At 66.5% G+C, this 56,266-nt stretch carries 54 protein-coding genes (2 of these 54 running past the window's edge); 16 read left to right on the top strand and 38 right to left on the bottom strand.

Annotated elements, in window-relative coordinates:
- Both ASE13_RS13755 and ASE13_RS13750 read right to left on the bottom strand, forming a co-directional pair.
- A protein-coding gene (locus ASE13_RS13755; protein WP_056616825.1) for a threonine synthase crosses the window boundary here: on the bottom strand, positions 1-318 show its 5' end (the start). 909 nt of this gene lie to the left of the window's left edge; only the first 318 of its 1,227 coding nucleotides appear in the window; the start codon lies at positions 316-318; its stop codon lies beyond the left edge, outside the window.
- A gap of 3 nt (positions 319-321) precedes the next feature.
- The gene (locus ASE13_RS13750) at positions 322-1,161 is read right to left on the bottom strand and encodes an endonuclease/exonuclease/phosphatase family protein (RefSeq protein WP_056616822.1); all 840 of its coding nucleotides are present in this window, start codon (positions 1,159-1,161) and stop codon (positions 322-324) included.
- Between the two features lie 98 nt (positions 1,162-1,259).
- Here ASE13_RS13750 and hslV point away from each other — a divergent pair, with 98 nt between their 5' ends.
- The 3 genes from hslV (at position 1,260) to ASE13_RS13735 (ending at position 3,964) form a co-directional block, all read left to right on the top strand.
- Positions 1,260-1,814, top strand: a complete 555-nt coding sequence (gene hslV / locus ASE13_RS13745; protein ID WP_056616819.1) for an ATP-dependent protease subunit HslV — start codon at positions 1,260-1,262, stop codon at positions 1,812-1,814.
- 94 nt (positions 1,815-1,908) lie between these two features.
- Positions 1,909-3,201 carry an ATP-dependent protease ATPase subunit HslU gene (gene hslU / locus ASE13_RS13740; RefSeq protein WP_056616815.1) on the top strand — a complete coding sequence of 431 codons (1,293 nt, stop codon included), beginning with the start codon at positions 1,909-1,911 and terminating at the stop codon, positions 3,199-3,201.
- A 139-nt stretch (positions 3,202-3,340) separates the two neighbouring features.
- A complete protein-coding gene (locus ASE13_RS13735) occupies positions 3,341-3,964 on the top strand; it encodes an outer membrane protein (protein ID WP_056616813.1) in 624 nt (207 codons plus the stop codon).
- A gap of 153 nt (positions 3,965-4,117) precedes the next feature.
- On the opposite strand, the gene ASE13_RS13730 is transcribed toward ASE13_RS13735, so the two are convergent.
- The 8 genes from ASE13_RS13730 to ASE13_RS13695 all read right to left on the bottom strand — a co-directional run bounded on the left by ASE13_RS13730 (position 4,118) and on the right by ASE13_RS13695 (position 9,984).
- Positions 4,118-4,516 (bottom strand): DUF6491 family protein, encoded by a 399-nt coding sequence (locus ASE13_RS13730; RefSeq protein WP_235536981.1) that lies wholly within the window; start codon positions 4,514-4,516, stop codon positions 4,118-4,120.
- Positions 4,517-4,530: 14 nt separating this feature from the next.
- Positions 4,531-4,920, bottom strand: coding sequence for a hypothetical protein (locus tag ASE13_RS13725; RefSeq protein WP_082596791.1), 390 nt, complete (start codon positions 4,918-4,920; stop codon positions 4,531-4,533).
- 36 nt (positions 4,921-4,956) lie between these two features.
- On the bottom strand, positions 4,957-5,685 hold the full coding sequence (gene gloB, locus ASE13_RS13720; protein ID WP_056616811.1) for a hydroxyacylglutathione hydrolase: 729 nt from the start codon (positions 5,683-5,685) through the stop codon (positions 4,957-4,959).
- A gap of 230 nt (positions 5,686-5,915) precedes the next feature.
- Positions 5,916-6,962, bottom strand: a complete 1,047-nt coding sequence (locus ASE13_RS13715) for an NAD(P)H-dependent flavin oxidoreductase (RefSeq protein ID WP_235536980.1) — start codon at positions 6,960-6,962, stop codon at positions 5,916-5,918.
- On the bottom strand, positions 6,959-7,414 hold the full coding sequence (locus ASE13_RS13710; protein ID WP_056616808.1) for a VOC family protein: 456 nt from the start codon (positions 7,412-7,414) through the stop codon (positions 6,959-6,961). Before ASE13_RS13710 ends, ASE13_RS13715 begins: the two co-directional genes overlap by 4 nt.
- A gap of 176 nt (positions 7,415-7,590) precedes the next feature.
- The gene (locus ASE13_RS13705) at positions 7,591-8,340 is read right to left on the bottom strand and encodes a tetratricopeptide repeat protein (protein WP_056616806.1); all 750 of its coding nucleotides are present in this window, start codon (positions 8,338-8,340) and stop codon (positions 7,591-7,593) included.
- Positions 8,322-9,068, bottom strand: a complete 747-nt coding sequence (locus ASE13_RS13700) for an alpha/beta hydrolase (protein WP_056616804.1) — start codon at positions 9,066-9,068, stop codon at positions 8,322-8,324. Before ASE13_RS13700 ends, ASE13_RS13705 begins: the two co-directional genes overlap by 19 nt.
- A 31-nt stretch (positions 9,069-9,099) precedes the next feature.
- On the bottom strand, positions 9,100-9,984 hold the full coding sequence (locus ASE13_RS13695; RefSeq protein WP_056616798.1) for a neutral zinc metallopeptidase: 885 nt from the start codon (positions 9,982-9,984) through the stop codon (positions 9,100-9,102).
- Between the two features lie 129 nt (positions 9,985-10,113).
- On the opposite strand from ASE13_RS13695, the gene ASE13_RS13690 reads away from it, so the two are divergent.
- From ASE13_RS13690 to ASE13_RS13670, 5 genes are all read left to right on the top strand, one after another.
- Entirely contained in the window at positions 10,114-11,253 is a 1,140-nt protein-coding gene (locus ASE13_RS13690) for a patatin-like phospholipase family protein (protein WP_056616796.1), read from the top strand.
- Between the two features lie 153 nt (positions 11,254-11,406).
- Positions 11,407-12,192: a 3-hydroxybutyrate dehydrogenase gene (locus ASE13_RS13685; RefSeq protein ID WP_056616793.1), complete on the top strand. Its 786-nt coding sequence runs from the start codon at positions 11,407-11,409 to the stop codon at positions 12,190-12,192.
- Between the two features lie 30 nt (positions 12,193-12,222).
- Complete coding sequence (locus ASE13_RS13680; RefSeq protein ID WP_082596789.1) at positions 12,223-12,849, top strand: DUF4893 domain-containing protein; 627 nt, start codon at positions 12,223-12,225, stop codon at positions 12,847-12,849.
- A 47-nt stretch (positions 12,850-12,896) separates the two neighbouring features.
- The gene (locus ASE13_RS13675; RefSeq protein WP_056616790.1) at positions 12,897-14,207 is read left to right on the top strand and encodes an amidohydrolase; all 1,311 of its coding nucleotides are present in this window, start codon (positions 12,897-12,899) and stop codon (positions 14,205-14,207) included.
- Positions 14,208-14,248: 41 nt separating this feature from the next.
- A complete protein-coding gene (locus ASE13_RS13670; protein WP_056616788.1) occupies positions 14,249-14,488 on the top strand; it encodes a hypothetical protein in 240 nt (79 codons plus the stop codon).
- Positions 14,489-14,492: 4 nt separating this feature from the next.
- On the opposite strand, the gene ASE13_RS13665 is transcribed toward ASE13_RS13670, so the two are convergent.
- The 3 genes from ASE13_RS13665 to ASE13_RS13655 all read right to left on the bottom strand — a co-directional run bounded on the left by ASE13_RS13665 (position 14,493) and on the right by ASE13_RS13655 (position 16,879).
- Complete coding sequence (locus ASE13_RS13665; protein ID WP_056616785.1) at positions 14,493-15,443, bottom strand: cation diffusion facilitator family transporter; 951 nt, start codon at positions 15,441-15,443, stop codon at positions 14,493-14,495.
- Positions 15,444-15,647: 204 nt separating this feature from the next.
- Complete coding sequence (locus ASE13_RS13660) at positions 15,648-16,001, bottom strand: hypothetical protein (protein WP_056616781.1); 354 nt, start codon at positions 15,999-16,001, stop codon at positions 15,648-15,650.
- A gap of 137 nt (positions 16,002-16,138) precedes the next feature.
- Positions 16,139-16,879, bottom strand: coding sequence for a Bax inhibitor-1 family protein (locus ASE13_RS13655; RefSeq protein ID WP_056616777.1), 741 nt, complete (start codon positions 16,877-16,879; stop codon positions 16,139-16,141).
- Positions 16,880-16,992: 113 nt separating this feature from the next.
- On the opposite strand from ASE13_RS13655, the gene thpR reads away from it, so the two are divergent.
- A complete protein-coding gene (gene thpR / locus ASE13_RS13650; RefSeq protein WP_056616774.1) occupies positions 16,993-17,529 on the top strand; it encodes an RNA 2',3'-cyclic phosphodiesterase in 537 nt (178 codons plus the stop codon).
- A 3-nt stretch (positions 17,530-17,532) separates the two neighbouring features.
- Here the strand turns inward: thpR and ASE13_RS13645 are convergent, their stop codons facing one another.
- The 4 genes from ASE13_RS13645 to ASE13_RS13630 form a co-directional block, all read right to left on the bottom strand.
- Positions 17,533-18,567, bottom strand: a complete 1,035-nt coding sequence (locus ASE13_RS13645; protein WP_056616770.1) for a DUF2332 domain-containing protein — start codon at positions 18,565-18,567, stop codon at positions 17,533-17,535.
- Between the two features lie 101 nt (positions 18,568-18,668).
- A complete protein-coding gene (locus ASE13_RS13640; RefSeq protein WP_056616767.1) occupies positions 18,669-20,513 on the bottom strand; it encodes a methyl-accepting chemotaxis protein in 1,845 nt (614 codons plus the stop codon).
- Between the two features lie 84 nt (positions 20,514-20,597).
- On the bottom strand, positions 20,598-23,072 hold the full coding sequence (locus tag ASE13_RS13635) for a TonB-dependent receptor domain-containing protein (RefSeq protein WP_056617863.1): 2,475 nt from the start codon (positions 23,070-23,072) through the stop codon (positions 20,598-20,600).
- A 118-nt stretch (positions 23,073-23,190) separates the two neighbouring features.
- Positions 23,191-25,725, bottom strand: coding sequence for a TonB-dependent receptor domain-containing protein (locus ASE13_RS13630; protein ID WP_056616764.1), 2,535 nt, complete (start codon positions 25,723-25,725; stop codon positions 23,191-23,193).
- Between the two features lie 468 nt (positions 25,726-26,193).
- On the opposite strand from ASE13_RS13630, the gene ASE13_RS13625 reads away from it, so the two are divergent.
- Positions 26,194-27,759 carry a spinster family MFS transporter gene (locus ASE13_RS13625; protein ID WP_056616760.1) on the top strand — a complete coding sequence of 522 codons (1,566 nt, stop codon included), beginning with the start codon at positions 26,194-26,196 and terminating at the stop codon, positions 27,757-27,759.
- Here the strand turns inward: ASE13_RS13625 and ASE13_RS19900 are convergent.
- Together ASE13_RS19900 and ASE13_RS13620 are read right to left on the bottom strand one after the other, a co-directional pair.
- A complete protein-coding gene (locus ASE13_RS19900; protein ID WP_156404885.1) occupies positions 27,756-27,914 on the bottom strand; it encodes a hypothetical protein in 159 nt (52 codons plus the stop codon). The two genes, ASE13_RS13625 and ASE13_RS19900, sit on opposite strands and share 4 nt — an antisense overlap.
- 99 nt (positions 27,915-28,013) lie before the next feature.
- On the bottom strand, positions 28,014-30,053 hold the full coding sequence (locus tag ASE13_RS13620) for a glycoside hydrolase 43 family protein (protein ID WP_056617860.1): 2,040 nt from the start codon (positions 30,051-30,053) through the stop codon (positions 28,014-28,016).
- A 94-nt stretch (positions 30,054-30,147) separates the two neighbouring features.
- On the opposite strand from ASE13_RS13620, the gene ASE13_RS13615 reads away from it, so the two are divergent.
- Positions 30,148-31,695 carry an N-acyl-D-amino-acid deacylase family protein gene (locus tag ASE13_RS13615; RefSeq protein ID WP_056616757.1) on the top strand — a complete coding sequence of 516 codons (1,548 nt, stop codon included), beginning with the start codon at positions 30,148-30,150 and terminating at the stop codon, positions 31,693-31,695.
- A gap of 186 nt (positions 31,696-31,881) precedes the next feature.
- On the opposite strand, the gene ASE13_RS13610 is transcribed toward ASE13_RS13615, so the two are convergent.
- Positions 31,882-32,649, bottom strand: a complete 768-nt coding sequence (locus tag ASE13_RS13610; RefSeq protein WP_056616754.1) for an SDR family oxidoreductase — start codon at positions 32,647-32,649, stop codon at positions 31,882-31,884.
- A gap of 98 nt (positions 32,650-32,747) precedes the next feature.
- On the opposite strand from ASE13_RS13610, the gene ASE13_RS13605 reads away from it, so the two are divergent.
- Positions 32,748-33,332 (top strand): TetR/AcrR family transcriptional regulator, encoded by a 585-nt coding sequence (locus ASE13_RS13605; RefSeq protein ID WP_056616751.1) that lies wholly within the window; start codon positions 32,748-32,750, stop codon positions 33,330-33,332.
- A gap of 182 nt (positions 33,333-33,514) precedes the next feature.
- Here the strand turns inward: ASE13_RS13605 and ASE13_RS13600 are convergent, their stop codons facing one another.
- The 5 genes from ASE13_RS13600 to ASE13_RS13580 all read right to left on the bottom strand — a co-directional run bounded on the left by ASE13_RS13600 (position 33,515) and on the right by ASE13_RS13580 (position 38,697).
- Positions 33,515-34,708 (bottom strand): serine hydrolase domain-containing protein, encoded by a 1,194-nt coding sequence (locus tag ASE13_RS13600; RefSeq protein WP_056616748.1) that lies wholly within the window; start codon positions 34,706-34,708, stop codon positions 33,515-33,517.
- Between the two features lie 95 nt (positions 34,709-34,803).
- Complete coding sequence (locus ASE13_RS13595) at positions 34,804-35,340, bottom strand: superoxide dismutase family protein (RefSeq protein WP_082596786.1); 537 nt, start codon at positions 35,338-35,340, stop codon at positions 34,804-34,806.
- A gap of 63 nt (positions 35,341-35,403) precedes the next feature.
- Positions 35,404-36,408: a hypothetical protein gene (locus tag ASE13_RS13590; protein WP_156404884.1), complete on the bottom strand. Its 1,005-nt coding sequence runs from the start codon at positions 36,406-36,408 to the stop codon at positions 35,404-35,406.
- Between the two features lie 215 nt (positions 36,409-36,623).
- Entirely contained in the window at positions 36,624-37,469 is an 846-nt protein-coding gene (locus ASE13_RS13585) for a hypothetical protein (protein WP_056616742.1), read from the bottom strand.
- A gap of 82 nt (positions 37,470-37,551) precedes the next feature.
- Positions 37,552-38,697, bottom strand: a complete 1,146-nt coding sequence (locus ASE13_RS13580; RefSeq protein ID WP_156404883.1) for a lipase family protein — start codon at positions 38,695-38,697, stop codon at positions 37,552-37,554.
- A 266-nt stretch (positions 38,698-38,963) separates the two neighbouring features.
- Here ASE13_RS13580 and ASE13_RS13575 point away from each other — a divergent pair, with 266 nt between their 5' ends.
- Positions 38,964-39,800: a hypothetical protein gene (locus tag ASE13_RS13575; protein WP_056616736.1), complete on the top strand. Its 837-nt coding sequence runs from the start codon at positions 38,964-38,966 to the stop codon at positions 39,798-39,800.
- Positions 39,801-40,065: 265 nt separating this feature from the next.
- Here the strand turns inward: ASE13_RS13575 and ASE13_RS20360 are convergent, their stop codons facing one another.
- Positions 40,066-40,197, bottom strand: a complete 132-nt coding sequence (locus ASE13_RS20360; protein WP_268801300.1) for a hypothetical protein — start codon at positions 40,195-40,197, stop codon at positions 40,066-40,068.
- A gap of 159 nt (positions 40,198-40,356) precedes the next feature.
- Between ASE13_RS20360 and ASE13_RS13570 the strand changes: the two genes are divergently transcribed.
- Complete coding sequence (locus tag ASE13_RS13570; RefSeq protein WP_056616733.1) at positions 40,357-41,112, top strand: DUF5131 family protein; 756 nt, start codon at positions 40,357-40,359, stop codon at positions 41,110-41,112.
- Here the strand turns inward: ASE13_RS13570 and tcmP are convergent.
- A complete protein-coding gene (gene tcmP, locus ASE13_RS19525; RefSeq protein WP_162254695.1) occupies positions 41,066-41,992 on the bottom strand; it encodes a three-Cys-motif partner protein TcmP in 927 nt (308 codons plus the stop codon). The genes ASE13_RS13570 and tcmP overlap by 47 nt on opposite strands.
- Before the next feature lie 367 nt (positions 41,993-42,359).
- Between tcmP and acnA the strand changes: the two genes are divergently transcribed.
- The gene (acnA, locus tag ASE13_RS13560) at positions 42,360-45,029 is read left to right on the top strand and encodes an aconitate hydratase AcnA (RefSeq protein ID WP_056616727.1); all 2,670 of its coding nucleotides are present in this window, start codon (positions 42,360-42,362) and stop codon (positions 45,027-45,029) included.
- A 405-nt stretch (positions 45,030-45,434) separates the two neighbouring features.
- Here acnA and ASE13_RS13555 read toward each other — a convergent pair whose 3' ends face one another.
- From ASE13_RS13555 to ASE13_RS13540, 4 genes are all read right to left on the bottom strand, one after another.
- Positions 45,435-45,926 carry an FKBP-type peptidyl-prolyl cis-trans isomerase gene (locus ASE13_RS13555; RefSeq protein WP_321164350.1) on the bottom strand — a complete coding sequence of 164 codons (492 nt, stop codon included), beginning with the start codon at positions 45,924-45,926 and terminating at the stop codon, positions 45,435-45,437.
- A 56-nt stretch (positions 45,927-45,982) separates the two neighbouring features.
- On the bottom strand, positions 45,983-46,360 hold the full coding sequence (locus tag ASE13_RS13550; RefSeq protein ID WP_162254694.1) for a DUF6916 family protein: 378 nt from the start codon (positions 46,358-46,360) through the stop codon (positions 45,983-45,985).
- A 160-nt stretch (positions 46,361-46,520) separates the two neighbouring features.
- Positions 46,521-47,387 (bottom strand): S-methyl-5'-thioadenosine phosphorylase, encoded by an 867-nt coding sequence (gene mtnP, locus ASE13_RS13545; protein WP_056616718.1) that lies wholly within the window; start codon positions 47,385-47,387, stop codon positions 46,521-46,523.
- Complete coding sequence (locus tag ASE13_RS13540; protein WP_056616715.1) at positions 47,384-48,826, bottom strand: amino acid permease; 1,443 nt, start codon at positions 48,824-48,826, stop codon at positions 47,384-47,386. The genes mtnP and ASE13_RS13540 overlap by 4 nt, the downstream gene beginning before the upstream one ends.
- A 29-nt stretch (positions 48,827-48,855) precedes the next feature.
- Here ASE13_RS13540 and ASE13_RS13535 point away from each other — a divergent pair, with 29 nt between their 5' ends.
- Complete coding sequence (locus ASE13_RS13535) at positions 48,856-49,455, top strand: rhodanese-like domain-containing protein (protein WP_056616712.1); 600 nt, start codon at positions 48,856-48,858, stop codon at positions 49,453-49,455.
- 30 nt (positions 49,456-49,485) lie between these two features.
- Here the strand turns inward: ASE13_RS13535 and ASE13_RS13530 are convergent, their stop codons facing one another.
- The 7 genes from ASE13_RS13530 to ASE13_RS13500 all read right to left on the bottom strand — a co-directional run.
- Complete coding sequence (locus ASE13_RS13530) at positions 49,486-50,601, bottom strand: sensor histidine kinase (protein WP_200955712.1); 1,116 nt, start codon at positions 50,599-50,601, stop codon at positions 49,486-49,488.
- A 153-nt stretch (positions 50,602-50,754) separates the two neighbouring features.
- Positions 50,755-51,375: a hypothetical protein gene (locus ASE13_RS13525; protein WP_056616709.1), complete on the bottom strand. Its 621-nt coding sequence runs from the start codon at positions 51,373-51,375 to the stop codon at positions 50,755-50,757.
- Positions 51,372-53,513 (bottom strand): xanthine dehydrogenase family protein molybdopterin-binding subunit, encoded by a 2,142-nt coding sequence (locus ASE13_RS13520; protein ID WP_082596782.1) that lies wholly within the window; start codon positions 53,511-53,513, stop codon positions 51,372-51,374. The genes ASE13_RS13525 and ASE13_RS13520 overlap by 4 nt, the downstream gene beginning before the upstream one ends.
- 3 nt (positions 53,514-53,516) lie before the next feature.
- Positions 53,517-53,978, bottom strand: a complete 462-nt coding sequence (locus ASE13_RS13515; protein WP_056617848.1) for a (2Fe-2S)-binding protein — start codon at positions 53,976-53,978, stop codon at positions 53,517-53,519.
- 126 nt (positions 53,979-54,104) lie between these two features.
- On the bottom strand, positions 54,105-55,406 hold the full coding sequence (locus ASE13_RS13510) for an OmpP1/FadL family transporter (RefSeq protein ID WP_056617844.1): 1,302 nt from the start codon (positions 55,404-55,406) through the stop codon (positions 54,105-54,107).
- A 46-nt stretch (positions 55,407-55,452) separates the two neighbouring features.
- Complete coding sequence (locus ASE13_RS13505; RefSeq protein WP_056616705.1) at positions 55,453-55,866, bottom strand: DUF2147 domain-containing protein; 414 nt, start codon at positions 55,864-55,866, stop codon at positions 55,453-55,455.
- A gap of 164 nt (positions 55,867-56,030) precedes the next feature.
- Positions 56,031-56,266, bottom strand: the end of a protein-coding gene (locus ASE13_RS13500; protein ID WP_056616702.1) for a helix-turn-helix domain-containing protein. Its footprint extends 1,141 nt past the window's final position; the window shows 236 of its 1,377 coding nt (coding positions 1,142-1,377); its start codon lies beyond the right edge, outside the window; its stop codon occupies positions 56,031-56,033.

Below are 56,266 nucleotides of genomic sequence, written 5' to 3'. Positions count from 1 at the left end.
GTCCTTGACCCAGACATTGCCCGGCTCGCTGAGGAGCGGCACGATCGGCGTCGCGGTCTCGCCCAAGCTGACGATGTTCGCCGTGTGCCGCACCGGGAGCAGCTCGCGATATTTCCACAGGTCCGCCGGCCGGCCCGCCAGGATCTCCGGGGTCAGCGCATTCTTCACGCCGTCCAGATCGTAGCGCACCAGCAACGGCCGTCCGACCCGCGAAAGCCCGTGCAGCTGGTCCGCCGCGTAACGCTCGCCGGTCATCGAACATTCGAGATGGCTGACGAAGGTCGGCCGGTCGGCGGTGAGATTGTCATCGTGGCGCATGGCCTATCGCTTAGGCCACCCAAGCTCGGCGAGCACGGGGAAATGATCCGAGGTCTGCACCTCCCCCTGATGATCGGTGATCGTCGTCACACGCTTCGCCGTGAAGCCCCGCGTGAAGATCCAGTCGATCCTCTTGTCGGCCTTTCCGGTGAAATTGTGGAAGGTCATCTCCGGCCCCAGCTTCTGCGGCGCGCTGTCGCGGGCGTCGGTCAGCCGCGTGGCGAGCAGCTTGTGCGCTTCGCTCCCCGGCGTGGTGTTGAAGTCGCCGGTCAGCACCACCGGCAGATCGCCGGCCATCGCCTCGATCCGCTCGAGGATCAGCGCCGCCCCCTTGGTGCGCGCATCCTCGTCCTCGTCGCGATAGGGGAGATGCGTGTTGAACGCATAGAAGCGCCGCCCGCCCTTCACTGTCTCGAACAGCCCCCAGGTCACCATCCGCGGCAACGGATGCCCCCAGGTGATGCTGCCCACCACTTCCGGCGTGTCCGAGAGCCAGAACTGGCCCGATTCGATCAGCTTTAGCCGGTCGGTCCGGTAGAAGACGCCCATATGCTCGTCGGCATGCCCGCCGCGGCGATCCACCCCGAACCATGCATATCCCTTGAGCCGCGCGGCGAGGAAATCGCCCTGCACCTTGAGCAGCTCCTGCGTCCCGAACAGATCGGGCGCGGCCTTTTCCAGCATCGCCGCAGTCACTTCGCGGCGCTTGCTCCACGCATTGGCACCATCATTCTCGTTGGCGTAGCGGACGTTGAAGCTCATCACCTTGAGCGGCGCCTGCGCCATCGCCGGTCCGCCCGCGACCAGCAGCACCGCCAGCATCACTCTCCACAAAATCCGCATACCGAACTCCCATTTCACTGGGTCCGCATAGGCCACAGCTTTGTTTCGGGAGCGTTGCCCCATTGCGACGGCACGCGACCTCCCCATATCCGCCGACTATGAGCGAAAACAGCAATGCGTGGCACGGCACGACGATCCTCTCCGTGCGCAAATCGGGCAAGGTGGTCATCGCGGGCGACGGGCAGGTCTCGGCGGGCAACACCGTGATGAAGCCCAATGCCAAGAAGGTCCGGCCTTTGGGCGACGGCAAGGTGATCGCGGGCTTTGCCGGCGCTACTGCCGACGCCTTCACTCTGTTCGAGCGGCTGGAAAGCAAGCTCGAGCGCCATCAGGGCCAGCTGCTGCGCGCCGCGGTCGAGCTCGCCAAGGACTGGCGGACGGACAAATATCTCCGCAACCTCGAAGCGATGCTGATCGTCGCCGACAAGGACGTCACCTTGGTGGTCACCGGCAACGGCGACGTGCTCGAGCCCGAGGGCGGCGTCGCCGCGATCGGATCGGGCGGCAATTTCGCCCTCGCCGCGGCGCGCGCTTTGGTCGATTACGAGACCGACCCCGAAAAGATCGCAAGGGCTGCGATGAAGATCGCCGGCGAACTCTGCGTCTTCACCAACGACCGGCTGACCGTGGAGACACTCGACAGCGCCAATTAACCGTCATCCCGGCGGAAGCCGGGATCTCCCCGTTACGAAGCGTGCGCTCGCCGCATGCGATCCCGGCTTCCGCCGGGATGACGAGAATGGATCAATGAACGAGAAACTCACCCCCAAAGCCATCGTCGCCGCCCTCGACGCACACATCATCGGCCAGCACGACGCCAAGAAGGCCGTCGCCGTCGCGCTCCGCAACCGCTGGCGCCGCCAGCAGCTCTCGGCCGACCTCCGCGACGAGGTCACGCCCAAGAACATCCTGATGATCGGACCCACCGGCTGCGGCAAGACCGAGATCAGCCGCCGCCTCGCCAAGCTGGCCGACGCGCCCTTCGTCAAGGTCGAGGCGACCAAGTTCACCGAAGTCGGCTATGTCGGCCGCGACGTCGAGCAGATCGCCCGCGATCTCGTCGAGGAAGCGATCCGGCTCGAGAAGGAGCGCCGCCGCGCCGCGGTGAAGGACAAGGCCGAGGAAGCCGCGATGGGCCGCCTGCTCGACGCGCTCACCGGCAAGGATTCGTCGACCGCCACCCGCGAGGCGTTCAAGCAGCGCTTCCACGACGGCATTCTCGACCAGACCGAGATCGAGATCGAAGTCGAGCAGGCCCCCCAGATGCCGTTCGATATTCCGGGCGGCGGCGCCCAGATGATCAATCTCGGCGAGATGATGAAGGGCCTTGCCGGCACGCCGCTCAAGCGGCGGAAACTCAACGTCCGCGCGGCATGGGACAAGCTCGTCGAGGAAGAGGCCGACAAGCGCCTCGACCAGGACGAAGTCAGCCGCCAGGCGCTCGCCGACGCGGAGGCCAACGGCATCGTCTTCCTCGACGAGATCGACAAGATCGCGGTCTCGGACGTGCGCGGCGGATCGGTCAGCCGCGAAGGCGTCCAGCGCGACCTGCTGCCGCTGATCGAAGGCACCACGGTGGCGACCAAATACGGGCCGATGAAGACCGATCACATCCTCTTCATCGCCAGCGGCGCCTTCCACGTCGCCAAGCCCAGCGACCTGCTTCCCGAACTCCAGGGCCGCCTGCCGATCCGCGTCGAGCTGAAGGCGCTGACCGAGGAGGATTTCGTCGCGATCCTGTCGGACACCAAGGCGAGCCTCGTCCAGCAATATGCGGCGCTGCTCGGCACCGAGGGCGTGACGATCGATTTCACCGAGGACGGTATTCGCGCGGTCGCGAAAATCGCCGCAGAGGTTAACAGCGAACTCGAGAATATCGGCGCGCGGCGCCTTCAGACCGTGATGGAGAAACTGCTCGAGGAAGTCAGCTTCGACGCCGAGGACCGCGCCGGCACCACCCTTGCGATCGATGCGGCCTATGTCGACAAGCAGCTCGCGGCAGTGGCGCGCAACACGGACCTGAGCAGGTACGTGCTGTGATTATTGCGCAAATTTGAATTTGTTGCGATTTCGCAACGGTAGTCGACAAACTGATCAAAGTCGGCCGGAATCGCGTAAAAACGCTCGCGGCGCCGGCCGACCATAATTATGCGGCCGCTCGTTAACACGGGGGGACCAAATGAATAAGATGATCGTGGCGTCGCTTGCGGCGCTTTGCTTTGCCGTGCCTGCTTTCGCGCAGGAAGCAGCACCGGCGCCGGAAAAGGGCTATTTCGACGGCGTGTCGATCGCGGGCATCGTCGGCCTGGACGTGCTGACGATCCAGGAGAATGACGAAGCCGATGCCGCGCGCGACGTCGTCTTCGGCGGGTCGATCGGCTATGACAAGCAGGTCGGCAAGGTCGTGATCGGCATTCAGGGCGAAATCACTACCTCCAAGGCCGCATACAAGATCGAGGATCTGCTCGTGAACGGGGATCGTTTCGAATCCCGCGCCGGGCGTGACCTCTATGCCGGCGTCCGCGTAGGCCTGCCCACCGGCCGCACGCTGATCTATGTCGGTGGCGGTTATGTGAATTCGCAGCTGCGCTCGATCTACGAGGACGCCAGCGGCACGATCGACCAGACCGAGGAGAAGGGCGGATTCCGCGTCAGCTTGGGCGCCGAACTCCAGCGCAAGAACCTCTTCGGGCGTCTCGAGATGCGGTATCAGGATCTCGGCGACTACACGATCTTCGCCCTGCCGACGGGCTATGCCCGCACGCACACGCAGATCGTCGCGGGCGTCGGCGCGCGTTTCTGATCGCGTGAAAATCCTCCCTCGCGCAGCGGGGGAGGTGGCATGCGAAGCATGACGGAGGGGGCGTAGCCGCGAGCACATCGCCTGCGGCCAGGCCCCCTCCACCAGCTTGCAGCTGGTCCCCCTCCCCCGCTAAAGCGAGGGAGGAATTTCAAGTCACTCCTTCACATAGGGCGTGAACTGGCCGAAGCGGCAATAGGCGCCCGGGATCCGGCTACCGCGATCCACCGGCCGGAACATGTCGTTCCTGCAGATCTGCGAGCCGTGCAGCTCGACCACCAGGATCGAATCCGGGTCGAGCGAGGGGCAGTCCCCCGCCAGGTCGTTGCGCCAAACGCGGCTGCCGCTGCGATACAGGACCGTGTGCGAATCAATGATCTGCGGTCCATTGGTCTGCTGCGGCGAGGAGATGCAGTCCTGCGGCTTGCCCGCCACGCGCCCCTTCAGCGCGTCGGCCAAGTCGCGTTGCGCCTCCGCCTGGCGCGACGCCTGCATCTCGGCATTGGCGGTGCATCCCGCCAGCGCCAGCGCTCCCAGCATGATTGCCAACCGCATCTCTTCTCTCCCGTCTAGCGCGTATAGGGCGTGAACTTGCCCAGCGAACAGCTCCCCGACATGAACCCGCCGGTCGGCGCGCGCGTCTGGATGATGTCGCGATCGCAGGCCTGGCTGCCGAAGCTCCGCGAAACGACAATGTCGCCGCGGCGCAGCCCCGGGCAGCTGCCGACCACGTCGTTGCGCCACAGACGCTTGCGCCCGGCGACATAGAGGATCGTGCCGTCGAAGGTGCGGATTTCGTTATACTGGTCGCGGCGCAGGCATCGCACCGGCTCGCCCGGAGTCAGCCCCGCCAGCGCCTTGTCCAGCCGCGCCCGATCGCGCGCGTCCGATTGTTCGGCCCCTGCGGTGGCGGTGCAGCCGGCGAGAAGCAGGAGAACGGGGACGGCGACGCGGATCATCGAACACTCCTCAATGCCCCGCCATCCTATACCATCTCAGCCGCGGAAAATATCCTTGGCCGCGCGGCGCTCCGCCAGAATTTCAATGCTTTGCGCACGCAGGAACGGATTGGTCGCCTGTTCGAGCGCAATCGTCGTCGGCACCGTCGCCTCCCCCGCCGCCCGCGCGCGATCGACTGCGTCCATCCGGTCGCGGATCGCCGCATTGTCCGGCTCGGCGACGAGCGCATATCGCCCGTTCGACTGGGTATATTCGTGCGCGCAATAGACCCGGGTCTCGTCCGGCAAGGCGCCCAGCCGCTGCATGTTGGCGAACATCTGCGCCGCCGTCCCCTCGAACAGCCGCCCGCACCCCATCGCGAACAAGGTGTCGCCGACGAACACCAGTTCATCCCCGGCGAAGTGATAGGCGATGTGCCCCGCAGTATGGGCCGGCACTTCCATCACCCGCGCGACATGATTGCCCAGCCGCACTTCGTCGCCCTCGCCGACCAGCCGGTCCGCGGTGGGGATCTTCGCCGCCTCGGCCGCCGGCGCGATGACGGGCACGTTCCATGCTGCCTTCAAATCGGCGTTCCCGCCGGTGTGATCGGGATGCCAATGCGTGTTCCAGATCGCCGTCAGCCGCCAGCCCCGCTCCGCCAGCACTCGCTCGACACCGGCTGCTTCGGCCGGATCGACCACCATCGTCTCGCCGCTGCCGGGATCGTGGACGAGCCAGATGTAATTGTCGCTGAGCGCGGGAATTCGGACGATGTCGAGCATGCGGGCCAAGGTAAGCGCGCGACGGTCTCCGCGCCAGCCTCGGTTGGGCTGAGGACTCATATTCAAAAACGCGTCATCCCCGCGAAAGCGGGGACCCATCTCCTGAGCGAGCGGCAAAATGCACCGGTGCGTTTGTGGAAACTGTCGGAGATGGGTCCCCGCTTTCGCGGGGAGGACGAAGGGAGGCGGAATCCCGCAAGTTAAATCAACAACTTGAACGAATCCTCAGCCTAGCGGTCGAGCAAGGCAAGCGCCTCTTCGGCAAGCAGCCGGGTCAAATCCTCCGCCGGCATGGCTCGGGCGAGCGCCGCGCTTTGCCCGGCCCATAAGGGCGAATAGTCCGCCCGCCCCTCGGCTTCCGCCGCCGCGCGCAGCGGCGCGAGCGCGGTTGCGGCATAGGGAAAGGCCGGCGCAAGCGGCGAGATCGGCCCGAGTTCGTCGACGAGCCGATTGCGGAAACCCCGCGCTTCGCGGCCGGTGAACACATTGGTGAACACGGTCTCGGCCTCGCTGCCCAGCAAAGCCCGGTGCATCGGCGAAACCAGGCTCTCGGGCGTGGCGAGATAGGCCGTGCCCAGCTGCGCGGCGCTCGCGCCCAGCGCCAGCGTCGCGGCGATGCCGGCACCGTCGACGATCCCGCCCGCGGCGATCACCGGCACGTCGATCGCGCGGACGATCCGCCGCACCAGCGCCAGCGTGCCGATCGGCCGATGCCCTTCGAGGAACCATCCGGCATGCCCGCCGGCCTCGCTCCCCTGCGCGATCACCGCGTCGCAGCCCTGCCGCTCGAGGAAGCGTGCTTCGTCGACGGTGGTCGCGTTGCCGAACACCTTCGCCACTGCCTTGACCCGCGCGAGCAGTGTCGGCGCCGGCAGCCCGAAATGGAAGCTGACGATCTCGGGCCGCACCGCCTCGACCGCTTCGCACAGCGCCGCGTCGAACGGCCGCCGCAGCGCGCCGCCGCCCTCCGGTGGCGTTACGCCTTCGTGCGCATAAAGCGGGCCGAGCGCGCGCCGCCAGGCGCTGTCGTCGGGTGTATCATCGAGTTCGTGGCAGAAGAAATTGAGGTTGAGCGGCCCCTTCGCCGCCGCGCGCACTTCGGCAAGTTGCGCGCGTACTTCAATGTCCGAGAGCATCGCGCAAGGCAGCGAGCCCAGCGCCCCGCCCCGAATTGCGGCCGCCGCCAGCGCGACGCCGCCCGCGCCCGCCATCGGCGCCTGCACGATCGGAACCGCGGCGCCGGTCAGTTCGAGGAAACGGGCGGCGGCGGGAGTCACCAGGCGCCGATATTCGGCATCGACGCCCAGGGCTCGGCCGGCGCGAGAGGCTCGTCCGCCTGGAGCAATTCGATCGAGATATTGTCGGGCGTGCGCACGAACGCCATGTGCCCGTCGCGCGGCGGGCGGTTGATCGTCACGCCATTGTCCATCAGCCGCCGGCACGTCTCGTAGATATTGTCGACGCGGTAGGCGAGGTGCCCGAAATTGCGCCCGCCGGTATAGACTTCGGCCGCACTCCCGTCCTCGGGGGGCCAATTATAAGTCAGCTCGACCTCGGCCTTGGCGCGCTTGCCCGGGCCGTTCGAATCCTCGGGCGCGGCGAGGAAGATCAGGGTGAACCGCCCCTTCTCGCTCTCCATCCGCCGCACTTCCTCGAGCCCGAGCAGTTCGAAGAACCGCAATGTCGCCTCCGGATCGGTGATGCGGATCATGGTGTGGAGATAGTGCATGCGGCTTCCCGTCGCTGTTTGCCCGCGAGATAGGACTACGACTCCCCTCCCTGCAAGGGAGGGGTCGGGGGTGGGTGCCGACGCGCAAGCGTCGGCCCTCCAGCGCAATCGGAGGGGGCTCGCTAACGCTCGCACCCACCCCCAGCCCCTCCCTTGCAGGGAGGGGAGCAAGAAGATTACTTCTCCGCCGTCCCGAACTGCGTCAGCGCCTTGCGCGCCGATTCCGCCGTCGGGCTCCCCGGGGCCAGCTCGACCACCCGGTTCCAGGCGGTTCGGGCGCCCGCCTCGTCGCCGCTCACCGCGGCGATGTTACCTGCCTCAAGCTGGACCTGCGGATCGTCCGCCGAGCGGCGCAGCGCCTCTGCGATATCGGTCTTCGCGCGCGCCAGATCGCCCTGCCGCCGCGCCAAGGTCGCCGAGAGCAGCCACGCCAGCGGATCCGCCTTGGCGTCGGCCAGCGCCCGATCGAGATCGCCCCGCGCCCCTTCCATGTCGCCCGCCGCAACCAATGTCCGCGCCCGATCCAGCCGCGCCTCGCCCAGCGCCAGCCCGGTCAAATTCCCGCTCGCCAGCGCCGCATCGAGCGCCGCGCGCGCCTTGACCGGCTCGCCCGCTGCCAGCCAGGCATTGCCTGCCTGCGCCCAGTAATTCGCCGACCGCACGTCATGCGCGCTCTCCGCCGCCCGCGCGGCCTCCTCGAACGCCGCCGCTGCCGAGGGCCAGCGCTTCTGGTTGGCATAAGCGACGCCGAGGCATTGCCGCGCGAGCATCCCGCCGCCCTCCATGTTCCACTTCGCCGCCGCCGCCGCGCCCTGCGAGGGATCGCCGGTCGCGAGATCCATGCACTCGGCATAACGCGGCGGCTCCTGCCCGGGAGGCGGCGGCGCCGCGGTCGCGGCCTGAAGGCTCAGGAGGAGGAAGAACATAGGAATAAAACGTCCTCGACTGACCGGAGGATCAGCGCGAGGTCATTGTCGCGCGACAGCCGGTGGTCGCCGTCCTTGACCAGCACAATCTGCACCGCGTCTGAACGGAACAGCCCCGCGAGCGTCAGTGCGCGCTGCCACGGCACTTCGCTGTCGCGCTGCCCCTGCAGCAGCCGCACCGGACCGTCAAAGGCGATCGGCCCGGTCATCATCTTGTTGGCCTCGCCCGAAACCCAGAAATCGCGCGTCGTGACCGTCGGCGTGTCGCCATAGTCATTGGGCTGCTCGATCCGCCCGTCGCGCAGGATCAAGGCCTTTTCCGCATCGCTATAGCCCCAGTCGGTAAAGTCCGGCGCCGCCGCGATCCCGACCATGCCCACGACCAGCCCCGGCCGTTCTTTTCCGACCAGCAGCATCACCCAGCCGCCCATCGACGAGCCGACCAGCACCACCGGCCCCTCGACGACCATGTCGATCACGCGCAGCGCGTCGTCGCGCCACGAAGCGAGCGTCTGATCCTCGAAATCGCCTTCGCTCTCGCCGCACCCGGCATAATCGAAGCGCAGAAACGCCCGCCCGGTTCGCTGCGCCCATTGCTCGAGCGCCAGCGCCTTGGTGCCGTTCATGTCCGAGGCATAGCCGCACAGGAACACCACTGTCGGCCCGCGCCCGGGGGTATGGCGATATGCGAGTTTAGGGTGTTCGGGAACGTCAGGAGCGTCGGTCATCAGGGTGACCTAGCGGCCCCGCCAAGCGCCGTCACCCCGCCGCCGCGAACGTATCGCACTTCGCGGGATCACCGCTCTCCAGCCCCCGCTTCAGCCATTCCATCCGCTGTGACGACGTGCCGTGGGTGAAGCTGTCGGGCACCACTTCGCCCTGCCCCTGGCGCTGCAGCGTATCGTCGCCGATCGCGCTCGCCGCCGCCATGCCTTCCTCGATGTCGCCCGCCTCCAGCCGGCCGCTGCGCTTGGCCCAGACGCCGGCATAGCAATCCGCCTGCAGTTCGAGCAGCACCGACAATCTGTTGCCCTCGGTTCGCGAGGCGCGGCCCTGTGCCTGGCTGACCTTGGCCGACGTGCCTTCGAGATTCTGGATATGGTGCCCCACTTCGTGCCCGACGACATAGGCACGGGCGAAGTCGCCCTTGGCGCCGAAACGCTTGTCGAGTTCCTCGAAGAAGCCGGTGTCGAGGAACACGCCCTGATCGCCCGGGCAATAAAACGGCCCGACCGCCGAGGACGCCTGTCCGCACGCCGATTGCACGGAATTCTGGAAGAAGTTGATCGTCGCGGGCCGGTAACGCTGGCCGTGCTCCGCGAACACTTCGCCCCACACCTGCTCGGTGCTCGTCATCACTCGGCAGGCGAAGAGCTCGTCCTGGGTGTCGCATGCCTTGGGCGCGCCCTGCGTCTGGCCCTGCCGGGTCTGGGTGCCGCCACCGCCGCCGTTCAGCAGCCCGCCGCCGCCCATGCCGAAGAAGATCAACGCGACGATGCCGATCAGCGCGATTCCGCCGCAGCCCATGCCGCGCCCGAGCAGCAAAGGCAGCAGCCCCAGCAGTCCGAAACCGCCGCCGCCCCCGCCGCCGCCCGACCCGAAATCGCGCGCATTTTCGGTGGGATCGAGATCGTCGAGCCGCATCGGCCATTCCTTCGTCGTTAGCTCTCCGCAACAATGCGCGAGAACGACGTGCGTTGCACGACCCAAAATCCTCCCCGGCATGGGGAGGATCATGTTGCTCTCGCCTCCGCGTTGGGCCAAAGCCCCCACATGGCCGATGCCGAACCCCGTCCGCGCCGCCGCGTCGCCGGACTGCCGCTGCCGGAGTGCGTCGCGCTGGTGCTCCAGGGTGGCGGCGCGCTCGGCAGCTTCCAGGGCGGCGTGATCGAAGCGCTCGACGAAGCCCGCATCGAAGTCGATTGGGTCGCGGGCATCTCGATTGGGGCCGTCAACGCCGCGCTCTTCGCCGGCAATCCGCCGGAACTCCGCCTCCCGGCGATCAAGGCCTTTTGGGAAGGCGTCACCGGCGCGCTCCCCGATTTCTCGATTCCGCTGAGCGACACCGCGCGCGAATTTTCCCACGAATGGGCCGCGGCGACGGTGCTGATGGGCGGCGTCCCCGGCTTCTTCCAGCCGCGCCTGATCCCGCCGGCATTCGCCACGCCCGGCACACCCGCCGCGCTCAGCTTCTACGACAGTGCGCCGCTGCGCGAGACGCTGGACGCGCACATCGACTGGGACCTGCTCAACAAGGGACCCGTCCGCCTCTCGGTCGGCGCAGTCGATATCGCCAGCGGCAATTTCCGCTATTTCGACACCGCCGACGAGCGGCTCGACGCGCGCCATATCATGGCCTCGGGCGCGCTCCCGCCCGGCCTGCCCCCGATCGAGATCGACGGGCGGCAGTTCTGGGACGGCGGCCTCGTCTCGAACACGCCGCTAACCCACATCCTCGATCGCCAATGCGAGGACACCCTCGTCTTCCAGGTCGATCTCTTCCCCGCCGCCGCCGATCTCCCGCGCACGATCACCGACGTGCTTGCCCGCGAAAAGGAGATACGCTTCTCCAGCCGCACCCGGCAGGTTTCCGACGAGCGCCTGCGCCTGCGCAAGGACCGCGAGGCGATCCGCCGCGTGCTTGCCAAGCTTCCTGCCGATCTCGCCGACGACCCCGACGTCGCCGCTTTGCGCCTCCTCGCCGACGAGAAGCCGCTGAGCCTCGTCCAGCTGATCTACCGCGCCAATGCGTGGGAAGGCGGTTCGCGCGATTTCGAATTCTCCGCCCGCTCGATGCACGAGCATTGGCAGGCCGGCCGCGCCGCGGTTGCCGAGACGATGGCCAATGCCCGGCTGGTCGCCGAGAACATCCTCGACGGCAAGACCGCCGCCTTCGACCTCACGCATCGATGAGAGATCTCACCTCCACCCCCTTCGTCACCCCCGCGAAAGCGGGGGCCCATCTCCAGCAGGTTCCGCAAGCACCGCCGCGGTATTTGCGGCACACACACGAGATGGGTCCCCGCTTTCGCGGGGATGACGGTCAGTAACAGCAAGGAGTCCCCCATGTTCCTCAAGGGCAAGTCCGCGATCGTCACCGGCTCCACTTCGGGGATCGGCCTCGCTTATGCCAAGGCGCTCGCCGCCGAGGGGGCATCGGTGGTGATCAACGGCTTCGGCGACGCCGCCGCGATCGAGACCGAACGCGCCGCCCTCGAAGCCACCGCCGGGGCAAAGGCACTCTACGATCCCGCCGACATGACCAAGCCCGACCAGATCGCCGCGATGGTCGCCCGCGCGGAGAAGGAGCTCGGCAGCGTCGACATCCTGATTTCCAACGCCGGCATCCAGCATGTCGCGCCGATCGACGAATTCCCGATCGAGAAATGGGACGCGATCATCGCGATCAACCTCAGCTCGACCTTCCACCTGATGCGCGCCGCGATTCCGGGCATGAAGGCGCGCAAATGGGGCCGGATCATCACCACCGCCTCGGCGCACAGCCTCGTCGCCAGCCCCAATAAATCGGCCTATGTCACTGCCAAGCACGGCATCGCCGGCCTCACCAAGACCGCCGCGCTCGAAGTCGCCACGCACGGCATCACCGTCAACTGCATCTCGCCCGGCTATGTCTGGACTCCGCTGGTCGAGAACCAGATCCCCGACACGATGAAGACGCGCGGGCTCACCCGCGAGCAGGTGATCAACGACGTCCTGCTCGACGCCCAGCCGACCAAACAGTTCGTCCAGCCGGAACAAGTTGCCGCGCTCGCGCTCTTTCTCTGCCGGGACGAAGCCGCGCAGATCACCGGCGCCAACTATTCGATGGATGGCGGCTGGACCGCGGCGTAAGCGGTCGCAGAGTCGCAAAGGGGACCTAGGATGAAGTGGAAGCTGCCCGTCGCGATTGCCCTGGTGCCGGGCCTTGCGGGCTGCAGCGTCTATCGCGAGGCGACCTCCTCGTCGCTGGCCACCAATGTCCGCTGGCAGAGCGTGGCCACCGCCAGTGACCGCGATCGCATGCGCGACTGGCGCAAGGCGTGGGACGAGGCGCTGCCGCTCGCGCGCAAGGTCGATCCCCAGGCCATCGCCGCCGATCCCCTGCTGTTCGATCCCGATCGCGCGCTTCCCGATCCGGCGATCCCGCAGGGCGCCTATCGCTGCCGGACCTTCAAGCTCGGCGCGGTGGGCACCGCGGTGCGCGACTTCACGGCCTATCCCGCATTCGACTGCCGCATCGCCGATGAAGGCGAAGTCCGCAGCCTGCACAAGCTCAACGGCTCGCAGCGCCCCACCGGCCTGATCTTCCCGCACAACGCCAACCGCCAGGTCTTCCTCGGCACGCTCGTCCTCGGCGACGAAACCGCGCCGCTGCGCTACGGCCTCGACGCCAATCGCGACATGATCGGCTATGTCGAGCGCATCGACGCGAAGCGGTGGCGCGTCGTCTTCCCCCGCCCGCGCTTCGAATCGATCGTCGACGTGATGGAACTGGTTCCGGCGGGCTAGACGCGCACCCCCTCGACAACGCCCTCACCCCTGCTAGCCTCCCGCCCATGCGCACTCTCCTCACGGCAGCCCTAGCCATGACTCTCGCCACGCCCGCCAACGCCGCAGATCCGGTGCATCAGGCCACGCAGGCCGCGCTTCCCCAGCTGATGGACTTCTATCGCGATTTCCACGCCAATCCCGAGCTCAGCCTCCACGAGATCCGGACCGCCGCCAAGCTGGCCGCCGAGGCGCGGAAGGCCGGATATGAAGTCACCGAGAAGGTCGGCGGCACCGGTGTCGTCGCGGTGCTCAAGAACGGCGCCGGCCCGATCCTGCTGATCCGCGCCGACATGGACGGCCTCCCCGTCACCGAGGACACCGGCCTCCCCTTCGCCTCGAAGGTCCGCACCACCAATGACGAGGGTATCGAGACCGGCGTGATGCACGCCTGCGGCCACGATACGCACATGGCCTCGTGGATCGGCACGCTGCGCAATCTCGCGGCGATGAAAAGCCAGTGGAAGGGCACGCTGGTGATGATCGCCCAGCCCGCCGAGGAGCGCGGCATGGGCGCGCGGATGATGCTCGAGGACGGGCTGTTCACGCGCTTTCCCAAGCCGCAATTCGCGCTCGCTTTCCACGACGCCGCCGCGCTTCCGGCGGGCACGATCGGCGTGCGTTCGGGCTATGCGCTCGCCAATGTCGATTCGGTCGACATCAAGGTCTCGGGCGTCGGCGGCCACGGCGCCTATCCGCAGACCACGCGCGATCCGATCATCCTCGCCGCGCGGATCGTCACGACGCTCCAGACGCTGGTCAGCCGCGAGATCGATCCGCAGGATGCCGCCGTCGTCACCGTAGGCGCGATCCATGGCGGCTCGACCCACAACATCATCGGCAAGGAAGTGACGATGCTGCTGACGGTGCGCAGCTACACGCCGGAGGTCCGCAAGAAATTGCTCGACGGCATCGCGCGCATCGCCAAGGGCGAAGCGATCGCCGCGGGCATCCCCGAAGACCGCATGCCGGTGGTCACGATCCGCAACGAAGGCACGCCCTCGACCTTCAACACCGAACCGCTCACCGGCCGCCTCCAGGCGCTGTGGACCGGCCGCTTCGGCAAGGACCGCGTGGTCGAGACTCCCGCGGTGATGGGCGGCGAGGATTTCGGCCGCTTCTACCTCGCCGACAAGTCGATCCAGAGCATGATCTTCTGGGTCGGCGGGGTGCCAAAAGCGAAGTGGGATGCCGCGCAGGCGGGCAAGGAACCGCTCCCCTCGCTCCACAGCCCGTTCTGGGCGCCCGAGGCCGAGGCCGTGATCGGCACCGCCACTGAAGCGATGACCGCGGCCGCGCTCGACATATTGAAACGCTAAAATCGACAAGCCGTTGGCACAAACCGGCTTAATCCTCGTTAATGCCGCACGAGTTCGCCGGAGTGTGGGTATTGGCGCAGGAGCATATCATCGCAGTCGGGTTGCTTACGGATCGCGACCTCGAGCGACTGGGGAGCGGCTTCAAGCGTTGCTTCCCGGTCTCCGATGACGGCAAGTTCGAAGATCTGCTGCGCGCCATCGACGAGGCGGACGCCGCGGGAGCCCTGCGCGCGAGCCTCGAGGACCATCCCTGCCACCGCCCCACGCTGCGCCAGGGCTGATCGCTCATCCCACCGCCGCCACCTGCGGCGCATCCTCTGCCTTCTCCGGCCGGATGTAGATTGACGACAGCATCGGCAGCGCCGCCTTCAATTCGTGCTCGATCGTCTCGATCAGCGTTTCCCCCGCGCCCATCGTAATATGGTCCTCGAAATCGGCGCTGATCGCGACGAAGATGCGGTCGGGCGCGGTGTGGATCGTGCGAACATGGTTGATGCGGACGATCCCCGGCTGCCGTCCGACGATCGCCCGCACGCATTCGACGACTTCCGGATTGGCGCGCTCGCCGATCAACAGTCCCTTGGCCTCGCGCGCGAGCAGGACCGCCACCGTGGCAAGGATGCAGCCGATCGCGATCGAGGCGGCGCCGTCGATGCGTGGATCGCTCCATGCATGGCTCGCCCAGACGCCTGCGCCCGCCACTACCAGCCCGGCGAGCGCCGCCGAATCCTCGAACAGCACGATGAACCCTGCCGGGTCCTTGGATTCGCGCACAGCCTCCCACCAGCCCATCTCGCCTTTGCTCGCGGCGAACTCCTTGAGCGCGATTGCCCAGCTGGTTCCCTCCAGCAGCATCGCCACGCCCAGCACGATGTAATTGACCAGCGGATCGCGCAGATGCTCGGGCTGGGCGATGTGCTTCCAGCCTTCGTAGACCGAGACGCCGGCGCCGAGCCCGAAGATCAGGATCGCGACGACGAACGCCCAGAAATAGAGCTCGCGGCCATAGCCGAACGGGTGCTCGGGGTCGGGCGGCCGCTTCGCGCGGCGCTGTCCGTAGAGCAGAAGCCCCTGGTTGCCGCTGTCGACGAGGCTGTGCACGCCCTCGGTGAGCATCGAGGAGGAACCGGTGATCGCCGCCGCGACGAACTTGGCGACGGCGATCCCGAGATTGGCCGCCAGCGCGGCGTAGAGGACGATGTTGGCGCGCCAGCCTGAGGCCGGGGACGCTCCCATTACGCCCGCTCCCGGCGGTGCGTACCCACGCTCAAAAACCCGTCACCCCCGCGAAAGCGGGGGCCCATCTCCCGATCGAGCGGCCAAATGCACCGGCGCGCTCGTGGACGATGTCGGAGATGGGTCCCCGCTTTCGCGGGGATGACGAAGAGAGGGTCGGGGCCCCGGTCAGCCAAAGCTAGGGCGCCTCAACGGCCTGTTTCCTCAGTCGAGGCCGAGCTTGTGCATCACCTTGCCGATGATGCCCTTCGTTCCCGCGGGGCCCGCAGCGAGCTTCTCCTCGGCCTTTTCGTCATAGCCCGAGCTTTCGGGCAGCGAATGGCTGTGCACCGGCTGGGTCGATGCGGGCGGGTCCGACGCGTCCATCGATTCGTCGAGTGCCCGGTCGAGCCGCGCCTCCTTGCTTTCGGGATTGCGCTCCAGTCTGCGGGCAATCGATTCGTCGGTGCCGGCGTCGGCCGATCTCACGGGAGCCGGGCGCTCTGCGGCTTCCTCGCTGTCGGGTCCCGGTGCCACCGACATCTTGTCCATCGCCGGGTCGATCGGGTTCGCGTCCATGATTCACTCTCCTGAGCGTTGCCCGACTGTAACAACCGTCGCCCGAGTCGCGTTCCCGAACGGAGAAACATGCCGCATACGAAAACGGCCCGGCGGGATGCCGCCGGGCCGTTTCGTCTCTTGCTGGCCCTGCGCGTTTAGTTGCGCGAGCTGCCGAACAGGCGGAGCAGGAACAGGAACATGTTGATGAAGTCGAGATAGAGGTTCAGCGCCCCCATGATCACGACCTTGCCGATCATGTCGGTGCCGGCGACATGGGCGTAGATGCTCTTGATCTTCTGCGTGTCATAGGCGGTGAGACCCGCGAAGATCAGCACGCCGATCACGCTGATCACCAGGCTCATCGTGCCCGAGCCGATGAAGATGTTGGCGATCGACGCCACGATCAGCCCCACCAGACCCATGATCAGGAAGGTGCCGAGCCCCGAAAGGTCGCGCTTGGTGGTGTAGCCATAGAGGCTCAGTGCCCCGAAGCCCGCCGCGGTGGCGAAGAACACCTGCGCGATCGAGGTCGAGGTATAGACGAGGAACACCGTCGACAGCGACAGTCCCATCAGCCCGGCATAGACCCAGAACAGGGTCTGCAGCGTGCCGGTGGACATGCGCGACTGGCCGAAGCTCATCGCGAACACCACCGCCAGCGGCGATAGCGTGATGATCCAGCCGAGCGCCGAGGCGCCGCCATTGGGATTGAACATCGCCTGCACCCAGCCCGTCTGGGCGAAGAGCAAGGCGACGATGCCGGTCAGCAGCACGCCCGACATCATGTAGTTATAGACCGACAGCATGTAGGACCTGAGGCCCGCATCGTAATCGGCGCGCGCTGCACCGGGTGCGTAGGCCGCTGCGCTCGTGCGGGGATCCGACCAGTTTGCCATTATGAACTCCTCATGCCGGCATTTGCCGGCGTCCGCCGAATATCGTTCCTCGCCCGATCCTTTTCAAGCAAAACCGGCTGGGGATCGATCCCGATCCGTGGTTAAAGCCCGCCATGCACCGTCTGTTCGTCGGCCTCCGTCCGCCCCGCGCCACCCGCGAGCAACTCCGCGCGCTGATGGGCGGCGTCACCGGCGCCCGCTGGCAGGATGACGCGCAGCTCCATCTGACCCTGCGCTTCATCGGCGAAGTCGAGCGCCCGATCGCCGAGGACATCGCGATCGCGCTCTCCCATATCCACTTCCCGCCAATCGAGGTTGCGCTCGCCGGCGTCGGCCAATTCGACAGCCGCGGCCGCCCCAATGCACTCTGGGCCGGGGTCCGGCCGCACGACGCGCTCGCCGGGCTCCACAAGAAGGTCGATCAGGCCCTGGTCCGCTGCGGCCTCGCCCCCGAAAGCCGCGCCTATCTGCCGCACATCACGCTGGCGCGGATGAACGCGAGCGCGGGGCCCACCGATCGCTTTCTCGAAAGTCATGCCGGTCTCGCCAGCGCGCCCTTCGTCCTCGATCACTTCCTGCTGTTCGAAAGCACCCTCGGCCGCGAAGGCGCGATCTACGAAGCGATCGAGCGTTATCCGTTGCGAGGCTGACGCTCACTCCCGCCAGTCGATCCACATGCCGTACGGGTGGCAGGTCGCGAGCTGGCGCGCCTCGCCGGTCGGCCAGCAGGTCAGCCAGAGCTGGACCTCGCTGCGGTTCGGCGTCCATTCGAAGCTGATCCAGGCCAGTGGGCGCTCCCGGGTGGCGCGCGAACCGGCAGCGGCGATCAGGTCGGCCGCCACCTTGCGGTCGGCCGCGTCGAGATATTGCAGCACCATCGAATGGAACACCGCACGACAGCGCCCCGCCGCCTGCGGCTCGGCGAGTTGCTCGGCGAGCCACGACACTGCGTCGGCACGCGTGATCCGCGGCTTGTGGTGTTGCGCCAGATCGAGCGCGTGGCGCAAACGCTCCGCGCGCAGCGGCTGGTCGGCGAAGACGAAGGAGAGCAGCCGGTCGCGCGTCGCCTCGTCGGCGGCGTCCAGCGGATGAAGGTCGACACCTTGCGCCGCGATCACCTCGGGCGCCGTTTCGGGCGGCCGGCTGCCGCGCCAGACCGGCGCGATCCGCACCGGCGAATCCGGCGCACCCGCCGCCAGTCCGCCCAGATCATAAGCGTAGCGCGCGAGATTGAGATTGAGCCCCGCGCTCGATCCCAGCTCGAGCAGTTCGAAGGGCAGGCCAAAGCGTTCGCCCGCCACCATCAGCGCAGAGAGGATCGCAGCGGCGCGATTGACTTCGTTGGTCTGGGGCGGCTGCTGCATCCAGGAGGCGATGAAGGCGTCCTCGGATGCCATCGCCGCGGCGATCGCGCCGTCGAAATCGTCGTGCTGGCGCTGGTAGAGCGATTCGAGCCGCCGCGGACGGCCGCGGCGGGCCAGCGCGTGGATCGCGGCGTTGAAGCGCATCGCCAGCGCCGCCGCGGAAGGATCGCCGGGCCAGGATCTGATCAGTGCCGCAGTGCGCGGCGCCTGGCCGAGATGGCGCTCGCCGGCTTCGAGCACCGCCGCGACGAAGGGGGAACCGAGAGTGCGCGCGATGTCCGCCTGGCGCGAGAATTCTCCCCGGGTCGCAAGATGATCGGTCATATTCCTCCGGGGCGCGCCGGGCCAACGGCCCGGCGGGTGTTCAGGTCTTGACGGAGGGTCGGCGGGCACGCCTCGCAGAGGAAGCGCGACCGCCGCATTCCTCAGAACGATTGCCAGTCGTCATGGCCGTTCGCGCGAGTCAGCGCGGAGATGGCGGCAGCGGGCAGCGGCTTGACCGGGCCGTCGAAATGGATCGACGCCGCCTTGCGCGCGCCGCTTTTCTGCGCCCCGACGTTGAACCGCGACGCCTGCTCGCTGAGCGCGGCCACTTCGCCCGACAGGTTGCGCGCGGCGGCCGAGGTCTCTTCCACCATGGCGGCATTCTGCTGGGTCGACTGGTCCATCGTCCCGATCGCGATCGATATCTCGCTGATCGCAGTCGACTGGGCCTGGTTGTCGCTGGCCATTTCGCCGAGCAATTTGTGAACCTCGCCCACGTCGCCCGAGATGTCGGCCAGCGCAGTGTCGACCTTCTGGACCATCTCGACGGCCGCGACGATGTCGGTCTGGGTCGCGGTCAATTGGTCGCGCGCACGGCCCGCCTCTTCCTCGGCGCGCATCGCCAGTGCCGAGACGAGATCGGCGACCACCGCGAAGCCGCGGCCCGCCTCGCCGGCGCGGCCGGCTTCGACCGCGGCGTTCATCGCGAGAACCCGCGTCTGGAAGGCGATCTTGTCGAGGCCCTCGATCACGCTGTCGATGCCCTTGGCGCTGTCGGCCACGCGGCTCATCGCCTGCATCGCTTCGTCGGCGGTCGCCCGGCCGTTGGAGACCGTCACGATCGTCCCGTCGGCGCGCTCGACCGTGCGGCCGGCGGCCGCGGCGGTCTGCTTCAGGCGGCCGTCCATCTGGGTCACTGCCGCCGAAGTCTCTTCGAGGCTCGCGGCATTCGCTTCGGTGCGGCGGGCGAGATCCTCGGAGGCCTGGGCGATCTCGTTCGAGCCGTCGCGGATCGTCGCGGCACTCTGCATCACCGTGCCGATCAGCCCGCGCAGCTCGCCGACCGCGGCATTGAAGTTGGTCTTCACCGTCGCATAGTCGCCCGGGAAGTCGCGGTTGATCTCGGCGGTCAGATTGCCGTTGGCGAGTTCGGAGAGCTGCGCCGATACGGTCTCGACCACCATCTTCTGCTCGGCCTCGGCGCGCGCATTGGCGGCTTCGGCAGCCTGCTTGGCCACCGCGGCGTCGCGGAACACCAGAACCGCACGGGCCATGTCGCCCAATTCGTCGCCACGATCGGTGTCGGGGACGGCGATGTCGTTCTTGCCGGCGGCAAGATCGGCCATCGTCCGGGTGAGCCCGCTCACCGGACGCGCGATCAGCCGGGTCAGCATTACGGCGAGCGCGATCGCGATACCCATCAGCGCGAGCGCACCGACCACGAGCACGAACAATGCGCTCTTGATCGCGGTCTCCTGGCTCGCGCCATTCTCTTCGATCTGCTTGTTCTGCGCGTCCTTGATCTCGCGCAGCGGCAGCACTGCGTTGCTGGTCAGCACGGCCTTGCCGGCGGCGCGCACTTCGGCTTCGGCCGCGTCGCGCTGGCCCGATTTGACTTCGGCGATCAGCCGGTCGCCCCAATTCTTGCGCCACGCGAGCGTTTCCTCGCGCGACTTGAGCAGCGCCGCTTCCTGCTTGTCGTCGGTCAGGATCTCCTCGAGCTCGGCCGAAGCCTTGTCATAGTCGTCGCGCCCCTCGTTATAGGATTTGAGGTAGCTCTCGTCCGCAGTGACGAGGAAGCCGCGCATCTGGCTGTTCTGCCGCAGCAATGCGGTCTCCAGCGCCTGTGCCTTGGCATGGATCGACTGACTGAGATTGTTCGCATCGGTCGTGCTGCGGATCGACGAGATGTTGGTGTAGAACACCAGCATCACGATCGCCGCAGTCGCGCAGATCGTCAGGAACGACAGACCCAGCTTCCTCGGGATTTTCATCGACTTCAGCATGTTCGCTACTCTGCTCTCTCGTTTCTCTCTGCATTATAGGCCGCTCCCGAGAGAGCGGCCCGAATGCGCCCGTTTTCGTGCGCCTCAGAAGTCGAAGCGGAGCGAAGCCGAGATCGTGCGGCCATTGAGGACGTGCGCGCGCGCCACGCCCACCGCCGGGATCACCGGATCGTCGATCGCAGTGATCGCGAGCACGTCGAACAAATTGACGGCGTTGACCGCGAGCGTCACCCGGTCGACCGGTCGGAACTGCACGAACGCGTTGGTCGTCGTGTAGCCCGGCACCTTGAGCGTGTTCGCCGCGGTGGCCCAGCTGCCGGTCGTGCCGACGATGACCGCGCCGACGCTGAAGCGCTCGGTCGTGATCTGCGGCGTGACCTGGTAGATCAGCTTGGCCTGGTGCTGCGGCACATTGCCTGCGAACGCGGGATTGATCGCGTCCTTGCTGATCTCCGCATCGGTATAGGTCGCGCCGGCGGTCAGGCTGAAGATGCCCATCCGATAGCCGCCTTCGAACTCGCCGCCGATCGCCTTGTAGTCGCGCAGCAGCGGCAGGCCGGTGGTCGAGTCGAGGTTGGTGTCCTCGGCCTTCGCCCAGAAGCCGGTCAAGTTGAGCGTCAGATTGTCGTCGCGATACTTCAGGCCCGCCTCGGCCTGATGCACCACGTCGACTGCCGCATCCTTGTCGAGCAGGCTGCCGTCGGTCGCGCTGACGAACGGGCTGAACTGGATGCGATCGGCATTGGCGCGGCCGCCGCGGCTGTAGCGCGCGAACACCGCGACCGGCTCGGCGATGCGCCAGAGCGCGCTGACCGAATAGCTCAGATAGCCGTAATCATAGTCGACCGGAGCCGGACGGGTGAGCGGCGAGATCGCGACCTGCATCTCGGGGACCGAGATCACGCCGTCGCCGTTCATGTCCTTCGCCGCGACGCCGACGCGGCCGCCGCCGAGCTCGGAGCCGATCACCGTGCCGCTCGCCTTGCCGAAGTCATAGCGCAGGCTGCCGCCGATCGAGACGCCGCCGAGGCGCAGGTTGACCGAGGCGAAGGGCGCGTTGGTGGTATAGCCGAGCCGGTAGCCGCGGCGGAAGGTGCCGACGGTCGGCCCGCCATAACGCAGCGTGCCGTCCTGCGTGATCTTGACGCCGGTCGCGGTGGCGACGTCGAGCAGCTGCGCGTCGCCATTGCCCGTGACGCCGCTGAGCACGGTCGCCCAGTTCCAGTCGGAGTCGATCGTCTGGTGCGAGCTGTACAGACCGACGGTGGTCGTCAGGTCGTTGCCGCCGACGTTCCACACGCGGCTGGCGCGGATGTCGTTGGTGACGTTGTTGAGGCTGTTGAGATCGGTATCGGCGAGCATCATCAGCGCGGCCAGCCCGTTGCCGTTGAGCGTGGTCGGATTGGCGATCGTCGCGCCGGCGTTCGGGCCGCTGGCGTAGCGCAGCGTGCCGCCCGGCGCGCCGAACGCGGCCGTCATCACCGCCGCGGGCATGAACTGCGCGTAATAGATGCCCATCGAGTGATTGGACATGTCGGCGTAGCGGAAGCGCTCGGTGATGTCGAAACCGGCGACTTCGAACTTGCTCTCGACGCCCACCGACTTGACGATCGGGTGCTGGCCCGCGGTCACGTCGTCGTTGACGATCTGGTTGTTGCCGTCGAGCGTCAGCTGGCTCTGATAGTTGCGCGAGAACAGCGAATCGTGGCGCGCATCGTAATTGGGGATGTTCTTGTAGACCGGCTTGTCGTTGGTGCCGCTCACGCCGAGCGCGGTGATGTCATAGGCCGGCGTGATATCGTCCATGTACTTGCCGTAGAAGCGGATATAGCCGCCCTCGAATTCCTTGGTGACGTTGAACTTGATCTGGCCGCCACGAGTCGAGTTGAAGCCGGTCGCGCGCGGGCCTTCGCCGTCGCGGTAGAAGCCGCCGACATGGAAGCGCAGCGTCGGGCTGATGCGCGCGCCATAATCGAAATCGATGCGGCGCATGCCGTAATCGAGCCCGGTCGAGAGCTGCACTGCGCCGCCGTCGGCATCGCCGGTCTTCGAGATGAAGTTGACGATGCCGCCCGGCGAGTTCGACGCGAAGGTCGAGGCCGAACCGCCGCGGATCGCCTCGACGGCGGCGAGGTTCAGGTCGGCGCGCAGGAAGGCGTCGGCGGTCGCGAAGGCGATGTCGCCGAATTCGAGGATCGGCAGGCCGTCTTCCTGCAGCTGCAGGAACTTGGCGCCGGTCGATGCGATCGGCAGGCCGCGGATGGTGATGTTGGCATTGCCTTCGCCCGAAGCGGCCTCGGAGCGGATGCCGGGGATGTCGCGCAGGATCTCGGAGATCGAGCGTGCGCCGATCTTGTCGATCTCGGCGGCGCGCAGCGCGCTGGTCGAGGTGGCGCTGTCGAGGCGGTCGCGCCCCTTGGCGACGCCGGTCGAGAAGACTTCCTTTTCGGGAGCCTTGGCTTCGGTCTGGGGCTGCGCGGGCGCGGCGGGCTTGTCCTCGGCGAAGGCCGGAGTGGCGAGCACGAACGGCGCGACCGACAACAACAGATGCTTCTTCATTTCTTTCATGATCCTTTGTTCGGAGGCACCAGGCGGCGCCTTCGTTTGAACACCCCCCTTTGGGGCGCAGAAAAAGAAGCCCGGGCCGCGCGGCGGCGGCCCGGGCGATTTGCTTCGCTCAGAAGTCGAAGCGGACCGAGGCCGAGACCGTGCGGCCGTTGATGGCGCGCGCCGTCACCAGACCGCTCGCAGGGATCGTCCCTTGCGTGATCTCGGCGAAGCCGAGCGTGTCGAACAGGTTGTTGGCGTTCAGCATCAGCTGGACCCGATCGGCGGGCCGGAACTGCACGAAGCCGTTGACCGTCGTGTAGCCGGGCATCTTCAGTTGGTTGGTATCCTGCGCGAAGCTGCTGGTGGTGCCCACGACGTTGGCGCCGATGGTGAACAATTCGGTCGAGAATTGCGGCGTCGCCTGGAAGATGAGCCGCGCCTGGTGCCGCGGGACATTGTCCACGAGTTCGGGATGGCTCTCATCCTCGGATATCTTGGCGATCGTGTAGGTCGCGCCGGCCGTGAGGCTGAACGGACCGTGCTGGAACCCGCCCTCGAACTCGACGCCTTTCGCGCTGTACTTGCGGGCGATCTGCTCGACCTGCACCGAACCGTCGGGCGCGCTGTTGACCTGCATGTTCCGCTCGCCCGTGCTCGCCAGGAAGCCGGTGAAATTGAGCGTCACGCCCGCCTTGCGGAACTTCACGCCCACTTCGGTCTGGCGGACCGCGTCATAGGCGCCCGCAGGATCGAGCAGGCTGCCGTCGAGCGTGCTCACCGCGGGGGTGAACAGGATCCGGTCGGCCGCCGCGCGGCTGCCGCGGCTGTAGCGGGCGAAGACCGCCAGCGGCTCCGAGACGCGGAAGTTGATGCCCGACGAGTAGCTCAGATAGTCGTAATTATAGTCGACCGGAGCCGGCTGGGCCAGCGGCAGCACCGCGGTCTGGCTCTCGGGGAAGGAGATCACGCCGTCGCCGTTGATGTCGACCGGCCGGATACCGACGCGGCCGCCGCCGAGGTCCGCGCCGAACACCGAACCCTGGAGGCTGCCGAAATCATAGCGCACACTGCCGCCGATCGCGATTTTGCCGATATGGTAGTTGATCGACGCATAAGGCGCGTTGACGTCGAAGTTGACATCGTAGCGGCGGCGATAGCTGGAGCCCCCCGCGGTACTGAAGCTGGTATAGCCGCCCTGCGTCACCGGAATGCCGCCCGCGGTGGCGATATCGACGAGCGCGGCCTTGCCTGCGCCGACCACGTCCGACAGGATCGTCGTGAACGACCAGTTGGTGTCGAATTCCTGCGACGATTTGTAGAAGCCCGCCGTCGTCGTCAGCTTGCCGCCGCCGATGTCCCACACGCGGGTGGCGCGCAGGTCGTTGGTCATGTTGTCGAGGCTGTCGACCTGGACGTCCATCAGCAGCCCCATGGCGAGCAGCCCGTTGCCGTTGAGCGACGCGGGATTCGCGATCGCCTGGCCCGTATTCGGGCCGGACGCATAGCTCAGCCGCGCGCCGGGGCCGCCGAACAGGAAGCCGAGGCCGGCCGCCGGGGCTAGGGTGAGCGGAATGCTCTGGGTGAGGTGCGCGGAGATATCCGCGAAGCGGAACTTCTCGGTGATCGTCCAGTCGCCGAGCTCGAACTGCGTCTCGACTCCGAACGACTTGACCGTCGGATGGGTGCCGTCGCGAGCATCGTGGCGAACGACCTGGTTGTTGCCGTCCAGCGCCAGGACGTTGGTGATGTAGGGCGACAGCAGCGAGTCCCGCTTGACGTCGAAGTTCGCGATATCGGCGAAGCTCGGGTCGGCGTTGGTGCCCGTCACGCCCACCGGCACGGCCTGATAGCCGGGTGTCCGATCATCGAGCAGCTTGGCGTAGAAGCGAACGTAGCCGCCGGTGAACTCCTTGGTGATGTTGAACTTCACCTGGCCGCCGCGATAGCCGTTATAGCCGATGTCGCGCGGGCCTTCGCCGCTGCGATAGAAGCCGCCGATGTGGAAGCGCAGCGTGTCGCTGAGCTTGCTGCCATAGTCGAAATCGAGGCGATATTCGCCGTAATCGAGGCCGGCGGTCGCCTGGATGGCGCCGCCTTCGACGTCGCCGGTCTTGGAGAGGAGGTTGATCACGCCGCCGGGCGAGTTCGACGCGAAGGTCGAGGCCGATCCGCCGCGGATCGCTTCCACCTGCGCGAGGTTGAGGTCGGCACGCATGAAGATGTCGGGCGACATGAAGTTGATGTCGCCGAATTCGAGCACCGGCAGGCCGTCTTCCTGGAGCTGCAGGAACTTCGAGCCGGTCGACGCCAGCGGCAGGCCGCGGATCGAATAGCTGGCATTGCCTTCGCCGCCCACGGCTTCGGCGCGGACGCCCGGGATGTTGCGGAGAATCTCGGCGAGCGAGCGGGCGCCGAAGAGCTCGATCTGGTCGTCCTTGAGCGAGCTGGTCGAAGTGGCGCTGTCCAGGCGGTCGCGGCCCTTGGCGACGCCGGTAGAGAAGACTTCCTTCTCGGGTGCCTTTCCGCTCTGCTGCGCGGGCGCATCGGCCTTCGCTTCGGTCTCGGTCTTCGGCGTATCCGAAGGCGCGGCCGTGTTGGCGAAGGCCGGCGCCGCTAGCGCGAGCGGCGCGGCAGCAGCCAGCAAGAGAATACCCCGTTTCATTCGATGCTCCCGAAAGGATTATGCTGATCCGTTATAGGATGAGCCCGGAGGGAGCCGGCGCGAGCGTACCAAAATTCACCGATAAACGGGCGGGAATCGCCGGGATTCCTCTCAGGCGGCGGCGCTCGTGTCCGCAGTTTATCGGAGGCGCGCGGAAGCCCGTGTTAACCACGCTTCGCCAGGCGCGATGGGAGAAGAGAGCGCCGTTCTTCTGCTTTCCAGCACCTGCGCGTTCGCGGATGGGCGTCGGCTTGGCGAGCGAGGCGACTCCAGCCTTAGGCTGTATCGACATTCAACTCTTCCCCCTCCCTGCAAGGGAGGGGAGTTTTGCGGTTGAATGTCGATACGACCCAGCTCGGAGCACGGAGCGCTGTTCGCACATGACGGCGGGCGCAGCGGAAATCCCCTCTTTCGTAAACGCGGTATGCTCGCTAGCCTGCACGAAAGACATAAGAGGGGAGAGAACGGATGGCCAGTTCGAGCGCGCCCGCGGCCGATCGCAAGGCGGGGCCCTATGCGTGGTACGTCCTGATCGTCCTGTTCCTCGTCTATGCCTTGAACTTCATCGATCGCCAGATCCTGACGATCCTCGCGCCGCATATCCGCCGGGATCTCGGGCTCAGCCATGCCGATATCGGCTTCCTCTACGGGACCGCGTTCGGGGTGTTCTACGCCTTGTTCGGCATCCCGCTCGGCCGGCTGGCCGACAGCTGGCATCGGGTCCGGCTGATGACGCTCGGCCTCGCTTTGTGGTCGACGATGACTGCGCTCTCCGGACTTTCCCGGTCCGGAGTCCAGCTCGCCGCCGCGCGTATCGGCGTGGGGGTCGGCGAGGCGACTGCGAGCCCCTCGGCCTATTCGCTGATCTCGGACTGGTTCCCCAAGCGCCAGCGCGCGACCGCGCTCGCAATCTATTCGGCGGGGATTTATCTCGGCGGGGGCTTCTCGCTGTTCCTCGGCGGCGCGATCGTCGACTGGTGGAACGCGGCGTACCCCGTCAACCCTCCGTTCGGGCTTGTCGGCTGGCAGGCGGCGTTCATGGCGGTCGGCCTGCCCGGCCTCGTCCTCGCGCTCTGGGTGCTGACGCTGCGTGAACCGATGCGTGGCCAGTCCGAAGGGCTGATGGCGCCGCCGCATCCCGCGCCGTTCAAGAGCTTCCTCGAGGATCTGCTGACCATCATCCCGCCGCTCACCCTGCTCGGCGCCGCCCGCAACGGAGCGGCGGCATTGCTGCGCAACCTCGTCGTCCTCGCGCTGGTCACTGCCGCAGTCTACGCGCTGATCCGCTTCGACGGCCCGAAGTCGCGCGCGCAGTGGATCGCAATCGGCATCGGCGTCTACGCCGTCTACAGCTGGTCCGCGGCGCTTCGTCACCGCGACGCGCCCACTTCCAGGCTGATCCTCGGCACCCCCGCCTTCCTCGCGGTGGTGCTCGCTTACGGCCTCAACGCCTTCCTCGCTTATTCGGTCGCCGGTCTCGCCCCCAGCTATGCCGTGCAGGTCTTCGGCATCACCAGCCGCGAGGCCGGGCTGTGGATCGGCGGTCCCGCGATCCTCGGCGGCTTTCTCGGCGTGACTCTGGGCGGGATCGCCGCCGATCGCCTGCGCCGGCGCTGGGCGTCGGGGCGGATCATGGTGATCCTGTTCGGCAGCCTCGCGCCGATCCCGTCGCTGGTGATCGCCTTCACCACGCCGGACAAGGCCCTGTTCTACGCGATGCTGCCGCTCACGCAGGTCCTCGCGAGCTGCGCCCTGGGTGCCGCCGCCGCCGCGACGCAGGACCTCGTCCTGCCCCGCATGCGCGGCACCGCCACCGCCGCCTTCTTCATCGGCACTACGCTGATCGGCCTCGCCATGGGCCCCTATCTCGCCGGCCGCATCGCCGACCTGACGGGCAGCCTTTCGACCGGGATCCTCTCCCTGCTCGCCACTTTGCCGCTGGCCGTCGGCGCCGCGATCGCCGCCCTCCGCCTCGTTCCTGCCGCCGAGGCGAGTCGCGAGGCCCGGGCAAGGGAAGCAGGCGAGCCGCTCTAGCTCCGTGCGCGCAGCCGCAGCCGCGCCATCATCATCCGCACATTCTCCAGCGGCCGCTCGAGCGCCTCGGCGATATCCTCGGGCAAGCCGCCCAGTTCGAGGCGGCTCCGCAGCTCGGTGATGTGGCTCTGGGTCCAGCGCTGATGTGCAATCATCCCGCCCCTATGCACCATACCGGGCGGCGAGGCGCCTGTAATCGGCGTGCAGGGCGGGCATTAAAGCCCCTCCCCTGAAGGGGAGGGGCTAAGTCAGTCTCAAGGCGCCTCCGCCACCACGAACCGCGCATGGTCCGCCCGGTCGGAGCGCGCGCCCGGGCTGGTCGCCGAGACTTGCCCGCTCGCCGGGTCCACCGTCAGATAGCGGTTGGTCGCCAGCGACATCAGCATCGGCTCGCCATAGATCGTCTCCATCCACTGGAAGGTCTCGCCGACGCCCGCTTCGCCCGGCTTGACCCAGGCGTCGCCGGTCGCGTTGATCGAGAGGTGTCCGCCGCCCAGCGCCAGCGCCACGCGCCCGGCTCCCCTGTCGACGATCCGGAACCGCGCCGGCTCGCCACCCTCCTGCGCCAGGATCGAAGTCTCGTACTCGGCCAGCCCCAGCTTCGTGCCCAGCAGCGTCAGCGTCACGGTCCTGCCCAGCGGGATCGGATGCATCAGCCCCTTCGGATTCGGTTCGGCGACCTCGAAGCTGTCGAAATCGGCATAGCCGCCCGCGCGCCCCGCCGCGTTGAACGCGAACAATGCATAGCGGATGCCCTGGAACGTCTTGAGCTGGAACGCCATTGCGAACGGCTCGCCGATCGGCGTGAATTTCCGCCCGTCGAGGCTGTATGCGAACCGCGCCTGCTCGGTCAGGTAATCGGCATCGGCGCGCAGCCAGATCCGCCTGCCCGTGAACGGCACCCGCACGCTTTTGTCGCCCAGCTGGTCATGGAACTCGATCGCCAGTCCGCCGCCGTCGCGCTTCACGCCCAGCGTCCGATACGGCAGCCCGAGCAGCGCCAGCCCCGCGACATCGCCGTCGCGCAAGCCGCCGGTCTCGAGCACCGCCGTCGGCACCGAGCGCGGCCCGATCGCGCGCTGGGTCAGCGAATTGCGCGCCGCCATGAAATCCACGGCCGGCAGCGTATGCAGCCGCAGGAAGCCGCGCCGCTCCTTCAGCGACCAGCGCGCATCGTCGGGCACATGGTTCCATTGCCACACCCGCCCGAGCGCCGGCCCCGAAAATGCATCGTCGCGCACATAAGGCGCGAACGGCTTCTGCACCACGCCGGTCGCCGGCTTCAGCCATGTCCGCGGCGTCCGCCCCAGATTGCCCGGCAGCCCGAAATAGGGCCAGCCGTCCTGCCAGGTCACCGGCGACAGCCCGATCAGCCGTCCCAGCGAGTTGAAGTCGGTCATCGAGAAGCCCCAATACGCCCCCTGCGCCGTCTGGACGAACCCGCCCTGGTGGAGCACGTTGCGCCCCGGCGTCGTGGTCGGCGGCGCGATGTCGAACGGCGGTTTCGCCGCGCCGCGATGGCGATAGCCGACTTCGCTTCCCCAGCCTTCGTCGAGGCTGACCGCATGGTTCACTTCATATGGGCCATAGGGCTTGTCGGCGCGCGCCATCGGCATGCGCATCCGCCCCGAATACCACGCGCTGGTGATGAAATAGCGCCCGTCGATCTTGTAGAGGTGCGCGCCCTCGCCCATCCCCTGATCGGCGCGGATGATCACCCGCTCGCTCCCCGGCACCAGATCGTCGAGCGCCTGGTTGAGCTGCGCCATCCGCACTTCGCGATAGCCCCAGACGACATAGACCTTGCCGTCATCGTCGAACAGAACGCCGAGATCGTGGAGCGATCGCTTCATCGGCGTGCGCGTCCACGGCCCCGCCGGATTGGTCGCGCGGAACACCTGGGTGGTGTGCCCGTTGACGTTCGAGAAGATGTAGAATGTGCCGTCGTGATAGCGGAAGCTCGGCGCCCAGATGCCCTGCCCGTACATCTCCTTGCCGCCTTCGAGCCGCATGTCGGGCCCCAGATCCATCCGGTCGAACGCGTAGCCGAGCAGCTCCCAGTTCACGAGATCGCGCGAATGCAGGATCGGCAGCCCCGGCATCGTATGCATCGTCGTGCCGGTGAGATAGTAATCGTCGCCCACCCGGATCATGTCGGGGTCGGAGAATTCGTCGTAGAACAGCGGATTGGTGAAGGTCCCGTCGCCATTGTCGGCGGTCCAGGTTTGCGCGGCGGCGGGCAAGCCGGCCAGACACAGCAGCATGGCCATCCATAACCGCGATATCCGAGCCATATTCCCCTCCTGCATGGTAGCACAGCGCTATTGAGGGTGCCGCGAAACTGTCAATCGAATTATCAGACTATTGGCAATCAAGGGGGAGAGACGGATGTCCCAGCGTCTGACGCGCCGGCAGCTGATCGGCGGAGCCGCTGCGGCCGGCGGTCTCGCGAGCCTGCCCGGCCGTGCCGCGGCCCGCGCGCCGGCCTCGACATTGTTCCGCGAAGTCCTGCTCGTCGACGGCACCGGCGCCGCCCCGCGCTTGGCCGACGTGCTCGTCACCGGCGATCGGATCGCGCGGATCGCGCCGCCCGCCACCGCCGCGCGCGTCACTGCCACCCGCATCGTCGCGGGGGAGGGCCGCGTCCTCGCGCCCGGCTTCATCGACACCCACAGCCACGGCGATCCGCTCGACGATTCGTACGAGAGCTTCCTCGCAATGGGTGTCACCACGATCGTCCTCGGCCAGGACGGCAGCGGCCCGCGCATCGGCAAGGACCTCGACCTGCGCAGCTGGATGCACGCAGTCGACCGCGCCCAGATTGACCTCAACGTCGCCGCGCTCGCCAGCCACGGCACGCTCCGCCGCGCCGTGAAGATCCCCGACGCGGTCCGCCGCCCCGACGAGGCCGCGCTCGCCCGCATGGCGGCGCAGCTCGAGGCCGAGCTCCGCGCCGGTGCGTTCGGCCTTTCCTATGGCCTCGAATATGTCCCCGGCATCTATTCGCAGACGCCCGAGCTGACCAATCTCGGCCGCGTCGTCGCGCGCCATGACGGCGTCGTGATGAGCCATATGCGCTCGGAGAATGACGAGGAGATCGAGGCGTCGATCGACGAGCTGATCGCCTCGTCGCTCCCCGCCCGTCCGCACATCTCGCACCTGAAGGTCGTGTTCGGCAAAGGCGAGGCCCGCGCCCGCGCCTTGCTCGATTTCCTCGCCGCGAAGCGCGCGCAGGGCATCCGCCTCACCGCCGACGAGTATCCTTACACCGCCGGCTATACCGGCATCGCGATCCTCTTCCCCGAATGGGCGCTGCCGCCGACCGATTATGCCGGAATCGTCGCGGCACGCCGGCAGGAGCTGCGCGACTATCTCGAGAAGCGCATGGTCCGCCGCGGCGGTCCCGAGGCATTGCTGCTCGGCACCGCGCCTTATGCCGGCAAGACCCTCGCGCAAGCCGCCGCCGAGGCGGGCCTTCCCTTCCCCGATTTCCTCGTCAAGCTCGGGCCCCAGGCGGGCTCGGGCGCACATTTCACGATGGACGAAGTGCTGCAGGACACGCTGATCGTCGATCCCCATGTCGCGATCTCGACCGATGGCGGCCCCGGCATGCGCCATCCCCGCGCCACCGGCACCTACGCCAAATGGATCGAGCAATATGTCGTCCGCGACAGGAAGCTCCCGATCGAGGAAGCAGTGCGCAAGGCGACCGGCTTCCCCGCCATTATCCTCCGCCTCGCCGATCGCGGCGTGATCCGCGAGGGCGCGCAAGCCGATTGCATCCTGTTCGATCCCGCAAAGGTGAAGGCGCGCTCCACCTATGTGAACCCCTTCGCGATGGCCGAGGGCTTCGACCTGGTGATGGTCAACGGCACGTCCGCGTTCGAAGGCGGCCAGCGCATCGCCACCGCGGGACGCCTGTTGCGGGCGCGTTAGATTGGGAATCTAGTTAGACTAAACCTTCGTCATCCCCGCGAAGGCGGGGACCCATCTCCGACAGTTGCCACAAGCGCGCCGGTGCATTTTGCCGCTCCCTCGGGAGATGGGTCCCCGCCTTCGCGGGGATGACGGATTTGAATGTGGATCCTCAACCTGGCGAACCCGGGACGCCCCCTCACAGCTTCACGCCACTCCAACCGGAACCATCCCCCTCGATGCCTTCCACAATTGGCGGTTGACGAAGTCGGGCGCGAGCCGGCGCAGGAACGCCACCTGGTTCGTCTGCCCCGGCCGGATCTCGAGCTTGCCCGCCTTCAGCGCGGCGAAGCTCTGCCGGACCAGTTCCTCGGTGCTGATCTTGCTCACTTCTTCGGGAAATTCGGAAGTCAGGTCGGTGCGCACCGCCGGCGGCATCAGCTCGATGACCTCGACGCCAGCCTCCTCGAGCTGGAAGCGCAGCGACTGGGTATAGGAGTGCACGGCCGCCTTGGTCGCGCTGTAGATCGGCATTGCCGGCACCGGCGCGAAGGCGAGCATCGACGAGACGTTGATCACGCTGCCCTTGTTGGCCGTGAGGATGTGGATGAGCGCGGAAGTCACGCGGATGACTCCGCCGACATTGGTCTCCACTTCGGCGGTCAGTGCCGCCAGGTCGGATTCCGGTTCCCTGAGGCTGCGGATCGTGCCCGTGCCGGCATTGTTCATCAGCACGTCGAGCTTCGGGAATTCGCTTTTCACCCGCGCGGCGAGGGCGGCGACCTGCGCCGGATCGGCGACGTCGCCCTGGATCGTGTGCAGCTTCGGGTGGCGCGCCTTTACCGCATCGAGCACGGCCTGCCGGCGCCCGGTGACGATGACTTCATTGCCGAGCTCGAGGAACTTGAGCGCGAAGGCGAGACCGATGCCGGCGGACCCGCCGGTAATCAGGATGGTACGGCCGGTGAGTTTCATGGGACATTCCTTCGCGACTCCCCTTGATCGGGGTTGCATTATGATTACTTAGTGATATTATGATCGTAATGCAAATATTAAAATGACGAGGAAAATCCATGCGCTACGAAAAAGGACATAAGGACACGTCTCGGCAGCGGATCATGGACGTCGCCGCCGAACGCTTCCGCTCGGACGGGATCGCCGCATCGGGGCTCGCGGGGATCATGAGCGACGCCGGGCTGACCAACGGCGCCTTCTATCCGCATTTCAAATCCAAGGCGGATCTCGTCCGCGACAGCCTGGCGGCGGCGATGGAGGATCAGTCGGCCCAGCTGCGCGCGATGGTCGCGGATGGCGGCCTCGAAGCGGTCATCGCCGCCTATCTGTCACCCGAACATCGCGACAATCCCCAGATCGGATGCACGCTGTCGGCGCTCCTCCCCGAGCTTGCCCGCCAGCCGCTCGACACCCGCCTCGTCCATATGGAGCGCATCCTCGACGCAGTGAGCGAGATGGCGCGGGCGCTGCCCGACGGAACCGGCGATCGCGAAGCAAAGGTGATCGGCATTTACGCCACGCTCATCGGCACCCTCCAACTGGCCCGCGCCGTCCACGGCACGCCTTTGTCGGAACGCGTCCTCGCCGCCGGCGCCGACGCCGCACGCGAGCTCGTGCGCGGCGCCTCGGGGGGATCCGCCTGAGCGCTGCTCACGCCTCGCTCGAGGGACAGCTACTCTTCGTCATCCCCGCGAAAGCGGGGACCCATCTCCTACCGCATCTACGAGCGCGCCGGTGCATTTTGCTGCTCGCTCGGGAGATGGGTCCCCGCTTTCGCGGGGATGACGCGTTCTGAAAACGAACCCCCAACCCAGCTCAGCCCCGCTCACCCCGCCTTGCACAGCCGGTCGGTCGCCAGCGCGATCCGTGATTCCGCGGTCGCCCGGTTCGAAGGGTCGTTCTCCACCCCGCGCGTCTCGGTGTTGAACGCCAGCAGGCTGCCGATCCCCTGGTCGGGGCACAGGCTCAGATAGGCGCGGAACCCGTTCTGGTCGCCGTTGTGCCCCACGATCCGCACGCCGTCGCTCCGGTCGAGGAAGAAGGAAAGCCCGCTCCACGTCGTCTTCGCCATCCGCCCCTGGGTGAAGTCCTCGCCCGCCGCGATCTGCGGCCGCCACATCTCCTCGAGCGACGCGCGCTTGAGCACCAGATCATATTCCGCCGCGCGCCGCGGATCGCCGAGCAGGAACGCGACATATTTCGCCATGTCGGGCAAAGGCGCGTTGAGCCCGCCGTTCGACACCGTCACGCCGGTATCGACATCGAACGGCGCCGCGGTCCGCTTGCCGCCGCGCACATAATAACTGTGCGATCGATGCGGCAGCAGGAAGGGCGGCGTGCGGTCGAAACTGCTCGCATGCATGCCGAGCGGCCGCAGGATGTTCTTGTCGACATAGACTTCGAAATCCTCGCCCGAGAGCCGCTCGATCACTTGCCCGAGATAGACGATCCCCGGATTGGAATAGCTGAACTGGCTGCCCGGCCGGAACTTCACGTCGGTATACGGCAGCATCGCCGCCAGCTGCGCCCAGCTCTTGGGCTCGAACGGCTGCCAGTCGCGGTCGCGCCAGCGCCACGTGCCCCCGCCGAAGCCCGCGCTGTGGCTCATCAGCTGGCGGAGCGTGATCGCGCCCGTGTCGCCGAACGGATTATGCACCGCCGCCAGCTCGGGCACGTAGCGCACTACGGAATCGTCGAGCGTCAGCAGCCCGCGGTCGCGCAGCTGCATAATCGCGATCCCGGTCATCGTCTTGGTGATCGACGCCCAGTGATAGATCGTCTGCGCGTCGACCGGCACATGCGCCTCGGCATCCTGCTCGCCGAGATGATCGGCGATGATCGTCTGCCCGCCGCGCACCACATAGAAGCTGCTTCCGACGATCCCGGCCTTGCGCATCTCGGCGCGGTGCAGCGCGCGGAACTCGGCCACGGCCTTGTCGAACGCCCGCTCGTCGGCTTTTGCCGGCCCCGCGAGCAGCGACGATGCGAGCAGCAGGCAGGCGGCGAGCCGGCGGAACATAAGCGACCTTCCTCAGGGGATGAGCGGTCGCCGATTGTGCGGGCTGGCGGGCGGCTGCGCAACCGGAATACCCGGGGCGACCGCCGCCCGCCGGCTCACATCGCCTGGAACACCCCGCAGGCGATCCGTCCGCCCGAATTGCCCGAGGGATCGGTCTTGTAGTCGTCGGGATCGGCGTGGATCACGATCGCCGCGCCGTCCTGGTCGAGCAATTGCTGATAGGTGCCGCCCGGCAGCGTGAAGATCGTCCGGTCGCGGCCGTTGCCGCCCTCGTCGATGTCGAGATTGGGCATGTCGCCGGCATGCGGACCCGCGGGGTTCTCCTTGCCGTGCTGGTGCGTGGTCGGATTCCAGTGCGGCCCCGCGCTCGCGAAGCTCGGCCCCTCGCACTTGCCGACCGCGTGGATATGCGTGCCGTGCGGCCCCGGCGGGAGCTTGCCCGCCTCGACCATCACCCGGATCGAACCGTCGACTTCCTCGGCGATCGCCGTGCCGATCGTCTCGCCCGCGGCGTTCTTGATGTCGGCCTGGGCGCGATAATGCCCCGCCATATAGCGAGCATTCTCCTGGGGCGTCGCGCACCCGCTCAGGCCCACCACTGCCGCAACCGCCACCATCGCACCGCGCTTCATGACTCACTCCTGCCGGTCATTGTCCGGCCCTAATGGACCCGCATCGCGCAGGTTCCAATCCCCTCAGCCGGTTCCCAGGCAATCTCCGTCGCGCTTACCGCTCACGCTGCCGATGCCGAGCACGATCTTGCCCCGCCGCGAGAAGGTCAGCGCCTGCCAGCGCCCGCTATTCCCCACTGCGGTGCGGCTGCGCAGGAAAGTCAGATGGAGCATCTCATATTGCTCGGGATCGATCATTCCTTTGTCGATCATGCAGCGCCACTGCGCGACGTTCCACGCGTAATCGCGCGCCACGCCATCCTGGTCGATGGTTCGCGAGAGCGCCTCGTACCAGGCGAAGATCGCGCGCAGCCGGTCCCAGCGCTCGGCCTCGGGCATCGCCGCCAGCTTGGTCCGCAACCGCGCGAGATCCTCGTCCGCCGGAAAGAAGCCCTGCTGGACCTTGGTGTCGATCGCCCAGCGCACTTTCCGCATCGTGATCGGCTGCCCGGCGAACACGCGCAGCAAATCCGCCCGCACCTCCATCAGCAATGCGACATAGGCGTCGGTCTGCACCTGCAGCATCGTGTCGCTCTCGAAGATCGCAGTCAGTTCGGCGAGGATCACCGGATTGAGCTTCCCGTCCGCGCCATGCGCCGCGAGGATTCCCTCCCGGCATTCGTCCTTCACCGGCACCTTCAGGCAATCGCGCGAGAACAGCAATCTGCCATAGGTGGGCGCCAGCGTCTTGCGCGTCCGCCCGAACCTGCCGCCCAGCCGTTTCTTCCACGCCTTCAGCACCGGCTGCAGGCTGCCCGTGCCGTAATTCCACTGGCTCATCCCCACCGAGACGAGCTGGCTGTCGAAATTGCCCACCGGCATTGCCCAGCAGCCCATCGTCTCGGGGATCGCGGTCTCGGCCATCCGTTCGAAGATCGCCGCCCGGTCCAGCCCGATCTCCGCCAGCCGCGCCGCCGCCTCCGGATCGACTCGCAGAAACGCCTCCTCGCGCACCTGCCGGCACACCGGCGCCGCGGGCGCAACCTGCGGCCCCGCCTGGATCGTCACGGCAAGCGCCAACCCCAGCATTCCCATCCTCCCCCTCCGTTCGGCCCTGAGCAGGGCGTATCGAATTCAACCGCGAAACTCCCCTCCCTGCAAGGGAGGGGCAGGGGGTGGGTGCGACCCCGGCGAAGGCCGGGGGAGCCCATCGAGCTGCTCGCAGAAAAAGGAAAGGCCGGGCATCGAGCCCGGCTTTCCTTACCCACCCTAACCCCTCCCTAAAAGGGAGGGGAATCTGAATGCTAGCACTCAGGCGCAGCCCCCGGCGTCCTGCCCCAGCACGTCTGCCAGCGCGCCCAGTCCTGCGCCTGCGCCGCCTCCGCCTCGTTCGCCAGCCTCCACTCCGCCGCGGCGATCGCCTTGCCCAGAGCGGCGTTGGTCTCCTCGCGCGTCGCCACCGGCTTCTGGAAGACCTGCCCCCCACGCCCCTGCGCCGGATTCGCCACGCCGGCCCCCGCCTTGCCCGCCGCCGCCTCGCGCTGCCCGCGCAGCACCAGCGTGCGCAGCAGCGATTCCGAAAAGCGCCAGCGGTGCCCGACGATCTGCCCGCCGTGCACGATCGGCTCTTCCCAGCCGTGCACCGCGCGCTCGAACGCGACTTGCTCCACCGTCACCGCCTGGGTCTCGAGCGCAATGTCCCAGTCCTTCGCGAACCGCGCGCATTGCTCGCGCAGCCGATAGGCCGAGGTCGACGAGATTCGCGCCCGCGCACAGGCGTCGCGGACGCTCCCGGTCTCGGAGAGCGCGCGCAGGAACAGCTTCCGCCGCGCCTCGCCCCAGCCGTCGCGCCGCTGCCGCAGGTCGCCCAGCGGCTCCTCGGCCGGCGCCCGCGCCGCCTTGCCCTGTTCGGCGATCCACGCCGCCTGCTGCTCGGCGAGCACCGCCGCCCAGCGCGCCGCGAAGTCCGGGCAGCGCCGCCGCCGTCTATACGCGACCGATTGCGACCGCCCGATCGCCGCCGCCGCATCGCGCACCCGCCCGGTGAAGCGCAGCGCGAGCAGGAACGCCTGCTCGGTATCCACGCTCCACCGCGCGAACGGCTTGGGCGCGGTCCGCGGCGCCCAGTGCGGCGGCGACATATCGGTCATCGAAGCGGCTCCCCATCCTCAGCGAGCCGAACCAATTATAGCATCTTTTCCAACATTGAAAGAACCAAATAGGAACAACCCGTCACGCCGGCGCGGCCTCCTGCTCCGCCTCCGCGGCCGCCGTGGCAGCCGCGACTGCCTCGCCGACCCCGCTCACGCCCAGCACCAAAGGCAGCAGCGGCGGCTGGATCCAGCTCTGCACTTCGGCCGGGTCGAACAACGCCGTCACGCCGAATTCCTCGTTATAGGCCACGGTGTGCTGGAACAGGATCTCCTTCGCCAGCGTCGCGCTATCGGTGATCTGGCCATATTCGCGCGCGCCGGTGAACAGCGCATTGTTGTTGGTGGCGACATAGGGGTTGGACGATCCGCCCGCGAAGGTCTCCGCCATCGTGCGCAGCGCCGCCACCTCCGCGCTCATCTTGACGCCGGTATAATACATCGCCGTCGTCCACGAGAAGATGCCGGTGGTGACCTGCGCCAGCCCCGGCCCGGTGCTCGCGCCCGCCCAGGCATTGGGCACCAGATCGTGCGCATTATACTGGTTGGCGTTCCACATCTGATAGCCGCTGCCCGAAACCACCGGATAGGCCGCATTGAACGCAGTCGCGAACGCCGCGTCCGCCGTGGTCGGTCCCGCGGTCGGGAAGGTGTAGACGTTCTGCCAGCCGCTGCCCGACGTGCCGTTCGGATAGAGCGTGTAGGCGAGCAGGGGCGTCAGCCCGCCGCCCAGGCTGTGCCCGCAGAACACCAGATCGTCCGCCGCATTCGCCGCGCCGCTCAGGAAATCCTGCAGCGAGGTTCCCCCGGCCTGGAGGCTCAGCAGCGCCTGCAGCCCGGCGAAATTGCCGACCGTGACGTTCCCCGCATTGGTCCCCGGCACCGGCACCATGTAGAGCGGCACCGCGGCGAGATCCTCGAAGAACACATTGTACGGCGAATGCGGATTGGTCGCCGAGATCGGCACGACATAGACGTTCTGGCTGCTATTATAGCAGACCGCCGCGGCCTGATCCGAAAAGTCGCTGAACGGCGCCTGCCACACCGCCGGCCCCCACACGATCTGCCAGTCGTCGCCATTGGTGAAGTCGGGATTGGTGATCAGGGCCTGCAATTCGCCCTGCAGATAGGTGGTCAGCGTCGCCGCATCGCCCGTCTGCGTCGCCGCCGCGCAAATTTCGATGGCCAGACAATATACTTGTTGCTGAATGGTCGTGCAAACAGACATCGCCATACTCCTTCGGTTGTGAACGAAGAGATGCAGGTAGTTCTATTGAGTATCTGCACAGAGTCGAGTCGATATCTTGCCTAACCGCCATCTCACCATTTCTTTAAGGTGCGCGATTGTTTAATTTACATGAAACCACGGTTTAATTTACATGACCGCCCCGGGACACTCTCCGGCCCGGCGCGTGTCTCATCCCGGATCAACGCGCCACCGCCTGCGGGAAACCCCCGATTGTCGATGCCAGACACGCTGGCTAAGCCACGCACATGATGCCACAATTCGCGCTTCCGCTGCTCGCCCTCGCCGCCACTCTGCTCGCGCCGCCGTCCGTCCCGCAAACCGCCGGCCAGCCCGATCCGGCGCTCGAGGCCAAGGTCAAGGCGCTCGGCGAGGAAGCCATGGCCGCGCAGGCGAAAGGCGATCAGGCCGGGATGCTCGCCAAGTTCGACGCGATCGTCACGCTCACCCAAAACCCCGATGCGATGCACAAGCTCGGCCATTTCTACGAAGGCGCGAAGGACGTGCCCAATGCCCCGGCCCGGGCGCGGCACTGGTTCGTCGAATCCGCCACGCTCGGCGTCGCCGAGGCGCAGAAGGACCTCGCCAAGGCACTCGAAGCCGAGGCGTCGCTGTCGAACGAGGACTATGCCACTCTGGTCGAGGCGCTCGCGAAGGGCGCCGGCAAGGCATACAATGCCGAGGGCAAGGCGATGCTCACCCGGCTCGCCGCCAAGTACGGCGCCGTCACCCGCTGCGCGATCGATTCCGCCAAGCGCCTCGGCTATGTCGCCGACGACGCCCAGGCACTGATGAGCCGCGACAATCCGGTCCACTGGTACCGCGTGCGCACCGGCAGCGGCAACACCGCCGCCGGCGACCGGATCAACCTCTACGGCGCCAGCGAAGCCGACACCTTCTCCCCCACCGCGCCCTACGCCCGCCTGAAGGTCACCGGCGACGGCTTCACCGGCATCAAGGTCAACCGCTACCCGGGCGGCGAGGGCCGCTATCTCGAGATCAAGGACTATACCGGCTATGTCGAAACCCCCTCGGCCGAGGGGCGGCGGGACATCGAGATGATCGTGAAGACGTGCCGGGGGTGACAGCCTCAAACTCCCCTCCCTGCAAGGGAGGGGCAGGGGGTGGGTGCGCGCGTCTGCGCGCCCAAAAAGAATCGTCAGACCCACGCTTCGCGCGACCCTTGCAGGCAAGCGAACGGCTGGAGCCGATACGCCCCACCCGAAAATTCCTCTCCAAGCCAAGCGTGAACGGGAGAGTTACCGCGCAATCACCTGCGCATCGATCGCCGCCAGATATTCCTCTTCGGAAATCTGGTGATCCACCACGGCGATCATCAATTCGGCCAGCCTACTCGGCGAGCTTGGCCATCACTTTCGGATAAAGCGCCTTCGCCTGCTCCAGCGCAGCCGGCGGATCGAACTTCTCACCCGTCGGATGCGCCCCACGGACGGGGCGCCGACCGGGCTTGCGCGCAAACATGCTGTCCTCCTGCCCACGGTGCCAAGTATCGGTACTAGGATGGGTGTAGTCAAACCCGGGAGGAGCACCAAGCATTTTGGAAGCGAAGGCCGAATTCTCGAACCTTTTGAATCGGTTAGATAAATTTGCCTAACCCGTTGATTCTGTTATAGTATTGCCATGGCTGAGACCTCGATCGAATGGACCGATGTCACTTGGAATCCGGTCGCCGGATGCACCGTGGCGACCGCTGGCTGCACCAACTGCTATGCGATGCGGATGGCAGCGCGATTGGAGGCGATGGGAACGCCGAAATACGCAGGCTTGACGCGGAAGAGCGGTGACCGCTTCGTTTGGACTGGCAAAATATTTCAGGATCGAGCCGCCCTTGCCGCGCCATTTCGGTGGCATAAGCCTCGCACGGTATTCGTAAATTCGATGTCCGATCTCTTCCATCCGGACGTTGACACCGACTTTATCGCTGAAGTCTGGGCTGTCATGGGCGCGACTCCTCGGCATACCTACCAAGTGCTAACCAAGCGTCCGGAACGGATGCGTCAACTACTGGCCCGACCCGAGTTTTCCGTACTGCCGAACGTCTGGCTTGGAACCTCTGTTGAAGACCACAGGGTACTTTCCCGCATTGGCGATCTTCGCGACACTCCGGCAGCGATCAGGTTTATCTCGTTCGAACCGCTGATTGGCTCCGTGGCAGACGCCAATCTCACCGATATCGATTGGGCGATAGTCGGAGGCGAAAGTGGACCTCGCGCACGCCCCATGCCGGCAGAGTGGGTCGAAGAGATCGAGCACTTATGTCGCCTCGCCGGGACAGCCTTCTTTTTCAAACAATGGGGTGGCCGGAATAAAAAAGCGGCTGGACGCCTCCTCAGGGGACGAACCTACGACGAGATGCCGGTGTGTATTTCCGCCTGACATGATCTACACCGCGCTTGATTAACGGAATGGCCGGACGGTTGTTTGATAAACAGTATAGCTCAAAGAAATCACTACCATTAACGATCAATGGTATGGGCTCGGAAACGTAGCAAAATAGATTTTCTAGTTGCTTTCTGGCAAATGCACTAATTTGCTCGGGAGTGGCGATTCTTCCTTTAGTTTCCACTGGAATCTGGTCAAATAATCCTCCCTGAATTGGGCGCGAGCGATAGAACTCCTCCTCCCAATCGTCACAGCCAAATATTTGCGCAAGCTTCTGGCGCTTTGCCTCGTCAACTCCACGCAGATCGTGTGCCAGCTGTTGCACAACTGCTTTCCGTGGGAAGAGGTACCACACGTCAACGCGCTTTGTGCCGGCCAACGTTTCAAGCGTCCGCCAATCAACACTCATGCCGTAGGGGTCTAGGAAGACCACACCTCGCTGGCGACCCGCTGTGGAGCCCCCAGACCATGGCCGAGATGAAAAAAGCGCCCGAAGCTCCACGTTCGCCTCTCCGGGTTGCACGGAGATATCTAGAGAGAATTCCTTCTTCAGCGCCCGTAGCGCATTGGCGCGGCCCAAATGCTGCTCGGTGAACCAGTAGTGGTTAAAAGGCGGCTGGATCTTGAGTGCTTTACGGGCGCTACCGTCCAGAATCTCCTCGACGTGCTCAATTGGCCGCCCCTCGAAGATTCCACCTTTCTGAAGCTCGGCGTGACGATCGCCCGTTCCTGCGAAGGCATCAATGTACCACGTCTCAAACCCTTGGTTCTTTAATGCCTTCTGATAGAAATCTAGGTACTCAGTGAGTGCCTTTAGCTTGATCTCTGTCCACACGCCGCCGAAGCGATGCGCAACGCGATTCTTCGCGGTCAAACATTCCCTCCTTGCTTCGTACCACTCAATTGATCTCAGATTTCACCAAAAGCCAATGATAAATCCGATAGCGGAGCAATGTCATGGGTGACTATTTCCTGACAAAGTGACCATATCAACTCAGCCACAATGTTGCATTTTGCGCCGTCCAACGCGCAATTCGGCACCACCTTCAACCCGCTATGCCAGCGCGGTCTCCAGTCAACGCGGACGACCCCACACCCCTCCCCTTCCCCTCCCGCCCCCTCCGCGCTAAGGCCCGGCCCGAATCTCGCATTCGCAGCACCCTCCGGCGCGCCCGCGCGTTCCTCCTAAGGATCGCGTCCCCCGAGCGCCCGGGCCGGACAAAGAAAGGATCCCGCGCCCCATGACCGCCATCGGCAACGATACGCTCGGCACTCGCGACACGCTCACCGTCGGCACCGCCACCTACAGCTTCTATTCGCTGCCCAAGGCCGCGAAGAAGCTCGGCGACATCAGCCGCCTGCCGTTCAGCATGAAGGTGCTGCTCGAGAACATGCTGCGCTTCGAGGACGGCAAGACCGTCACGAAGGACGATGCCCAGGCGATCGTCGACTGGCAGAAGGACGCCCGCTCGAACCGCGAGATCCAATATCGCCCCGCGCGCGTGCTGATGCAGGATTTCACCGGCGTGCCCTGCGTGGTCGATCTGGCGGCGATGCGCGACGCGATCACCAAGCTCGGCGGCGATGCGGCCAAGATCAATCCGCAGGTCCCCGTCCACTTGGTCATCGATCACTCGGTGATGGTCGACGAGTTCGGCACGCCGCAGTCGTTCGGCCAGAATGTCGAGCTCGAGTACGAGCGCAACCTCGAGCGCTACGAGTTCCTCAAATGGGGCTCGAAGGCGCTCGACAATTTCCAGGTCGTCCCCCCGGGCACCGGCATCTGCCACCAGGTCAATCTCGAATATATCGCCCGCTCGGTCTGGTCGTCGCAGGCGCCGGACGGGTCGACGATCGCCTATCCCGACACGCTCGTCGGCACCGACAGCCACACCACGATGGTCAACGGCCTCGGCGTGCTCGGCTGGGGCGTCGGCGGGATCGAGGCCGAGGCCGCGATGCTCGGCCAGCCGGTGTCGATGCTGATCCCCGAAGTCGTCGGCTTCAAGCTGACCGGCGCGCTGGGCGAGGGCATCACCGCCACCGACCTCGTCCTCACCGTCACCCAGATGCTGCGCGCCAAGGGCGTGGTCGGCCGCTTCGTCGAATTCTTCGGCCCCGGCCTCCACTCGATGACGCTCGCGGACCGCGCGACGATCGCCAACATGGCCCCCGAATATGGCGCGACCTGCGGCTTCTTCCCGATCGACGAGAAGACCATGGATTATATGCGCCTCACCGGCCGTCCGGACGAGACGATCGCTTTGGTCGAGGCCTATGCCAAGGCGCAGGGCATGTGGCACGATTTGGACAGCCCCGAGCCGATCTTCACCGACAGCCTCGAGCTCGACATGTCGAGCGTCCGCCCGTCGCTCGCCGGCCCCAAGCGCCCGCAGGACCGGGTCAGCCTCGACGCCGTCGACGAAGTGTTCAACGCCGACCTTCAGAAGGTCTATCACAAGGACCGTGCCGCGCGCGTCGCGGTCGAGGGTGCCGAGCACGACATCGGCGACGGCGACGTGGTGATCGCCGCGATCACGTCGTGCACCAACACCTCGAACCCCTCGGTGCTGATCGCCGCCGGCCTCGTCGCCCGGAAAGCGCGGGCGCTGGGCCTGACCCGGAAGCCCTGGGTCAAGACTTCGCTCGCCCCCGGCAGCCAGGTCGTGACGGACTATCTCAACAAGGCCGGCCTCAGCGAGGATCTCGACGCGATCGGCTTCAACCTGGTCGGCTATGGCTGCACGACCTGCATCGGCAATTCGGGCCCCCTCGCCGAGCCGATCAGCGCCGCGATCAACGGCAACGACATCGTCGCCGCCTCGGTCCTGTCGGGCAACCGCAACTTCGAGGGCCGCGTGTCGCCGGACGTCCGCGCCAACTTCCTCGCCTCGCCGCCTTTGGTCGTCGCTTATGCCCTCAAGGGCACCGTGACGGAGGACATGTACGAGACGCCGATCGGCGAGGGGACCAACGGGCCGGTCTTCCTCAAGGACATCTGGCCCTCGAACGAGGAGATCGCCGGGCTGATCGCTGCCAACATCGACGATGAAATGTTCCGTACCCGATATTCGAATGTCTATCTGGGCGATCGTCACTGGCAGGGGATCACCGTCGCCGGTTCGGACACCTATTCGTGGCGCGCGGGCAGCACCTACATCCATAATCCGCCCTATTTCGAGGGGCTTACGATGACCCCGGCGCCGGTGCAGGACATCATCGAGGCCAAGCCGCTGGCGATCCTCGGCGATTCGATCACCACCGATCACATTTCGCCCGCGGGCAGCATCAAGGCGGACAGTCCGGCCGGAAGTTTCCTTCAGGAACATCAGGTTAGCCGGAAGGACTTCAACAGCTACGGCGCCCGCCGCGGCAATGACGAAGTGATGGTGCGCGGCACTTTCGCCAATATCCGCATCAAGAACGAAATGGTCCCCGGCATCGAAGGCGGCATGACCAAGTATCACGATCAGGTCATGCCGATCTACGACGCCGCCATGCGCCACAAGGCCGACGGCACCCCGCTGGTGATCGTCGCCGGCAAGGAATACGGCACCGGCTCGTCGCGCGACTGGGCGGCGAAGGGCACCAACCTGCTCGGCGTCCGCGCGGTCATCACCGAGAGCTTCGAGCGCATCCACCGCTCGAACCTGGTGGGCATGGGCGTGGTCCCGCTCCAGTTCGCCGAGGGCGTCACCCGCGAGACGCTGCGGCTCGACGGTTCGGAGACCTTCACCATCACCGGCGTCGCCGATCTGCGCCCGCGCCAGGACGTCGAAGTCACGCTCACCCGCAAGGACGGCAAGACCGAGACCTTCCAGACCCGCTGCCGCATCGATACGGTCAACGAACTGGAATATTTCCTCAACGGCGGCATCCTGCAATACGTGCTGCGCAACCTCGCGGCCTAAGCCGTTCGGGAGAGACAAAAGGCCGCGGCGGAGCGATCCGCCGCGGCCTTTTGCTGTGTCCGTGCCGCGTAAGGCTGGGCCGTATCGACATTTGGATTCCCCTCCCTGCAAGGGAGGGGTTAGGGGTGGGTAAGGAAAGCCGGGCTCGATGCCCGGCCTTTCCTTCATTCCATGCAGCTCGATGGGCTCGCTGCGCTCGCACCCACCCCCTACCCCTCCCTTGCAGGGAGGGGAGTTTCGGTGCTGAAGTGCCAAGCCGCGGAAAATTTTCAGGCTTGCAATGTAGGATTTCGCATGGAACAAACCAGAAACATCGTTTCCGGTTTGAACAGCAGTGACACGCCGCGCGGAAATTTTTTCCCCGCAACACTGCGGAAAGGAACGGCGAAGGAAGAAAGACCCGGCTTATTCCTGGATGCCGAGCAACTCGATCTTGAACAGCAGGGTCGCGCCGCCCGGGATCGGGCCCTTGCTCACCGGACCATATGCCAGGTCAGACGGCGTGGCGATCTCGATCGTGTCGCCTACGCCCATCATCGGCACGGCCAGCTGCCACGCCGGGATCAGCGCACCGAGCGGGAAGGTCGCCGGTTCGCCGCGGGTGTAGGAGCTGTCGAACTCGGTCCCGTCGACCAGCGTGCCGGCATAATGGATCCTGACCGTGTCGCGCACGGTCGGGTGCTTGCCCGATCCGTCGCCCTTGATCCGCCGCCAGCGCAGCCCGCCCTGAAGCGGCTGCCACCCCTCGCTGGCCTTCAATTGCGCGAGCGCCAGCATCTGGCGGTTGTGCCACGCGGCGTCCTGCGAATGGTCTTCGCCGCCGGCCTGCATCGCCACCGCCGCGGTGCCGAGCAGCACCACCGCCAACCCCACACCGACGAGTTTCGCGTTCTTCAAGCCCATCACTCCTGTCCCCGAGACGTTACGAGGCAGCGCCATAGCGTGGCGAAGGGCTAGTTGAACAGCGCGAGCACGACTGCCTTGCCGCGCTTGTCGGCGCCGCGGCCCAGGAAAAGGTTGATCACGCCCTTCGTCGGATGCCCCACGGTGTAGGTCCGCTGGCCCGCGGGCGCGAGGCGCGTGTCCATCTCGAACCAGGCGGTGAACGGCTGTGCGCGCGCCAGTCCTGCCGGCCGCTTCGGATCGAACGCCGGCCGCTCGATCGCGGCAAGCTTCGCCACTGCCTTGCCTGCCTCGCCGCCGATCAGGAAACTCGCGCCCACCAGGCTCTCCCATTCGGCGACTTCGCTGCGCGCCACCGTCGGCGCCGTCGCTCCCGTGGATGTCGACAGCGACGTGCGCGTAAGCTGCGCGGCGGCAAGTGGCCCCATGCACGCGGCGGCTGCGGTGCCGCCCAAAACGAACGCGCGCCGCGAACTACGACTCGTGGTTTCCATGATTTTCACCCCCCGGTTACGCGAAGCGTACTCCAGGGAATTGCAACGCGCCAGAAACATATCCGATATGGAGGTTCCCGATACCGGACAGCGTTCAGCGCAGCGCCCGGCCCGCCACCGCGTCGAGCGTCGCCAGCAATGCGGGATCACGCGCCGAAGGCGCAGTGATCAGCGCCGTGTCGAGGCACGTGTCGATCGGCGATGCCGGCCGCTCCTCCGGCAGGTTGCAGAGCAGGTGCATCACCAGCCTGCGCGCCTTGGCGGCGTTGGCCGAGAGCTGCGCGATCACCTGCGCGACGTCGACGGCCTCTTCGCCCTCGCGCCAGCAATCATAATCGGTGACCATCCCCACCAGCGCGTAAGGCAGCTCCGCCTCCCGGGCGAGCTTCGCCTCGGGCATCCCGGTCATGCCGATGACGTGGCAGCCCCAATTGCGATAGAGATGGCTCTCCGCCCGGGTCGAGAATTGCGGCCCCTCCATCGCCAGGTACGTGCCGCCGACATGCGTGTCCGCCCCCGCCGCCCGCGCAGCATCGGCCGCCAATGCCGAGAGCCGCGGGCACACCGGGTCCGCCATCGATACATGCGCCACCAGCCCGGTTCCGAAGAAGCTCGACGGCCGGCCTTTGGTGCGATCGATGAACTGGTCGGCCACGGTGAAGCTGCCCGGCGGCCGGTCCTCGACCAGGCTGCCGACCGAGGAGACAGCGAGCACGTCGGTCACGCCCAGCCGCTTGAGCACGTCGATGTTCGCGCGGGCGTTGAGCTCGGACGGGCTGATCCGGTGTCCGCGACCATGCCGCGGCAGAAACACCACCCGCACAGGACCGACCCGGCCGACGAAGCACGCGTCGGAAGGCTGCCCCCACGGGCTCGCCGTCTCGACCCATTCGCCGCCTTCGATCCCCTCGACGTCGTAGAGCCCGGACCCGCCGATGACTCCGATCGTCCAGCCGCTCACACTGCCCCCTTGTCCACGTTGCGGCGCGCCCAGGCGAAATAGAGCAGCAGCCCGATCAGGTTCCACACGCCGAACAACAATTGCGTCTGATGCGGCAGGCTTATGAAAAGATAGAGACAGCCGAACGCGGCACCGAGCCCGACCAGCCACGCCGCAGGGGTGCGGAACGGGCGCACCGCGTGGGGCGCGCGGCGGCGCATCACCAGCATGCAGATGCCCACCGCCGCGAACGCCGTCAGCGTGCCGGCATTGGCCAGCGCCGCGATCTGGTCGATCGGGAAGAATGCCGCGAAGAAGGTCACCACGCACGCCGTGAAGATCGTGATCCGCACCGGCGTCCCGCGCCGCGACACGGTCGCCAGGCTCTCCGGCAGCATGCGATCGCGCGCCATCACGAAGAAGATGCGGCTCTGGCCGTAGAGGAAGGCGAGGATCACCGTCGGCAATGCGATCACCGCCGAGGCGGCGAGGAAGGTCGCGGTCTTCGGCTGGCCGATCTCGCGCAGGATCAGCGCCAGCGGCTCGGGGCTGTCGGCGAAGCGCGTATAGCTGAGCGCACCCACTGCGGTGACCGCGACGATCATGTAGATCGCCACGCACGCCACCATCGATCCGACGATGCCGATCGCCAGATCGCGGCTCGGATTCTTGGCCTCCTCCGCCGCGGTCGAGATCGCGTCGAAGCCGTAGAATGCGAAGAAGATGATCGCCGCCGCCGCCATCACCCCGCGCTCGACGCCGTCCGGGCCCATGTGCTTGGCGAAGCCGAACGGCGCGAAGGGCTCCAGATTGGCGCCGTCGAAATAAGGCAGGGCCACCGCCACGAACACGGCGAGCGCGATCAGCTTCACCACCACCAGGATCGCGTTGAGCGTCGCGCTCTCCCGCGTGCCGACGATCAGCAGCCCGGCCACCACCGCGACGATGAACAGAGCCGGCACGTTCACGCCCCATTCGACGATCTGCCAACCGTCCATCTTGGGCCCGTGCGTCAGCGCGGCAGGTATGTGTTGCAGGTGCCAGCCGTCGAGGAGGCTGTTGATGAAGCCGACCGAATAGCCTGACCAGCCGACCGCCACCGTCGCCACCACCAAAGTATATTCGGCGAGCAGGCTCCACCCCACCACCCAGGCGATGATCTCGCCCAGCACGACATAGCTGTAGGTATAGGCGCTGCCCGAGGCGGGGATCATCGTCGCCATCTCGGCATAGGCAAGCGCGGCGCAGGCGCAGATCGCCCCGGCGACGACGAACGACAGGATCACCGCCGGCCCCGCGCGGTCCGCACCGACGCCGATCAGCGTGAGGATGCCGGTGCCGACGATCGCACCGACGCCGAGCGCGACGAGATGCGGCCAGGAGAGCGTGCGCTGGAGGCGGTGCGCGTGCGGACGATCCTCCTCCGCGACGATCTGCTTTAGGCGGAACAGGCTGGCCATGGATATTCCCCCGGGATGGTCTGCGCATCGTGATAGCGCGGACGGACACGCGCGCAATCGCGTTCATCGCCGGTGCAGCGGGGATGGCGGATCGTTACGGCTATAGATCGATGGAGGCTTCCATGCTGCTCCCCGCGCTCGCCTTGCTGCTGTTCACCGTTCCCGACGATCCCGCGCCCAACCCGCAGATCGACTATGCCGGCTTTGCCACGCTCACCACCGATGTCCGCGCGTCACGGGCGAAGCGGCTGCTCGGCTTCGACGCGTTCAAGGCCAAGGCGGCGGAGAAGGGCGCGCTGATCCTCGACGCCCGCTCGGCGGACAAGTTCGCGGAGGGGCATATCGCGGGCGCGGTCAACCTGCCGCTCACCGACTTCACCGCCGAGGCGCTGGCCGAAGCGATCGGCCCGAACCGCGACCGCCCGATCCTGATCTACTGCAACAACAATTTCTCGAACCACCGCGCCCCGGTGATGCTCAAAAAGGCAGCGCTCGCGCTCAACATCCAGACCTTCATCAACCTCGTCGGCTATGGCTATCCGAACGTCTGGGAACTGCGCGACGTGGTGGATTTCGACGATCCAGGGGTTGGATGGACAACCGGCGCCGCTGCGAAGGCAGGAGTTTGAAGACCGCTTGCGGTGGCTTGTCGTCGTGCGTCAGGACCGAGGCAATTGTCGGGAAATGGGGCGCGAGGTGAAGCTTGCCTTGGTCACCATGGTCCGTAGTCCCACTGCCTGGTCGCCGATCTCGACCGTGGCGCCCAGCTGCTTCGACAACGCCTTGACGATGGTAGTGCCCAAACCGGTTTCGCCCGCTATTCTCGCGGCGCCTGCCAGCCCTACGCCGTTGTCCGACACCGTCAGCTTCCAATCATTGTCGTTGCGCTCGTATTGGACACTGATCCGCGCATCCGACCTGTGGTCGGGAAAGGCGTATTTGAGGGCGTTGATGACCAACTCGGTGATGATCAGTCCGAGGCTGACCGCTGTCGCGGATTCCGCCACGCCGGGATCGGCGTGAACCTCGATCGAGACGGGGCTGTCTTCCCCGATCATCGACGAACTCAGTCCCGCGCACAGCTTTGCGAGATAGGCAGCGACATCGATCTGGGCGACGCCGTCCTGCATGTGCAGGTGATGCTGAACCGTCGCGACCGACATCACCCGCAGATGGGCATCCTTCAGATGGTTGCGCGTCTCTTCTGAAACCACCGCCCGCGCTTTCAGCAGCAGGATGCTGGCAATGATCTGCAGGCTATTGGCGACGCGGTGCCGCATTTCTTCGAGCAGCATCTGCTTTTGTTCGAGGAGTTGCTCGGTCTGGGCGAGGAGGACCGCCAGATCGGCTGCGATCAGCCGGCTTGCGGTCACGTCGCGGAACGCCAGCAGGATCGTGATCGCCGGGCTCTCTTCGTAGACCACCTTACGTGCGTTCAGCAGCATGGTGCGACTGCCCAGGCCGGGGAAATCGTGCGCGACCTCGAATCCGTCCATCGCCACGCGATCGGGAATGATGGTCTCCAGCAGGTGGCGCAGCGCCGGGATGTTCCACTGGCCGTCGCCAAGCGCGAACAGCGAGCGCCCTTGCGTCGCCGCGGCATCGACCTGGAACACCTCGTAAAAGGCGCGGCTGGCCGCCAGGACATGGAACTTCTCGTCGAGGATCAGGAACGGATCCGGGATTGTGTTGACGATCGCGAGCGCAAGAACCTGCGCGTCCTGCAGGCTGTTGAGCGCGTCTGGCAGGAGGGCGGAGTGCGGGCTGGGGATCACGGCGGACTCCGCTTGCAGGCGAGAGCACGACGTCTCCCGGTCACTTCTGCCTGCGCGACGGATCGGTGATGGCCCACATTAGCATCCGAAGGCCGGGATAGCCATCCGAAGCTTCGGAGCGCACCGATCAGCACGCAGACAATGCGAACGCCCTTAGCCCGTCGGACACTTCGCCCCGCTCGCCACCCAGGCCCGGGTCAGCTCGCCGAACTGCGCCTGCGTACCCGGTACCGGGGTGCGCCCGGGTCCCGGGTTCCAGGCCCAGCCGACCAATGTATCGTGCGAATTATGCTCGATCAGCTGCTCCAGCGTCTTGCCGCCGTTGCGCTTGCCGTCCTTGATCTGCGCGCAGATCTGGCCGAGCGTCTTGCCTTCCCACGCCATCCCGATCGGCGCGACATGCCATTCGGGATGCCCGGGGATGCTGCCGGTGCCGTTGGCGAAGGCGACGTTGCGCGGGCCGTGGCAGGTACTGCATTCGAGTCCCGCCATGCCGCGATCGCCCGGCCCGCGCGATACCGGCGGGTTGTGCGGCTGCTGCGCGTCGCCCTGCAGCGGACGATCGGTGCGCGGATGGCAGTTCACGCAGCGCGGATGCTGGATGACCTTGCCCATCTCGGCGAAGATCGCGAGCGAGCGCGCATTCGGATCGGCGATGCCGGCAAAGGCGCTGACCGGCTTCAACCCCTCCACTTTCTGCTCGCGCGCCTGGCCGGCGATGGCGAGCCCGAGGGTCAGCGCCGCGGCGCCGAGTGCGTATGCGCCCAGCTTCATGCCTTGCCTCCCACCACGAACGGAAGCCGCCGCACGGATTTCCCGGTGAGCTTGCGCCACGCATTGGCGACCGCCGGGGCGATCGGCGGCAGCCCCGGCTCGCCGACCCCCGTCGGGTTTTCGCTCGACGCGATGATCGCGACTTCGACCTCGGGCATCTCGCCGATCCGCAGCGAACGATAGCTGTCGAAATTGCTCTGCTTGACGATCCCGCCCTCACCCAACTCGACTTCCGAATAGAGGGCGTGGCCGAGGCCGTAGCCGATACAACCCTCCATCTGCGCACGGATCACGTTCGGGTTGACTGCGATCCCGCAATCTACCGCGCACCACACCTTGTGCACCTTGGGCAATCCATCGGCGCCTTTCGATACCTCCGCGACCTGCGCGACATAGGAGCCGAAGCTCTTCCACGCCGCCACGCCCCGCGCACGGCCGGCAGGCGGCTTCGTGCCCCAACCGGCGATCTCCGCCGCTTTGGCGAGCACTGCCTTGATCCGCGCGTCCTCCATCAGCGCAAGCCGCCCGGCGACGGGATCTTTGCCGCCCATCGTGAGCAATTCGTCGATGAAGGTCTCGACGGCATAGGCCGTGTGCGTGTTGCCCACCGATCGCCACCACAAGGTCGGCACGCCGCCGTCCATGATGTGCTGACCGACATATTGGTTGGCGAACTTGTAGCTCTCGGCGATGCCCTCGGTCAGCGCGTCGTCGATACCGTTCTTCATGCCCATCCCCTCCATCGGGGAGTTCTTGAAGAAGCTCTGCGCGGCGACGACCTGGTCCCACGCGACGATGTTGCCCGAAGGATCGAGCCCGCCGCGGATCGTATGCACTGCGAGCGGGCGATAGCGGCCGCCGCGAATGTCGTTCTCGCGGGTCCAGACATGCTTGACCGGGCCCTTGCCCCACGCCTTGAACGCGGCCGCCGCCTCGACCGCGAACTCCATCGCCGGCGTCGCGCGGCGGCCGAAACTGCCGCCGGCGAACTGCTCGTGCAGCCTCGCCTTCTCGAACGGTACGCCCAAAGTCGCGCAGATCGCCCGGAGCTCGCCGACCTGGAACTGGCTGCCCATCCACACGTCGAGCCGGTCCCCGTTCATCTCGATCACGGCGTCCAATGGCTCCATCGGCGCATGCGCGAGATAGGGGAATTGATAGACCGCCTCGAGCTTCTTCGCCGCGCCCTTGAGCGCCGCCGCGGTGTCGCCGGTCTTCTCGACCTGCTTGCCCGGCGCCTCGCTCGCCCCGGCATATTGCGCATAGAGCTCCTCGCTCGTGCGCTTCTCGGCCTTGGAGAGATCCCAGGTCACGTCCAGCGCCGCAGCGCCCTTGCGCGCGGCATAGCCGTCCTGCGCAAAGACCACGACGCCTTGCGGGACCGTCCTGACGGCGAGCACGCCGGGCACCGCCAGCGCCGCGGTGTCGATCACTGCCTTGACCGTCCCGCCGAACGCCGGCGGATGCGCGATCGCGCTGTGGACCATCCCCGGCCGCTGGATGTCCATCGTGAACATCGCGGTGCCGTTGGTCTTGGCGACGCTGTCGACCTTGGGCGTATCCTTGCCGATCAGGGTGAACTGGTCGGGCGATTTGAGCACCGGCTTTTCGGGCGGCTTGAGCGAAGCCGCGTCCGCCGCCAGCTCGCCGAAGCTCGCCCTGCGCGCGCCGCTCGAGACCATGCCCTTCGATACCTTCACCGACGCGGCCGGCACGCCCCAGCGCTTCGCCGCCGCCTCGACCAGCATCGCCCGCGCCGAAGCCCCGGCGCTGCGCATCTGCATCCAGCTGTTCGAGATCGCCGACGAGCCGCCGGTGCCCATCGTCCCAAAGGCGAGATTCTTGTAGAGCGGGTCATTGGCCGGCGCCATCTCGACGCGGACCTGGCCCCAATCGGCATCCATCTCCTCGGCCACCAGGGTGGCGAGCCCGGTCGCCGGGCCTTGCCCGAACTCGACATGCTTGATGATCACGGTGACGAGATTGTCCGTGCCGACGCGCACGAAGGCATTGGGCGCGAAAGGCAGTCCCGACTGGCCGGGCGCGGCCTTCGCCGCATTGCCGATCGGCAATGCCATGCCGAGCACGAGCCCGGTCGATTGGAGGAAGCCGCGGCGGGTTGGCATGATGGCGTTCATCGCTCAGGCCTCCATCGCTTTGGCGGCGTCGTGAATCGCCTGACGGATCCGCACATAAGTGGCGCAGCGGCAGATATTGCCCGCCATCGCCGCGTCGATATCCTCGTCGCTCGGCTTCTTCTTGATCTTGAGCAGGCCGACCGCCGACATCACCTGCCCGGACTGGCAGAAGCCGCATTGCGGCACGTCGATCGCCACCCAGGCGCTCTGCACCGCTTCGGCCTCCCTGCCCGCGACGCCCTCGATCGTGGTGACCTGCTTGCCCGAGACCATCGACACCGGCGTGACGCACGAACGCCGGTTCTTGCCGTCGAGATGCACCGTGCACGCACCGCACTGGGCAATCCCGCAGCCATATTTGGTGCCGGTCAGCCCCAGATGATCGCGCAGCACATAGAGAAGCGGCGTCTCGGGATCGCCGTCGAAGCTCGCCGGCTTGCCGTTGAGCGTGAAATCGGTGGTCATGATCCCTCCGTTGCCGCTGGCCCGGAGTGGATCATAGGCACGTTTCCGAAACGGAATCCAGCGGGCCAAACGGTTTGGCTCGCTTATGGAAAGGCCCGCAACGCAACGTCGCGGGCCCGAACCCGGTCAGAACTTCAAACGGCCGCCCAGCGAGAATACGAATGCGTGCGCATTCTGCAGCTCGCCCGAGGTGAGGATCGGAGTCTGCGCCGCCGTGCCCGGATAGGCCGCGGTCACCCGGTCGATCGTCGCATCCTTGAAGTCGACATAATTGGCGCCGGCATCGAGCGTGAAGCCCGGAGTCAGCTGGTAGGAGCCGCCGACGGCGTAGTTCCAGCGATCCGAATCGGGCACGCGCGCGTCGCGCTCGCCGTCGCGGGTCGGGCTCTGGGCGTGCTGGACACCGGCGCGCAGGGTCAGCTTCGGCGATGCGGCATAGTCCACGCCCGTCGCGAGGCTCCAGCTGTCGCGGTAATTTTCGGGGATCGCAGTGTTGAGCGGCGCGCCGAGGCGGATCGCGTCGAACTTGCCCCAGCCATAATGGACGACCTGGCCGTTGAGCGTGAACCGGTCGCTCAACCGGAAGCGCGCGCCGACGATCACCTGCGCCGGCGTGTAGAATTCCGCCTCGACATCCGAGAGCGACATATTCGATGCGGCGAGCGGGCCGAGCAGACCGCTGACTTCGAGATCGCCGGTGAGCGTGTGTTTGATCGCCGACTTGTAGGCGACGCCGATCGTGGCGACGTCATTGTGCATCTGGAAGCCGGCGCTCCAGCCGAAATCCCAGCCATTGCCCTTCAGCTCCTGCCGCCCGTCGGGAAGCGTCGCGAGGACATTGGGAAGCGCATTGCCCAGGCTGGCATCGGTATATTCGACGTTGAGTGCCGCGCCTACGCGCAGCCAGTCGGTCACCGCCACGGCGACCGAGGGCTGGATGTCGATCGTGCGCAGCTCGGTCTTGAGCGCGCTGTAGCGCGCCCAGCTGGTCTCCGGATAATCGGTGGTGAAGCTATACGGCGAAGTCACCGCGAGGCCGAACGCGACGCGATCGCCGAGCGGGATCGCAATCGCGCCCGAGGGCAGCACGCCGTTGTTGATCGGATTGCGCGTCGCGGCGTCGCCGCCCACCGGCGCAAGGGCCTGGCCCGGGCGGCGGATCAGCGTGCCGGTATCGGCCACTTCGCCGCGCGGCAGGATCAGCGAGCCGCTGATCGTCGCCTCGCCTTCGGTCATCCCGGCGATCGACGCGGGGTTCCACCACAGCGACGCCGCGCCGGTATCGGCAGCCTCGCCCGAAAAGGCGCGGCCTGCGGCGCGTGCCGCCTGTTCCTGGAGGTAGAAAGCCTGGGCATTGGCCGAAGCGGCGAAACCGACCGAGCCCGCCAGCGCGGTCGCGGCGGCGAGCGAAAGCTTGAGAATGGACATGATACGCATCCTTGTACGCGGATAGGGAAAGCAGATCGGCGGCGCCTCAGCGCACGCGGGTCCAGGTCTGGGTCTTGCAGAAGGGCTTGAACACGCAGCCGCGGACCTTGAGCTGGCCGGTGCCCGACGGCGTCACGTCCGAGCCATAGGTCTTGCCGTCGTCGGCATTGTAGATCTTGCCGCCGGTCCACCCGCCGCCGCTCTGTGTGAAGCCGCTCAGGATCTGGAGCCCGCGCAGCGGCCGATTGCGCAGCGCCGCATTCGAATTCTTGGTATCTTTCAAATTGGGATTGGAGCGGAGCAGGTCGGAGGTCAGGATCCGACCGCAGATGGAGGTGCCGCAGCGCTGGATCTCGACGATCCCGCCGCGCGTCTCGGTCTTCCAGCGGCCGATCGCCGCGTCGGCGGATTGCGGGGGCGGAGCCGCCGCGACGGCCAGTCCGATCAGGGTAAGCAACATACACATCCTCTCGACACGCCCCCATACCGATAGTTCAGTGGGGGCCGGGACAGCATCGGGACAAGCCCGTACCTGGGCACGCAAACCGTGCCCGCGGGCGCTAGTTCCAAAGCAAACCGACGCAATTATGTCCTTTTATGTCCGGCAAGTTGCGCCGGCGGCGGTCAATCGCCTGCGAAACCGAACGGCGTCACGCCGCTTTCGCGCTCGTTCGACAGCATCGCTCGGCCGGCGGGCGGCGCCGAACGCTGCGGGCAATCGGGACGCGTGCACGCCCGGCAGCCGAGCCCGATCGGCATCGCGCGCGCCGCCAGATCGCGCCCCGACGTTACGGCAAGCGTCGCCGCCTGATCGGCCGCGAGTCCGATACCCATCACGAAGCGCGCGGGCACGCTCGCCA

Source organism: Sphingomonas sp. Root241, from assembly GCF_001428865.1.
GTDB lineage: Bacteria > Pseudomonadota > Alphaproteobacteria > Sphingomonadales > Sphingomonadaceae > Sphingomonas.
Note: the sequence above shows the minus strand (reverse complement) of the source record. Positions and strands in the feature narration are given on the sequence as shown.

Bases quoted from the DNA above. Each gene is read 5' to 3' on its own strand.
- ASE13_RS13750 (WP_056616822.1), bottom strand. From the start codon at position 1,161: ATGCGGATTTTGTGGAGAGTGATGCTGGCGGTGCTGCTGGTCGCGGGC.
- hslV (WP_056616819.1), top strand. From the start codon at position 1,260: ATGAGCGAAAACAGCAATGCGTGGCACGGCACGACGATCCTCTCCGTG.
- hslU (WP_056616815.1), top strand. From the start codon at position 1,909: ATGAACGAGAAACTCACCCCCAAAGCCATCGTCGCCGCCCTCGACGCA.
- ASE13_RS13735 (WP_056616813.1), top strand. From the start codon at position 3,341: ATGAATAAGATGATCGTGGCGTCGCTTGCGGCGCTTTGCTTTGCCGTG.
- ASE13_RS13730 (WP_235536981.1), bottom strand. From the start codon at position 4,516: ATGCGGTTGGCAATCATGCTGGGAGCGCTGGCGCTGGCGGGATGCACC.
- ASE13_RS13725 (WP_082596791.1), bottom strand. From the start codon at position 4,920: ATGATCCGCGTCGCCGTCCCCGTTCTCCTGCTTCTCGCCGGCTGCACC.
- gloB (WP_056616811.1), bottom strand. From the start codon at position 5,685: ATGCTCGACATCGTCCGAATTCCCGCGCTCAGCGACAATTACATCTGG.
- ASE13_RS13710 (WP_056616808.1), bottom strand. From the start codon at position 7,414: ATGCACTATCTCCACACCATGATCCGCATCACCGATCCGGAGGCGACA.
- ASE13_RS13705 (WP_056616806.1), bottom strand. From the start codon at position 8,340: ATGTTCTTCCTCCTCCTGAGCCTTCAGGCCGCGACCGCGGCGCCGCCG.
- ASE13_RS13700 (WP_056616804.1), bottom strand. From the start codon at position 9,068: ATGACCGACGCTCCTGACGTTCCCGAACACCCTAAACTCGCATATCGC.
- ASE13_RS13695 (WP_056616798.1), bottom strand. From the start codon at position 9,984: ATGCGGCTCGACGATCTCGATCCCACCGAAAATGCGCGCGATTTCGGG.
- ASE13_RS13690 (WP_056616796.1), top strand. From the start codon at position 10,114: ATGGCCGATGCCGAACCCCGTCCGCGCCGCCGCGTCGCCGGACTGCCG.
- ASE13_RS13685 (WP_056616793.1), top strand. From the start codon at position 11,407: ATGTTCCTCAAGGGCAAGTCCGCGATCGTCACCGGCTCCACTTCGGGG.
- ASE13_RS13680 (WP_082596789.1), top strand. From the start codon at position 12,223: ATGAAGTGGAAGCTGCCCGTCGCGATTGCCCTGGTGCCGGGCCTTGCG.
- ASE13_RS13675 (WP_056616790.1), top strand. From the start codon at position 12,897: ATGCGCACTCTCCTCACGGCAGCCCTAGCCATGACTCTCGCCACGCCC.
- ASE13_RS13670 (WP_056616788.1), top strand. From the start codon at position 14,249: ATGCCGCACGAGTTCGCCGGAGTGTGGGTATTGGCGCAGGAGCATATC.
- ASE13_RS13665 (WP_056616785.1), bottom strand. From the start codon at position 15,443: ATGGGAGCGTCCCCGGCCTCAGGCTGGCGCGCCAACATCGTCCTCTAC.
- ASE13_RS13660 (WP_056616781.1), bottom strand. From the start codon at position 16,001: ATGGACGCGAACCCGATCGACCCGGCGATGGACAAGATGTCGGTGGCA.
- ASE13_RS13655 (WP_056616777.1), bottom strand. From the start codon at position 16,879: ATGGCAAACTGGTCGGATCCCCGCACGAGCGCAGCGGCCTACGCACCC.
- thpR (WP_056616774.1), top strand. From the start codon at position 16,993: ATGCACCGTCTGTTCGTCGGCCTCCGTCCGCCCCGCGCCACCCGCGAG.
- ASE13_RS13645 (WP_056616770.1), bottom strand. From the start codon at position 18,567: ATGACCGATCATCTTGCGACCCGGGGAGAATTCTCGCGCCAGGCGGAC.
- ASE13_RS13640 (WP_056616767.1), bottom strand. From the start codon at position 20,513: ATGCTGAAGTCGATGAAAATCCCGAGGAAGCTGGGTCTGTCGTTCCTG.
- ASE13_RS13635 (WP_056617863.1), bottom strand. From the start codon at position 23,072: ATGAAGAAGCATCTGTTGTTGTCGGTCGCGCCGTTCGTGCTCGCCACT.
- ASE13_RS13630 (WP_056616764.1), bottom strand. From the start codon at position 25,725: ATGAAACGGGGTATTCTCTTGCTGGCTGCTGCCGCGCCGCTCGCGCTA.
- ASE13_RS13625 (WP_056616760.1), top strand. From the start codon at position 26,194: ATGGCCAGTTCGAGCGCGCCCGCGGCCGATCGCAAGGCGGGGCCCTAT.
- ASE13_RS19900 (WP_156404885.1), bottom strand. From the start codon at position 27,914: ATGATTGCACATCAGCGCTGGACCCAGAGCCACATCACCGAGCTGCGG.
- ASE13_RS13620 (WP_056617860.1), bottom strand. From the start codon at position 30,053: ATGGCTCGGATATCGCGGTTATGGATGGCCATGCTGCTGTGTCTGGCC.
- ASE13_RS13615 (WP_056616757.1), top strand. From the start codon at position 30,148: ATGTCCCAGCGTCTGACGCGCCGGCAGCTGATCGGCGGAGCCGCTGCG.
- ASE13_RS13610 (WP_056616754.1), bottom strand. From the start codon at position 32,649: ATGAAACTCACCGGCCGTACCATCCTGATTACCGGCGGGTCCGCCGGC.
- ASE13_RS13605 (WP_056616751.1), top strand. From the start codon at position 32,748: ATGCGCTACGAAAAAGGACATAAGGACACGTCTCGGCAGCGGATCATG.
- ASE13_RS13600 (WP_056616748.1), bottom strand. From the start codon at position 34,708: ATGTTCCGCCGGCTCGCCGCCTGCCTGCTGCTCGCATCGTCGCTGCTC.
- ASE13_RS13595 (WP_082596786.1), bottom strand. From the start codon at position 35,340: ATGAAGCGCGGTGCGATGGTGGCGGTTGCGGCAGTGGTGGGCCTGAGC.
- ASE13_RS13590 (WP_156404884.1), bottom strand. From the start codon at position 36,408: ATGCTGGGGTTGGCGCTTGCCGTGACGATCCAGGCGGGGCCGCAGGTT.
- ASE13_RS13585 (WP_056616742.1), bottom strand. From the start codon at position 37,469: ATGACCGATATGTCGCCGCCGCACTGGGCGCCGCGGACCGCGCCCAAG.
- ASE13_RS13580 (WP_156404883.1), bottom strand. From the start codon at position 38,697: ATGTCTGTTTGCACGACCATTCAGCAACAAGTATATTGTCTGGCCATC.
- ASE13_RS13575 (WP_056616736.1), top strand. From the start codon at position 38,964: ATGATGCCACAATTCGCGCTTCCGCTGCTCGCCCTCGCCGCCACTCTG.
- ASE13_RS20360 (WP_268801300.1), bottom strand. From the start codon at position 40,197: ATGTTTGCGCGCAAGCCCGGTCGGCGCCCCGTCCGTGGGGCGCATCCG.
- ASE13_RS13570 (WP_056616733.1), top strand. From the start codon at position 40,357: ATGGCTGAGACCTCGATCGAATGGACCGATGTCACTTGGAATCCGGTC.
- acnA (WP_056616727.1), top strand. From the start codon at position 42,360: ATGACCGCCATCGGCAACGATACGCTCGGCACTCGCGACACGCTCACC.
- ASE13_RS13550 (WP_162254694.1), bottom strand. From the start codon at position 46,360: ATGGGGCCACTTGCCGCCGCGCAGCTTACGCGCACGTCGCTGTCGACA.
- ASE13_RS13540 (WP_056616715.1), bottom strand. From the start codon at position 48,826: ATGGCCAGCCTGTTCCGCCTAAAGCAGATCGTCGCGGAGGAGGATCGT.
- ASE13_RS13525 (WP_056616709.1), bottom strand. From the start codon at position 51,375: ATGAAGCTGGGCGCATACGCACTCGGCGCCGCGGCGCTGACCCTCGGG.
- ASE13_RS13520 (WP_082596782.1), bottom strand. From the start codon at position 53,513: ATGAACGCCATCATGCCAACCCGCCGCGGCTTCCTCCAATCGACCGGG.
- ASE13_RS13515 (WP_056617848.1), bottom strand. From the start codon at position 53,978: ATGACCACCGATTTCACGCTCAACGGCAAGCCGGCGAGCTTCGACGGC.
- ASE13_RS13510 (WP_056617844.1), bottom strand. From the start codon at position 55,406: ATGTCCATTCTCAAGCTTTCGCTCGCCGCCGCGACCGCGCTGGCGGGC.
- ASE13_RS13505 (WP_056616705.1), bottom strand. From the start codon at position 55,866: ATGTTGCTTACCCTGATCGGACTGGCCGTCGCGGCGGCTCCGCCCCCG.